Source organism: Megasphaera sp., from assembly GCF_047831605.1.
Taxonomy (GTDB): domain Bacteria; phylum Bacillota; class Negativicutes; order Veillonellales; family Megasphaeraceae; genus Megasphaera; species Megasphaera intestinihominis.
Genome location: NZ_CP181255.1, coordinates 2245494 through 2303164 on the forward strand (window position 1 = coordinate 2245494; position 57671 = coordinate 2303164).

A 57671-nucleotide genomic window follows, 5' to 3' on the forward strand; every position below is an offset into this window, starting at 1 on the left:
TTAGCTGAGCAGGCGAGCCGAAAAAAAGACAAACGGGAATATTTGGCTAAAGCAGCCGAACTGGAGCCGGATAATGTGGAAGTCAAACTGGCCCAAGCTGAATTGGATTCAAAAGGCCCCCTGGATATGCTTGAAATCCTTCCGGGCATGATTGCAGCCGAAGAAAAACGGTTAAAAGATCAGGAAATTTACCAGCGTAGCAAAGGTGATTTTTGGCTGGACTTTGAAACACGGCCTTATATGATGCTGCTTCAAGAATACTTGTCGAACTTGATTGAATGTGGTATCCACAACAAAGCCATCCAGATAGGGGAAGAAATGCTTCGCCTCAATCAAAACGACAACTTGGGAATCCGTTTTCTGCTGATGCCGCTGTATGCTAAAATGTGCAATGAAATGAAGGCTTTGAAACTGTATAAACGGGGAAAATACGAACAAAAGAGTTCCTTTTATCTCTTGGCCTTAGCCTTGTTGTACTTCAAACTCGGCGATTGGCCCGAGGCGAAATCATACTTGGAAACCTTGAAGCAGGAATACCCTATTACGAAAAAGCTCATCCGTTCCATTAAAAAGGGTGACCAGAGCATCTTCCAGCCCTACCTTGACAACCCGCCATACGCCCCATTTTCCGATGAAGAACTCATCACTGCCTATCTGACGAACTATGCCATTTACGCAACCGAACCGTACTTCTTCGGCTGGGCCGACGAAGCCCTCATCGTCCATCGTAAAAAGAAGAAATAAGCAGTTCCTGATAGGAAAGGTAGTCCAACGGCTGGAGAGGCTGCTTGTAGTTTTGCAGACTGCAGGTCGCAGGCCACCGCGGATTCAGATGCCGCTGCGCGGCAACAGACTCAAACTGACAACGACGCTTCGGGAAACCCTCAGCTCGTAAAAGATGTTCCCGGCTGGGGCGTAGGGGTCGCCACGTGGGCGACCCGCTACAGAACGAGTAGATGGATCCGTTTCAGCTTTCTCTTTTCCTGTTTTGCGGCCGTCGCCGGGACCGGTTCAAGGCCCTGCTCTGGCAGGGTGATGGTTTCCTGCTCCTCTACAAACGCTTGGAAAAAGGAAGGCTGCAGTGGCCAAGGACACCTGATGAAGTCCGGGAACTCACACCACAGCAGTACCGCTGGCTCATGGAGGGGCTGTCTGTTGAACAGCCTCGGGCCGTGCAAAAGATTACGCCGAAAACGGTTTTGTAAAATAGCCGAAACACTGCATAAACGCTAGGGTTTTCGGCTGTTTTATGGTATAATAGATTTATCACAAATCCGTAAGATTGAGGTGCCGTATGACAGATATCCGTGAACAGGAAATGCAGGGGAAAATCGATGAACTGACCGCGCAGAAAGCGTCTCTGGAAGCAGAGAACAAACAGCTGCGCAAGCAGGTCGAATGGCTGCGCAAGGCTCAGTTTGGCCGCAAGTCGGAAACCAAGAAAGTCGTGTACCCGGAAGAACAGATGAGCCTGTTCAATGAAGCAGAAACAGAAGCGAAACCCAGCGCTCCGGAACCGGAAATTTCGGTCAAGCCGCACAAACGCAAGAAAAAGGTCGGCCATCGTGAAGAATTACTGGCCAAACTGCCTCATCGGAAAATTGTCGTCGAACCGGAAACGACGGTCTGCCCGGAATGTGGCAGCACACTTTCGCCGGTAGGCGAAGAATTCATTCGTTCGGAAGTCGTCTACATCGCAGCCCGCGTGGAAGTGAAGGATTTCTATCGTAAAAGTTATGAATGCCGTACCTGCCGCAAGCAGGGACAGCCTGCCATCCTGAAAGCAGCCATGCCTCAGCCGGTCATCCCCCATTCTATCGCCTCACCATCGGTGGTCGCCCATGTCATGATGCAGAAATATGGCTATGCCCTGCCACTGTACCGCCAGGAAAGCGAATGGAAACGCATCGGCCTGGCCTTTTCCCGGGCCAATCTGGCTAACTGGATCATCATCGCTTCCAAAGAATGGTTGGCCCCGGTCTATGGACGGATGCATGAGATGCTCCTGGAAGAGCGCTGTCTCCATGCTGATGAAACACCTATCCAGGTGCATAACGAAAAAGGCCGTAAAAATACGAGCAAGTCATATATGTGGGTCTATGCCAGCACGGCTTTGAATCCCACGCGGAAAATCCGTTTGTTTGAATATGCGCCGACACGCAGTGCCCATTGTGCAGAAACTTTCCTGGAAGGTTTCTCTGGCTACCTGCTGACGGACGACTATGTCGGCTACCGTTCCATCAAGACAGCGGGGCATTGCCTATGCTGGGCCCATGCCCGACGGAAGTTCGTCGATGCCGCTCCGGCTTATGCTAAAGAAACGGATGGACTCGAAAACACCTTAGTCAAAGCGGGTATCGACCAGATCAGCCAGTTATTCGACAAAGAAAAAGAATATAAATCGCTCTCACCGGAAGAACGGTATGAACGACGCCTCGGGGAAGAAAAGCCTATCCTGAAGGCGCTCTTCGCGTGGGCAGAAAACAATGTCGACAAACTGCTGCCCAAATCGCCGCTGACAACGGCCATGAATTATCTCCTGTCGAACCGTAACGGGCTGACCTGTTACCTCAAAGACGGACACTGTGACATTTCCAACAACACCGCGGAAAACAGCATCCGACCTTTCACCGTTGGGCGGAAAAACTGGCTTTTCAGTAACAGCCCCAAAGGAGCCAAAGCCAGTGCCATCGTCTACAGCCTGATTGAAACAGCCAAAGCCAACGGCTTGGACCCCGAACGGTATCTGAAATACCTTTTTGAAAAGCTGCCGAATACAGCAAACTTCAAAGATACCGAAACCTTGGATCAATACCTGCCTTGGGCAACAAAGCCCCAGGAAAAGTGCAAAGAATAAATAGAATCAAAGCCCTAGACTTATGAAAAAAGGATAGCATAAGTCTGGGGCTTTTTCTATACACTGATTTATTTTCCGCTTACCAAGAATCTGCTTCGTAACCTCAATATCCGTCAAAGTATGGACGGCAGGAGCCGCTGGGCAGACAACATCATGATTGAACGTTGGTTCCGTAGCCTCAAAACGGAGCAGCTCTATCCGAACGAATATCGCACCCCAAGAGAGCTTCGACGTCTGATTAACCAATACGTAGATGATTACAACAACATACGGCCCCACGAGGCATTAGGCTACAAGGTTCCCAACGAGTTTTACTTTGCTTGCTTCGCTGCTTAGAATAATTCTGCTTACTGCCACTCTTAAAATTTTAGAACGTGGTCTTGACAAGGGGCCCATTATATAGTTTAGAATTACTTTCTGACTATTATGATAAAGGCGAACTTTTTCCGCAGGAAGTCAATGCTATTATTCACGAAATACATGCGAAAAAGGGAAAATAGCAGTGAATGTAATTGAAGCAGTATATATGATGCGATAAAAGCCATGAACTTTCTAGGTTCGTGGCTTTTTCAAGTTTCTGGGCATTACGAGAGACCAATGGATATCTTGCTAATTTGCCCTAGATATGATATATTGAACTTAGAATGTTTGTTCGTTTACTGCGTGGCGAAGCAGGTGAATAAAAATTCGTGATTTGGAGCGTGAATTATATGGATAATTTTGTGCATATACAAGGGTTGCATATTAAAAACTTTAACCTGATTCTGCAAGAAGTCTCCCGCCTCTTTAGGCGGTGAGATGAATTGCAGGTTTTTCTGAGGGTTCGATGCCCTCAGAAAGACAATTTCTTCATAATTTGTTTTGCAGTATAATCAGTAGTAAGAGAGAAAGGACTGATTATACTATGGAATTAGACAGTAACAACCATTCAGTGTTCTTACTCTATTACCATCTTGTTTTAGTGGTGAAGTACCGACGCAAAGTATTTTCTGACCCAATGAGCCAATATGCAAAAGATATATTCGTCCGCATAGGTTCATCATATGATATCACTTTGGAAGAATGGAACCACGACCAGGACCATGTACATATTATGTTTCGTGCCCATCCTAATACAGAGATATCGAAATTTGTCAACGCTTATAAAAGTGCCAGCTCAAGGCTCATAAAGAGATACTTCCCCGAGGTTAGGTGTAAGCTATGGAAGGACATGTTCTGGTCAAGAAGCTATTGTCTGCTGACAACCGGCGGGGCTCCTATAGCGACAATTCGCAAGTATATAGAAAGTCAAGGCAGGTGATGATAGTGAATAAGGCATACCGTTACAGGCTCTACCCGACAAGGGAACAGAAAATGATGTTTGCCAAGACCTTCGGCTGTGTCCGATTCATCTACAACAAGATGCTGAGTGACCGCATTGACTATTATAAGGAAACCGGCCAAAAGCTGAATAACACGCCTGCGCAGTACAAAGAAGAATTCCCTTGGCTAAAGGAAGTAGATAGTTTAGCCCTTGCCAATGCCCAAATGAACCTGAATAAGGCCTATAATAACTTTTGGAATGATAGCCAGCATTTCGGCAAGCCGCGCTTCAAGTCCAAGAAGAATCGTCGTGCTTCGTATTCCACGAACAACCAGAAAGGCTCTGTCCGAATCGAGGGCCATAAGGTGAAACTGCCGAAAGTCGGTTGGGTGAAATTATGCCAACATCGTCCCTTGCCGGAGAACAGTATCATAAAGACCGTGACCATCAGCAAGACGCCATCAGGAAAGTACTATATCAGTATGCTGGTGGAGTATGAAAACCAAATACTCCCTGTCATACCGAAGACCTTCCTGGGCCTGGATTTTGCGATGCACGGCTTGTATGTGGCTTCCGATGAGGATGAGGCTAAGTATCCCGATTTCCTGCGAAAGGCAGAGAAGAGATTGGCTAAGGCACAGCGAAAGCTATCCAAAAAGCTGAAAGGAAGTCACAACAGAGAAAAACAAAGGCTGCGCGTAGCTATTCTCCATGAGAAAGTGGCCAATCAACGGCGGGATTTCCTGCACAAAAAGTCCCGCTACCTTGCAGACCGCTATGATGCCATTGGCATTGAGGATATCAGCGTCAAAGCGATGGCCAAGCGGAAAAAGGGTGGCAAGTTCAGTTTTGGCAAATCCGTAACTGACAATGGCTGGAATATGTTCACGAACATGCTGGAGTATAAACTGGCTTGGCAAGGCAAAAAGCTTATCAAGATAGACAAGTGGTATCCCAGCAGCCAGCTGTGCCATGTTTGCGGATATCAGAACCACGAAACCAAGGACTTGTCTGTAAGGGAATGGGATTGCCCTAAATGTGGCAGTCATCATAACCGAGATAAAAACGCAGCCATAAATATTCGAGAAGAAGCCAGGCGGATATCAGCCTGACGTAATCCATAAAATACCGTGGGTCGCACGGGAATCTACGCCTGTGGAGAGAGTGTAAGCCGCCGCAACTCTTTGGAGTCCGTGGCGCTGTTCTCGTTGAAGCAGGAAGCTCCCGCTTCTATAGGCGGGAGTACGTTCACCTGGGGCGGTTTCCTCGCCGGTACGCTGATTGGCTCGTCGACGCATTCCGTCTATTACGATGACGAAGTGATACCTTTGACCTATGACGGCGTACAGTTCCTGGGGGCACAGCGCCTTTTGCTGACGAAAGGCGATAAAAATATGCTCATCAATCAGGAAACAGGGGCCTTTGTTGCGGAATTCCCGGCCAGTGTGAAATGGATGGCTTTCCTCCTCGACGATTATACCTGGTGCTGGAACGACAAGAAAGAGTATGCCATTGTCGACAGGAACGGTCAGGTCCAGTACCGTGCTGCCGCCGGCCAGATCCAGGACGTCAAAGGCTTCCGCAACGGCCTGACTCCGGTCAAGACAAAGACTGGCTGGGGCATCATGGATCATCAGGGCCAGTGGATCGTGGAGCCGCAGTATAAAGATATTACCATGGTGTAGGGATGGTTCTAAAGTAAGAAAAATGAGCCTGTCATATAAAGTTATTCATGACTTTGTATGTCAGGTTCTTTTTTGGTATAATTAGGTGTTGAATTTTACTGTGAGGAGTGATTTTTTTGAAAGGGATTGTATTAGCTGGGGGCAGCGGGACGCGGTTGTATCCGCTGACGATGGTGACGTCTAAGCAGTTGTTACCGGTATATGATAAGCCGATGATTTATTATCCTTTGTCGACGTTGATGTTGGCTGGGATTCGGGATATTTTGATTATTTCGACGCCGACGGATTTGCCGAATTTTGAACGGCTTCTGGGGGATGGGTCGCGCTATGGTATCCATCTGAGTTATAAGGTGCAGCCATCACCGGATGGATTGGCTCAGGCTTTTATTTTAGGGGAAGAATTTATCGATGGGGAACCGTGCGCCATGGTTTTGGGCGATAATATTTTCTACGGCGCAGGTCTGACCCGCCATTTGCAGCAAGCTGCGGCCAACACGGAAGGGGCCACGGTATTCGGTTATTACGTCGATGATCCGGAACGGTTCGGCGTCATTGAGTTCGATGAGCATGGCAAGGCGATTTCTATTGAAGAAAAACCGGCACAGCCTAAGACGAATTATGCCGTTACGGGGCTGTATTTTTATGATAAGCATGTTTGTGAATATGCCAAACAAGTCAAGCCGTCGGCGCGGGGCGAACTGGAAATAACGGATTTGAATCAGATGTACTTAGAACAAGGAAATCTCAACGTCGTCACCCTCGGACGGGGCTATGCCTGGCTCGATACGGGAACAGTCAATAGCCTGAGTGAAGCCTCGAATTTCGTCAAAGCCGTAGAAACCAGGGCTGGCATCCAGATTGCCGCCTTAGAAGATATCGCCTACGGCCACGGCTGGATCGACAAAGCCACCCTCATGGAAAGCGCCATCAAATATGGCAAGAGCCCGTACGGACAGTATCTGAAGAAAGTCGCAGAAGGACGATTTTTGAAGGATGCTTTTTAAAGGATTAAAAAGCAGCAGTTAGGGATTAGCTATTAGGGGTTAGTGTCTGATGGGTGTGTATTGGCAAGTCATTTTTTCTTTTTTCGTAAATGGAAGGGAGTAATGTACTATGCCAGTGAAATGTTATCAAGATTTGGTCGTTTGGCAAAAAGCGATGCGTTTGGCCCGGGAGGCATATCTTATTGCAAAAAAATTGCCGTATGAGGAGAAATTTGCGTTATCTGACCAGCTGCGGCGCTCAGCAGTTTCGATTCCCTCGAATACACGATATCTCCGACTAATCCCTAGCCCCTAACGGCTAACTGCTATAAATGAAAAAATGCGTAGTGTATGATAAGGAGGAACCCTAGAATGACTATAATAATAACCGGCGGTGCCGGGTTTATTGGTTCGAATTTTGTGTTTCATATGTTGAAGGAGCATCCGCAGGACCGGGTGATTTGTTTGGATAAGTTGACGTATGCTGGGAATTTGTCTACGTTGGCACCGGTTATGGATCAGGATAATTTCCGTTTTGTCAAGGCCGATATTTGTGACCGCAACGCGGTTTATCAGTTGTTTGAAGAGGAGCATCCTGATGTAATCGTCAATTTTGCGGCGGAATCGCATGTCGACCGGTCTATTGAGAATCCGGCGATTTTCTTGGAAACGAATATCATGGGGACGGCTGTCCTCATGGATGCCTGCCGCAAGTACGGTATTCAGCGGTATCATCAGGTATCGACGGATGAAGTTTATGGCGATTTGCCCTTGGACCGGCCGGATTTGTTCTTTACGGAAACGACGCCGATCCACACGTCCAGTCCGTATAGTTCCTCCAAGGCTTCGGCTGACCTCCTGGTTCTGGCTTATCATCGGACTTATGGCCTGCCGGTGACCATCAGCCGCTGCTCTAATAACTATGGTCCTTATCATTTTCCGGAAAAGCTGATTCCCCTCATGATCATCAATGCCCTGCATGACAAGCCGCTGCCTGTCTATGGGGACGGCCTCAATGTCCGCGACTGGCTCTATGTCGAAGACCATTGCCGGGCCATCGACCTCATCCTCCAGAAGGGCCATGTCGGCGAAGTCTATAATATCGGCGGCCATAATGAAATGAGAAATATCGACATCGTCAAATTGATTTGCAAAGAACTGGGCAAACCGGAAAGCCTCATCCACCATGTCACGGACCGTAAAGGCCATGACCGCCGCTATGCCATCGACCCGACGAAAATCCATAAAGAATTAGGCTGGCTGCCGGAAACGAAATTTGCCGACGGCATCAAGAAAACCATCCAGTGGTACTTGGACCATGAAGATTGGTGGCAGCCCATCATTTCCGGGGAATACCAGCAGTATTATCAGAAGATGTATGGGAGTCGAGGCTAGGAGACTCGACGCAGGCCGCAGTTCGCCGGCCGCAGGCTGTCTCGGACTCAGATGCCGCTACGCGGCGACAGACTCAAAGTGACAACGACGCTTCGGGATACCTTCAGCGCGTAGCGGGCCGCCTTATTAGGACGGCCCCTACGAAATCGCATTCAGGCGATGAAAAAATTATGCGGCTACACCGCATCTGTAGGGGCCGTCCCAAAGGGCGGCCCGCTGTGAACAGTTGGGAATATTTCCAAACTGTTCATATGGCATGCAGTACGTTATGCATCGCTATTCCGGACGGGCGCCCCGCGTGGCGCCCCTACAAAATCGTATAGAGGCGATGGGAAAAGAACCTCTCAGTCAGCTGTGCTGACAGCTCCCCTTCGCAGGGGCGCCTTTCATCGCAGGTCGCCGCAATCTTGCAGACCATAAGAAATACAAGGCCCCCAATCAGGGCATTTTTACGAGCCGAGGGTTACTCGAGGCGATGGTGTTACTTTGAATTTATTGCCGCGAAGCGGCATCTGAATCCGACGCGGCCTGCGAATGGCGAACTGCGGCCTGCAAATTGAATATGCTATGATAAAAAGGAACATGCATGAAGGGAGAGAACACATCCTATGAAAATATTTGTAACAGGTGTGAATGGCCAGTTGGGTCATGATGTGATGAATGAGCTGGCTTTGCGGGGGCATGTCGGTATCGGCAGTGATTTGGCTCCGGCTTACAGCGGTATGGCTGATGGGACGGCGGTGACGACGGCACCGTATGTGTCTTTGGATATTACCGACGCAGATGCGGTACGGCGTGTCATTTTGGACGTCCAGCCCGATGCGGTCATTCATTGTGCGGCTTGGACGGCTGTCGATATGGCCGAAGATGACGACAAAGTGGCTCAGGTCCGGGCGGTCAATGCCGGTGGGACGCAGCATATTGCCGATGTCTGCAAGGAATTGGACTGTAAGATGCTCTATCTCAGTACGGATTATGTGTTCAACGGGCAGGGGACGGAGCCGTGGCAGCCGGACTGCAAGGATTACCAGCCCCTCAACGTTTATGGCCAGACCAAGCTTGAAGGGGAATTGGCCGTTTCGCAGACGCTGGAAAAATATTTTATCGTCCGCATTGCCTGGGTATTCGGTCAGAACGGCAAGAATTTCGTCAAGACTATGCTCAATGTCGGTAAGACCCACGATACGGTCCGCGTCGTCAATGACCAGATCGGGACACCGACGTATACTTTTGATTTGGCTCGTCTGTTAGTCGATATGATTGAAAGCGATAAATACGGCTATTACCATGCGACTAACGAAGGCGGCTATATTTCCTGGTATGATTTTACCTGTGAAATCTACCGCCAGGCCGGCTATACGGCGAAAGTCATCCCCGTCACGACGGAAGAATACGGCCTGTCGAAAGCCAAACGACCCTTTAATTCCCGCTTGGACAAGAGCAAACTCGTCGCCAACGGATTTCGGCCGCTGCCTGACTGGAAAGATGCCTTGAAGCGGTATTTGGGGAATTTAGTGGCTCGTGGCTAGTGGTTCGTGGCTCGTTGACGAACGACCTACGATGAACGATAAGGGCGGCCTGCGAACGGCGACCTGCGGCCTGCGTTTACTTAAATTATGTTATAATAAAGGAAACATGCATGAAGGGAGATAAATATTAATGGGTCAGATAAAGGTTGAAAAGAATGTGGGCGGTATTGACGGGCTTTGTGTCATTACGCCAACGGTGCATGGCGATGCACGGGGTTATTTTATGGAGACGTATAATCAGAAGGATATGGAGGAAGCGGGGTTCCATATTAATTTTGTTCAGGATAATCAGTCCATGTCGACGAAAGGGGTCTTGCGGGGGCTTCATTTCCAGAAACATTTTCCACAGTGCAAGCTCGTCCGTGCTGTCCGCGGCAGTGTTTTCGATGTGGCTGTCGATTTGCGCCGTGATTCCAAGACGTATGGCAAATGGTACGGTGTCGAATTGACGGAAGAAAATAAGAAGCAGTTCCTCATTCCCGAAGGCTTTGCCCATGGGTTCCTGGTCCTCAGCGACGTGGCGGAATTCTGCTATAAGGTCAATGATTTCTGGCATCCCAATGATGAAGGCGGCATGGCCTGGAACGACCCGGAAATCGGCATCCAGTGGCCCCAACTCGTCGGCGAATATCAGGGTTCGCCCAGCGCCGCCGGCTATCACCTCGAAGACGGGACGCCGCTGAATCTGAGCGATAAAGACCAGCAGTGGCTGGGGTTGAAAGATACCTTTTCCTTCTGACTGCCTGAAAGCGGGGTGAGCTTCATGCAGAACATCATTGCTGTGATTTGGGATTTCGACAAGACTTTGATTGACGGGAACATGCAGGACCCGATTTTTGAGGAATATCATATTGATAAGGCGAAATTCTGGCAGCATGTCAATGCCTTGCCGGCGCATTATGCCAAGGAAGGCGTCAAGGTCAATGCCGACACGATTTATCTGAATCAGTTCATCAAGGACGCACAGAATGGGATTTTCAAGGGCCTTAATAATGAAAAGCTGAAGACCTTTGGCCAGAAGCAGAAGTATTATCACGGCGTCCCGGAAATCTTCAAGAATCTTCAGCGCGTCGTCGAAGAGAACCCCAAGTACCGCGAGTACAACATCAAGGTGGAGCATTACATCGTCAGTACGGGCATGTCGGCTATCATCAAAGGGTCGGCCGTCATGCCCTATGTTGAAGACATCTGGGGCTGCGACCTCATTGAAGGGCTCGATGCAGAAAAGCATAAAATCATCAGTGAAGTGGGCTATACTATCGATAATACGACCAAGACGCGGGCCTTGTTTGAAATCAATAAGGGCGTGCCGCAGCATCCGGAAATCGACGTCAATGCCAAGATGTCCGATGCCCTGCGCCGCGTCGCTTTCCCCAATATGATTTATATTGCCGACGGGCCCAGCGATGTGCCGGCCTTTTCGGTAGTCAAAAAATTCGGCGGATCGACCTTTGCCATTTATCCCAAAGGAAACAGCAAGGCCTTCCGCCAGGTCGAACAACTGCGGGAAGATGGCCGCATCGATATGTATGCCGAAGCCGATTACCGTGAGGGTACGACGGCCTACATGTGGCTGACCCACAAAGTCGACGAAATCGCCGAACGCATCTACAAAACAGAAAAAGAAAGCCTGGAAGGCGCCGTCTCGGCTGCTCCCAGACATTTGGTGTGAGGTGTTTGAGGCTTGATGAAAGGCTCTCCTAATAGGAGAGCTGGCCGCCAAAGGCGGTCTGAGAGGTTTCTCTTTAAAGTTAGGGATTTGGATGATTCTTCTAGCAAACAGGTCGGGAAATCGTACATATTCCGGTGCGGGCGCCCCGCGTGGCGCCCATACAGAAGAAGGGGCTGTTGCACGAAGGTTTCTGCCATCATGCGAGGCCCTGTTCGCTTTGTAGTTTGTAGAAGCTGGTTTCAAATTTTTAACCATCCACTAACCACTAGCCACTAGCTGCTAACCACTTAAAAGGGGCTGTCGCATTAAGCCATTTCGGCTTTGTGCGACAGCTCTCTTTTTTTATTCTATTTCATCGTTCTATTCTCTTTTTTTAGCTAAACGTAAAAAAGGTACACGAAACAGACCGGCCATCCAGTCGGCAAAAAACGTGTGCCTTTGCTATGTATATGGTTATTCAAGCACTCTTTTTCACTTTTTTTAAGGAATAAAGGTATGTCCCGAAATTGCCGGATTGCAGCTTGTGATGTAAGGTCAAGACATTGTGGGCCATTGCCAGTATGATGCTGGTTGCCAGGGCGTTCTCCGTTCCATGGCTCAAAAAACGCCGGAACGACAGATTCGCCTTGATGTCGGAAAAAGCGCCTTCAGACTGGATGGAACGGTTCATTCGAAGCATCTTCCCTGTAGGAGAACTGATGTGAGCTTCCATTTCGGCCCGTTGGGCTTGGAACCTTTTAGAAAGTTCTAATTGCTTCGTCCTTTTTTCCAACGGCTTCTTGCTGCGATTGCCATGAATGCATCCTTTCTTATAGGGACAGTCCGAACAATCCTCACAGACATAATGGCTTTTGCGTATTTTAAATCCCGTGCTGGTTGTTTCGGTCTTTTTCCCAACACAGGTCAGCTTACGGTGATTGTGGCAATAAAAGACATCATTTTTCGCATCATAGTCCATATTCTGGAATTTGCCAATATCTTTTTTGAAACGGCGTTTTTTCCGCTGCTCATGGTCGGACGGTTTGATGTAAGCATCATACCCCTGTTCGGCGAGCTTCGTGTAATTTTCTTCGCTTTCATAGCCGGAATCTGCAATGATACGGGTATACTGGAAAGGGAAATGCTTGCGAAAATCTTCGAGGAAAGGCAGCAGGGTGGTACAATCTGAAGTCTGCGGTCCGACAGTGACCCAGGTAACGAATCCAGCGTCCACGCTATATTGTACATTATATGCAGGCTTGACCTGGCCGTTTTTCATGGCGTCTTCTTTCAGATGCATGAAGGTGGCATCGATATCGGTCTTGGCATAGCTGTTCCGGTCCCCGCAGTAATGAAGCTGGACGGCGTACTCTTTTGTCTTATGCAGGAAATCCTTGGCTTTTTCAATGGCCTTTTGCAATGGCGTCTTACGATGGCCTTTGCCATGGACGAAAACGATGTGTCCTTCTCGTTGAAGCCGTTTTAATTTCCCCAACAGCCGCCGTAAATGGTACCGATGGACAGCGTGTGTATGGAGCACTTGGATGCCAAAGAGTTCCTGGGTCTTAAGAATAAAGCCCGGAATTTTTGCTAATACTTTGGCCTGCCGTTTCGTGACACTCTTCTTCCAGACAAAAGTGTATTTATTGGCAACAGATTCGATTTTTGTCCCATCGATGAACAAATTCTTCAGCGATAAGGCCCCGGCCTGAGCCAAGACGGCATCCATGTCGGCAAACAAGGTCCGGCTGCATGCCGCCATATGATGAGAACGGAAACGGGCGATAGTCGCATGATCGGGAACGGGTTTCCCTTCCAGCAGATATTGAAAATTCAAATCTCTCCGGCAAGCCGATTCAATACGACGGGAACTGAAAATCTGGTTCATGCTGGCATAAATAACGATGGCCAGTAACTGGCGTGGTGAAGCCTGATTTTTCTCGATACGAGAATACGTCTGGTACAGCGGTGATAAATCCATCCTTTCTATGAGCAGCTTCACTAACCGCACGGGATCGTCATCCGGAATCTGAAATGAAATATTCAAGGGAAGTGATAGTTGATAAGGCGCTTCCCATATTGTATAATTGACATGCGTATTTAGTGTCGTCATAACTCTATTTTACGCGCAATCCCGGGCTTTTTACAGTCCGGGATTTGTTTTTTTCAGATTTTTTTGTTCAGCCCTAATGGATACGGCTGCCTGGCCCCTGGCGGGTGACATTGCGGGAACGACCTCGGTCCGGCGCGGTCCGGGTAGGCCGTGCCGGATGCCGTGCGTGCTATTTGCGTCCGGCGTGCTGCTTTGTTTGAGCGCAGCGAGTTTCAGCACGCCAGCAAATGGCACTCTCGGCAAGAGGAGTGGAGCACGCGAACCAGCTAGGGGCCAGGTGGCCGATGCCAACCTCTTCAGAAGAATCCCTCAGACCGCCGTTGGCGGCCAGCTCCCCTTCACAGGGGAGCCTTTTGGCGCTCCTGCGCCTGATTTCCAGAGTCTATTGCGGCAAAGCCGCTTCTGAGTCCGAGCAAACCGTCCACGAAGAACGACCATAAAGCTATGATGTTTTTGCATACATAAAAAGAGCCTGTGCACGATTACGTGCGACAGCTCCTTTTCTATCTCCGCGGTGGCGGCCGATGGCCGTGGCGTGGCGGTGGTGGCGGGCGATGCCAGCCCCAGTCATTATAAAAAGGGCTGCCCCAACCCCAATTCCAATAGGTATCCATATAAAGCTGGGTCATGTAGGCGTTGTAGGCCATGCGCTGCAGGTCGGCCTGGGTGACGACGGAGATGCGGCGCGATGCCGTTTCTTTGACGTCGCCGACGGTCACGTCTGCCAGGATGTCTACTTGGCCCGTCTTGACGGGGATGATGGTATTGTCTTCTCCGATTTTGGCGACGGACTCATTCAGGCTCTTGGCCGTCAGGCCATTGCCCGGCGTCTGCAGGGCGACGATGCCTTTGCTGCCCAGGGCCAGGTAGCGCGGGTAGATGATGATGCGGCTCTTTTTCATCATTTTTTTAGCGCTGCCATAAATCAAGCCTTCGTGGGGCGTATCCATGCGCCAGACGGCACTCTTGTCTTTGGCGACTAAGTATTCGCCAATCTGTTCCGTCGTTTTGTCGTCATAGGCCCGGACACGGCGGAAGTACTTGTCCGTCAGGTCTTTGTCGACGCGGAAATAATAAGGCCTGGTTGTTGTGTCCAGCCCGGTCCGCTGGGAATCGATGGTCTGGAGCAGCGTCGTCACGTCTTTATAGGTCGAGCCTTTGGTCAGGTAATATTTGTCGATGATTTTACCTGTATGGCCGGCTAACGGATCCGTAGGCACACTGGCTTTTTCTGCTGTTTTTTCAGATCCTGTTTCGGTGGCCTGGGTCTGAACGGCCGCTTCGGCAGGTGCCGTTTTGGCCGTGTCTGCAGCCAGTCCTGTCAACGTCGTACACGTGCAGAACAAGGCGGCCAGGATAGCCTGTTTCCATTTTTTTCACGATACCACCTCCTCATGCCTTTACTATAGCGCGCCGCTGCGGCGAGCGTCAATATGCCGTAAAGAATCTTATGGGAAATGCAATTATTTGTTCAATTTTACAAAAATGTTGCAAAATAAAAGTCAGTGGCTCTTAGGCTTACTCGCCCAAGGCGTAGAGGATGTCGGCTGCGGCAGCGTTCAGGTTGTAGCGGCTGGTGTAGCAGACGAGGGTGCCCTGGGAAGCGGCCTGCTGGCAGGCTTTGCGGACCAGGGCGTGGCCTGTATGGTTGGTGTTGATGATGAGTACGTCGGCACCCTGGAGTTTTTGGACGTCGAAGTGCTTGTTTTCCAGGATCATCCAGTGCGGGAAGCGCGTGCGGACTTTGTCATGCCACAGGGCGCTGCCGCCGGCCAGACAGACGCGGAAGCCTTCCAGGACCTTTTCCAGGCGCGACGTGTAGTCGTCGGGCATGGGAAAGGCCCTTTTTTCGACGTCTTCCTGGGGACAGCGCGTTTCCCATTCGCGCAGGGACTGTTCCAGCGTCTGGACGTAGCCGTCGTAATTTTCCTGCAAGGTCTGGTAATAGGCCTGGGTCTGGGCCAGTTCATCGCGGAGCCGGGCGGCATCGTCGTCGGCGACGGGCAGTGTGTCGTCGTAGACCAGGCGGATGACACCGAAGGCCAGGGCGATTTGGCCGGCCGTATCCAGGACGCCTGCCAAGGTCAACGCTTCTGCCGTATTCGACGGCATATGGGGCTGAGTCACTGCCATGAGGCCCCGGACTTTGTGGCCTTCGATGGCCGTCGGCCGCGGGAACTGTTCTACCGTAATCGTAGCGGCCTTCACCGTGCCTGATGAATCGGTCCGGCTCAGGTCGTAAACGGATTTGCGCGGCGTGAAGGATTGCTGCGTCAGGCGGCACGTGCCATCCATGCAGCCCGTCTTGTCCGGAAATTCGATGTACCCGTCTTTTTGCAGTTTGTCCCATAATCGCGCTGTCGGAACGGGCCGCCCTGCCAGGCAGAGCATTTCGCCATATGGCAAGAAACATTCATTGCCGCGGCACGACAGTCCTGTTATTTCATTGATATACATAAGCTGTGTGATTTTCATAATATGATTTCTCCTCGCGTCCATAGAATATGTTTCTATTATAAGGCAGGCCTTGGGGCTTGAATAGGGGCGGAAACATCTTGTTATGAAGGGAAATTCACTCCATTTATAGTTCTATGAAGAAAAAGTACAGAATTTTTTGTGTCAAGGAGAAAAAATTATGATAGAATAAGGGGGTACATATGCAGAGTATACTAATAGAGGAGGTGCGCCGATAATGATGAAGCGGAATATCGTTCTCGTCGGCATGATGGGGAGCGGCAAAAGTCATATTGGCCGCAAGCTGGCCCAGCGCCTCGGCTGGCAATTTGTCGATACGGACCGGCGTATTGAACGGGCTGTGGGCATGACCATTGCCGAGTTCTATGCCAGTGCCGGAGAAAAAGTTTTTCGCGAACGGGAAATCAATGTCCTGCAGCAAGTCAGCCGCTATCATGAAGCTGTCATTTCCTTTGGCGGCAACTTTCCCATGAATGTCGGTACTTATCGAATCCTGCATCGTCATGGATTTATCGTCGCTTTATTGTCCGAACCGTTCCGCGTGGAAGAACGGGTCAGCCGTCATATAGGCAAGCGGCCGACTGTCGATTATGAGAATCTTCATGATTTCGTCCACACGATGATGAAACAGTGGGAAGAGGTCTATCCGTACTGCGACTGCGTCATTGATACGACGCGCGGGGGAGCGTCACAGATCGTCGAATCCATTGTCCATAAAATCAACGAAAGGCATGTGCAATTCATTGCCCGGGAAAAGAAGGAGAAGGATGTAAAATGATCAACAAAATCGGAGTATTGACCAGCGGCGGCGACGCTCCTGGTATGAATGCGGCTATTCGCGGCGTCACGCGGTATGCCATCCAGAAAGGTCTTACTGTCGAAGGCATCATTCGCGGCTATGAAGGGCTGTTGAGTCATGAAACGCGCCCCTTAGGTCGTCGTGATGTCGGCGCTATCATCCATCGCGGCGGCACCATGCTGCGGACAGCTCGCTGCTTGGAATTCAAAGAAAAAGAAACGCAGAAAAAAGCAGCTGCCTACCTGCGTGAACTGGAAATAGATGCCCTCGTCGTCATCGGCGGCGACGGCTCCATGCGCGGTGCCCAGGCTCTGAGCCGCTGGGGCATCCCGACGATTACCATTCCCGGCACCATCGACAACGATATGATGGGGACGCAGTATACCCTGGGGTTCGATACAGCTGTCAATACGGTCCTGGAATCGGTCAATAAGATCCGCGACACGGCGTTCTCCCATGACCGCGTCGCCGTCATCGAAGTCATGGGCCGCGAAGCCGGTTTCATCGCCCTCAATGCCGGCATGGCTTCCGGTGCCGAAGCGGTCCTGGTCCCGGAACATCCCGTCGATCTGGCTGCGCTTTGCCGTCACCTGGAAGAATCGCACCGCATGAAGAAATTGAGTAGCATCGTCATCGTCGCCGAAGGTGCTGCCAAAGGGGCTGATGTCGTCGACTACATCAAAGAACACACCTACCTTTCGCCGAACTTGACCGTCCTCGGCTATGTCCAGCGCGGCGGCGCTCCGTCGGCTTATGACGCCATCATGGCCGGCCGTTTTGCCCAGAAAGCCGTCGACAGCCTGCTGGCTGGCACGTATAACTGTGTCGTCGGCCTCATCGATAACCGCGTCGTAGCGACGCCATATTCGGAAGCCGAAGCCCTGCGCTATCCCATCGACGAAAATCTGTTGAGACTGGTCCATCTCTTAGGGAGATAAGGCGCCTGCGGCGCCGTTTGGCGTGCAACGTGATTCGTTTGCCGTGGCTGTGCATAAAGGAAATGCTCCTTGTGCACAGCCTCTTTTTTTGCGAAAGCTCTTACAAATACAGGTTTGGGACACCCACAGGATTCGCGCGGGCCTCCGCTTATGGAGGCCCCTACACCGCGGCCTGCGGCCAGCCGACTGCGTTTGTTTATTACGGCAAACGAACCACGACCCACGGTAAACGACGTGAAAAAGGGGTTATGCATGACGACGGCAGCCTTCGTGCGATAATCCCCTTCAATGCGTTGACATCTTATAAATATGCACGTATAATAGAGTAGCGTATATATTATCATATGTTACAGAGTGTCATTTAGAGGAGTGTTATCATGTCGTTTGATTTTAGTCTGATCTGGAACTCATTGCCCCTGCTGTTAGCCGGTGCCGGTGTTACCATTGAAATCACGGCGATTGCTGTCGGCCTGGGTTTCATTTTCGGCCTGATTACCAGTGTGTGCCGCTTGTCGGGCGTCAAGATTTTACAGGTCATTGCCGTCTGCTACGTCAATATTATCCGTGGTACGCCTATGCTGGTCCAGATTTTCCTGATTTATTTTGCCCTGCCGATGGTCATTGGCGAACGCATCAACCCCTTCGTCGCTGCCGTCGCTGCCTGCTCGATCAACAGTGGTGCTTACGTTTCGGAAATCTTCCGCGCCGGGATCCAGTCCGTTGATAAAGGCCAGATGGAAGCCGGCCGTTCCCTGGGCTTGTCGTGGATGCAGACCATGCGCTATGTCATCATGCCCCAGGCTTTTAAACACGTCATCCCGCCGCTGGGCAACGAATTTATTTCCATGACCAAGGAAACGTCCCTGGTTTCGGTCATCGGCTTTGAAGAATTGACCCGCCGCGGCCAGCTCATCATAGCCAAGACCTATGGTTCTTTTGAAATCTGGCTGACTGTCGCTGCTATTTACCTGGTCATGACTTTGACCATTGCCCGTCTCGTAAGCTATTTGGAACGGAGGTTCGCAACGGATGATAGAAATTAAAGGTTTGAAAAAAAGTTTTGGCAAGCACGAAGTCCTGAAGGGCATCGACTTGACCATTCAAGATAAAGAAGTCGTCGTCATCATCGGCCCGTCCGGTTCCGGCAAGAGTACGATCCTGCGCTGCATCAACTATCTGGAACAGCCGACGGCTGGGGAAATCATCGTCGACGGCATCAGCATGAGCGATGCCAAGAGCATCAACAATATCCGCAAGGAAGTCGGCATGGTTTTCCAGCGCTTCAATCTCTTCCCGCACATGACGGTCTTGCAGAACATCATCTTGTCGCCCATGAAGACCCGCGGTGAAAGCAAGGATGAAGCGACGAAGACGGCTATCCAGCTCTTGGAAAAAGTCGGTCTGGCCGATAAGAAAGACGCCTATCCCGAAACCTTGTCCGGCGGTCAGCAGCAGCGTGTGGCCATTGCCCGCGCCCTGGCCATGAAACCGAAGTTCATGCTCTTCGATGAACCGACATCGGCATTGGACCCGGAAATGGTCCGCGAAGTATTGGACGTCATCAAGAATTTGGCCAAAGACGGCATGTCCATGGCCATCGTCACCCACGAAATGGGCTTTGCCCGGGAAGTCGCCGACCGCGTCCTGTTCATCGACGAAGGGAAAATCCTGGAACAAGGGAAGCCGGATGACATCTTCTTCCATCCGAAAGAAGAACGGACGAAACTCTTCCTGTCGAAAATCCTGTAAAAAGCGTAAAAAAAAGCTGTCGCATAAGCGGCAGCTTTTTTTGTGGTTCGTTTGGCGTGATTCGTTTGCCGAAAATTCGTAGAAATGCAGGCTGAGGCTGTGCACAGGATTCGCTCGGGCGCCCCTACACCGAAAGGGTGTCTGCACAATCTCCAGCAATCCACGGTCTACGACTCACGAACCACGAACCACGGCCCACGGCCCGCAGGGCCTTATCCCCGGGCCGCCCGGAATGCTGTTTCCGCGGCTTTGACGGTGCGTGCGATATCCTCATCGCTGTGGGCGCCGGAGACGAAGTTGGTTTCAAATTGGGACGGTGCCAGGTAGATGCCTTGTTCCAGCATGGACAGGAAGTAGCGGCGGAAGGCGTCCTGGTCGCTGGCTTCGGACGTGGCGTAGTTGGTGACCGGGACGGCGCTGAAGAAGACGCTGAACATGGTGCCGGCCCGATGGACCTGGACGGCAGCACCGGCCTGGGCAGCGGCGTCTTTGAGGCCGTCTGTCAGGATTTTCGTTTTGGCACAGGCTTTTTCGATGTAATCCGGGTCTTCTGTGATGAGGCGCAGCGTTTCCAGTCCGGCTGCCATGGCCAGGGGGTTGCCGCTGAGGGTACCGGCCTGGTAGACCGGGCCGGCCGGCGAGACGCAGTCCATGATGTCTTTACGGCCGCCATAGGCTGCGACGGGCAGGCCGCCGCCGATGATCTTGCCCAGGGTCGTCATGTCCGGGACGATGTGATAGATGCTCTGGGCGCCGTGCAGGGCCGTGCGGAAGCCGCACATGACTTCGTCGAAGATGAGGACCGTGCCATGCTTCTGTGTTTCGTCACGCAAGAGCTGCAGATAGCCTTCTTCCGGCAGGACCAGGCCCATGTTGCCGGCAATGGGTTCGACGATGACGGCGGCAATGTCGTCGCCGCAGCGGTCCATGAGTTCCCGGAAGGCGTCGGAATCGTTATAGGCGACGGTCAGTGTATCCTTGGCCGTGCCGGCTGTGACGCCTGGGCTGTCGGGCTGGCCGAAGGTGGCGGCACCGGAACCGGCTTTGACCAGCAGGCTGTCGCCGTGGCCGTGATAGCAGCCGATGAATTTCACGATTTTATCGCGTCCCGTATAGCCGCGGGCGGCGCGGATGGCGCTCATCGTCGCTTCCGTGCCGGAATTGACCATGCGCAGTTTTTCGATGGACGGGTAGATTTCTTTGACCAGTTTGGCCAGCTGCGATTCAATCAGCGTCGGGGCGCCATAGCTCGTGCCGCGCGTGGCCGCTTCCTGCAGGGCCTTGACGACGCGGGGGTGGGCATGGCCGACGATCATGGGACCCCAGGAACCGACGTAGTCGATGTACTGATTGCCGTCGATGTCACAGATGGTACTGCCTTTGGCCCAGGCGATGAACGGCGGCGGACAGCCGATACGGTTATATGAGCGGACCGGGCTGTTGACGCCGCCCGGCATGAGGGTCTGCGCTTCTTCAAAAGCGGCAGCTGATTTTTCTAAGTGAAGCATGGAAAGGCCTCCTTATTCTTTGATGTCTAAATTGAAGACGTTCCGCAGTTCGCGGACGACCCGGTCTTCGTCAGGCGTGTTGGCTGCTTCGACCGTGCGGCGCAGGGGAGCACGCAGGATTTTGCGGACCAGGATATGGGATAAGTTCTCGACGACGCGGAACTGGTCATCGGTCAGTTCGGGCAGTTTGTTGCGGGCTCGTTTGACGAAATGGCGCCGTGTCCGTTCAGCCTGCTGGGACAGGCTGAGGACGACGGGACGGACCGACAGGTATTGATAGCGTTCAATCATGGTGTTCACGGCTTCGTCGACGATATAGCTGGCAGCTACGGCTTCGCGCTGGCGCGTAGCTTCGTTGTCGTGGACGACTTCCTGAAGGTCGTCGATGTTGTATAAGGTGACGCCGGGCAGACGGGTCACGGCCGGGTCGACGTCGCGCGGTACGGCGATGTCGATGAGCAGCAGGGGCCGGCCCTGGCGTAGTTCCTGGAAGCGCTGCAGCCGGGGGACGGTGATGACGTAGTGCGGTGCCCCCGTCGAGGCGATGATGATGTCGACGTCGGAGACGACGGACTGGACTTCTTTATAGTGGACGGCCTGGCCGCCGACGTCAGCGGCCAGTTCCTGGGCCCGTTCCAGATGGCGGTTGACGATGTACAGTTTCCCGGCGCCTTTGCCTAAGAAATTCTGCGCCGTCAGGCGGGCCATCTGGCCGGCGCCGTAGAGCAGGAGATTCCGGCCAGACAGGGAGCCGAGCTGTTTTTCGGCCATCTGGACGGCTGTATAGCTGACGGATACGGCGTTGTAGGCAATGTGCGTTTCCGTCCGGACCCGCTTGCCCGTGGCGATGGCCTGCTGGAAGAGCATGTTCAGGATGGCACTGGTCGCGCCGTTTTCGTGGGCCATGACGTAGGCCTGTTTGACCTGGCTGAGGATCTGACCTTCGCCGAGGACCAGCGAGTCCAGGCTGGCAGCGACGTTGAACAAGTGGTGGATGCAGGCTTTTCCCGTATAGCTGTAGAAATAGGACGGTTCATAAGCCGGACGGCCGGCTGCGTCGAGGAAGAAGTCGCGCAGGGCCTGTTCATTATCGCGCACGTCGTCGACGACGGCATAGACTTCGGCGCGGTTGCACGTCGACAGGATGACGGCTTCGCGCAGGCCGCCGTAATCGTCGAGATGCTGCAGGGCGTCGTGGATGGCGTCGGGTGTCATAGTGAAGTGTTCCCGGATGGCGACGGGGACGGTCTTATGATTGAGGCCGAGGATGACGAGGTCCATTTTATGCCTCGACTTCGCCGTTTTTCAGCCACTTGGCGACGTCGACGGCGTGGTAGGTGATGATGATATCGGCGCCGGCGCGTTTCATGCTGGTCAGTTCTTCCATGACGATGCGTTTTTCGTCGATCCAGCCGTTGCGGGCTGCGGCTTTGACCATGGCGTATTCGCCGCTGACGTTATAGGTCGCAATGGGGCGCTGGCAGCGCTGGCGGGCCTGATAGACGATATCCAGGTAGGAAAGGGCCGGTTTGACCATGATGATGTCGGCGCCTTCTTCCAGGTCGAGGTCGATTTCCTTCATGGCTTCGCGGCCATTGGCCGGGTCCATCTGGTACTGGCGGCGGTCGCCGAAGTGCGGTGCCGAATCGGCGGCGTCGCGGAAGGGGCCGTAGAAGCCGGATGCGTATTTGGCGGCATAGGACATAATAATCGTATTGATGAAGCCTTCTTCGTCCAAGGCCTGACGGATGGATGCGATGCGGCCGTCCATCATATCCGACGGGGCGACGATATCGGCACCGGCTTCGGCCTGGCTGACGGCGACTTTGTTGAGCAGCTTCAGCGTCGCGTCGTTATCGACGTAGTGGTCTTTGACCTGACCGCAGTGGCCGTGGTCCGTGTACTGGCAGAGGCAGACGTCGCCGACGATGACCATGTCCGGCAGGGCTTTCTTGATGGCGCGGATGGCACATTGGACCGGGCTCTGCGGGTCCCAGGCGCTGGAGCCGATTTCGTCTTTATAAGCCGGCAGGCCAAAGACTTCGATAGCCCGCAATCCCAAGGCATAGATGTCTTCGGCCAGGCGTACGGCGTTGTCTACGGACAGGTGATAACAGCCGGGCATGCTGGGGATTTCTTCTTTGACATTCGTGCCGGGGACGACGAAGATAGGATAAATCAAATCGTTGAGACATACATGGTTTTCCCGGACCATAACGCGCAGGGGAGCAGAAAGGCGCAGGCGGCGGGGGCGTAAGGTATTCAATTTCATGACTTTTGGATTCTCCAATCTGTAATACATTCAGCCAGACCGGCTGTGGTGTAGGTCTGGGCTGTGATTATTTTTTTCAGGCCTGCTTCCTGGCAGGTGCGGGCCGTGATGGGACCGATGCAGGCAATGGTGATGTCGTCGAGGACGTCGGTCGGGGCCTGGTTCAGGGCCAGGAAGTTCTGGACGGCCGACGAACTGGTGAAGGTCACAACGTCGACGGCCCGGCGCGTCAAGAGATCCGTCAGGGTCTCGCTGTTTTCGCTGGCTGCGACGGTACAGTAGGCCTGGCAGATGTCGACGACGGCACCCCAGCGGCGCAGGGTGTCAGGCAGGACAGACCGGGCTTCTTTGGCCCGCGGGATGAGGATGCGTTCTTTTCCCGACAAATGAGCCTCCAGAGCGGCGGCCAGGTCTTCGGCACAGTAGGCGTCGGGGACGACGTCGGCGCGAAGGCCGTACCGGTTCAGGGCCTCGGCCGTAGCGCTGCCGATGGCGGCCAGTTTGGCCCGGCCCAGGGCCCGGCTGTCGCGGCCGTGGTGCTGGAGGCGGTGGAAAAAGGCATCGACGCCGTTGGTGCTGGTGAAGATGACCCAGTCATAGCTGGCTAATCGGCCGATGGCTTCGTCCAGGGCCTGATAATCGTCAGTCGGCGGCGTGATGCGGATGGTCGGGACTTCCAGGCAGCGGGCGCCCAGTTCTTCCAGGCGGTGTGTCAAGGCCGGTGCCTGGGCATGGGTCCGGGTGACGGCGATGGTCAGGCCGAAGAGGGGCTTGGTATCGAACCATTGCATGGACGGACGCAGGGCGACGACGTCGCCGACGATGAAGACAGCTGGTGCCTGGAAGTGGCAGGCTGCCGCTTTTTCAGCGATGTCGCCAACCGTGGCTACCAGCGTTTCCTGGTCGGCCTTGGTGCCCCAGCGGACTAGGGCGGCCGGCGTGGAAGCCGGGCGGCCGTAGGTGATGAGCTGTTTGGTAATGGACGGCAGGTTGTGGACGCCCATGAGGAAAATCAGGGTATCTACGGCCGTCGCCAGTTTGTCCCAGTGAATCGATGAATGGCCCTTGGTCGGGTCTTCGTGGCCTGTGACGACGGCAAAGGAAGAGGCCGCCGTCCTATCGGTCACAGGGATGCCGGCATAAGCCGGTGCGCCGATGGCCGATGTGACGCCTGGGATGATTTCAAAGGGCAGGCCGGCGTCGTGAAGGGCCCGGCTTTCTTCACCGCCGCGGCCGAAGACGAAGGGGTCGCCGCCTTTGAGGCGGACGACGGTCTTGCCTTCTTTGGCTTTGGCAATGAGCAGGTCGATGATTTTGTCCTGCGATAACGTATGGTCAGCGGCTTTTTTGCCGACGTAGATTTTTTCAGCACCTGGCGGGGCGAATTCTAAAAGGCGCGGATCGGCCAAGTAGTCGTAGATGACGACGTCGGCCCGGCCCAGGACTTCCTGGCCCCGCAGGGTGAGCAGGCGGTAGTCGCCGGGACCGGCGCCGGTGAGATAAACGATACCGTTCATGGAAAACCTCCTTAGTAAGTCGGCGTAATGCCTAAATCGGTGAGGATGCGGCGGCCGCCGTCATCGAGGAGCGTACAGGCCGCTTCTTTGCCGATGGCAGCGCTGTCGGCGACGGGACCTTGCGTCGTCGTGCGGCAGACCTGGCTGCCGTCTGGGGCGGCGATGATGCTCTGTAAGGTCAGCGTCCCGTTCCGGACCGTGCCGTAGACGCCGACCGGAACCTGGCAGCTGCCGTTGATGGCGGCCAGGAAGGCCCGTTCTGCTGTCGCAGCGGCGGCCGTGTCCTGGTCGTTGAGGAAAGCCAGTGCCTGCCTCAGTGACATATCGTCGGCGCGGGTTTCGATGGCCAGGGCTCCCTGGCCGACGGCAGGAATCATGGTCGTGACCGGCAGGAGCTGGCAGATGCGGTCGGCCCGGCCCAGGCGCTGCAGGCCGGCTTCGGCCAGGATGATGGCGTCGTATTGACCGTCATCGAGCTTTTTCAGGCGCGTATCGACGTTACCCCGAAGGTCGCTGACGACCAGGTCCGGCCGGGTGTGGAGCAGCTGGGCTCTGCGGCGCAGGCTCGATGTGCCGATGCAGGCGCCGGCCGGCAGGGATTCCAGGGTGGCATACGTATTGGAAACGAAGGCGTCGTGGACGTGGTGGCGGGCCGTGATGGCTGCCAGGCAGAGGCCGTCCGGGACGTCGGCTGGCAGGTCTTTCAGGCTGTGGACGGCCAGGTCGATGGTGCCGTCCAGGAGGCGCCGTTCCAATTCCGTCGTAAACAGCCCCTTGCCGCCGATGCGGGCTAAGGGGACGTCTAGGATTTTATCGCCTTGCGTGACGATATGCTGGAGCTGGACGGACAGCTCCGGGTCGTGGCGGCGCAGGGCGTCGGCGACGTAGTTGGCCTGCCACAGGGCCAGCTGGCTGCGCCGCGTACCGATGGTCAGATTACGTTTCATGGTTTTTCCTTTCCCAGGCGGCCAGCCGATCCCGGAGCAGGGCGCTGGCTGCGTCGATTTCGTTATTGTCTACCAGGGCCATGACGTCGTCCGTCAGGGCCTGGCGCCAGAAGGCCTGGCGGTCCCGGCTGGTCGGAAGGACGGACTGCCCTTGGCGGCGGATAGCTGCTAATTCAGCGAGCCAGCGGCCATAGCGTTCGTCGAAGTGCTGTTCCAGTTGCTTCCGGAGCCAGCGCGACAGCGCCGGTGCCTTGCCGTTGGTGGAAATGGTGAGCTGCAGGTCGCCCTGGCGGACGATGGACGGCAGGGTGAAGTTGCACAAATCCGGGACGTCACAGACGTTGAGCAGTTTCCCCTGGGCTTTGGCAGCAGCTGCGACGGCGTGGCTGACGGCTTCGTTGTCAGTGGCACAGATGATGAGGAAGAAGGTTGACTCATCACCGGCCTGGTATGTCCGCGGCTGCCAGGTCAGGTGGTGGCTTTCGGCCAGTTCCTGCAGCGGCCGGGTCAGGGACGGGGCAATGACCGTCACGGCAGCCCCTTCGGCCAGCAGGCGGCAGACCTTGCGTTCGGCGACGGCGCCGCCGCCGAGGACCAGACAGGACTGGCCGTTGAGATCGAGGTTGATTGGATACATAAGAGGAACTCCCTTTCAAAGTTGTACGCTTCTTATTATACCATTATAACGGAAAAAAGCTGTAGTAAATACAATATTTTATGAATGAAAAAGGAGCTGTCGCATCGCGACAGCTCCTTTTTAGAAGTCAGCGGCTAGCTGTTAGCCGTTAGCAGATGGCTTTAAATTTAAAGCCGTTGTCTATAAACTGCAAATTCCAAATGGTGACCCCTACACTCAAAAACTGCTTTGCGTGCAATAAAAAGAGCAACCTCTCAGTCAGCTTCGCTGACAGTTCTCCTATGAAGAGAGCCAGTGGGGCACGAGAGCGGGCCGCCCTTTGGGACGGCCCCTACGATTTCTTATCCCTACGAGCCCTTAGCGGATGAAGTTGGTCATGATTTTGGCTTCTGTTGCCGGGGCTTCGATGCCTGCTTTTTTGCCGGCTTCGATGCATTTCAGGATCCAAGCCATGTTGCGGCCGAGGGTACGCATGATCTGCAAGCCTTCTTCGTCTTTCTTGACTTCTTCCGGCGTGTTGCCGTGGACCATGGGCCAGTAGTTGGATGCGACGCTGACCATCTGGTGATAAGCCAGGTATTTATTGAGGACGTCCAGCGTTGCCGTCGTGCCGGCACGGCGGGCCGAAGCGACGGTGGCGCCGACTTTATGGGTCAGGGCAGCGCCGGCTTTGCCAGCCAGTTTATCCATGAAGGAGATGATTTCACCAGACGGCGAAGCCCAGTAGACCGGCGAGCCGATGACCAGGCCGTCAGCAGCCTTCATTTTTTCAGCGACAGCGTCGACGGTAGCATCGTCGGGAACGGCGTGGACGATTTCAGCATCGATACCGTTTTCTTTGAGCGTGTCGGCGACGACGGATAAAGCCGTATACGTGCAGCCCTTTTCACGGCGGCTGCCATTTAATAAGATAACTTTCATGGGAATCCCTCCTGTAAATATCATGATTACATATAGAGATGATAGAAAACTACCATTCTTGCAAAGATACTATAGCACAGAAAGGGCAAAAAAGCAAATATGCAGGCCTCCGTTCGCCGTTCGCCGTTCGCAAAACCAGCGGCTAGCCGCTAACTGCTAACGGCTGGTTTTTCCCCAGACGCATAGGGTACCCTGCTTCTATGATATAAAAATATCAAAATATAAAATTTAAAATGATATTTTTATTGCATTTAGTCAACGGGAATGGTATCATAAAGTCATCGAAAAGATTCCTTACCAAGCTACGTGAAAGGGAGTATGACTCATGAATATTATTACGCCTATGGATTCGGCGAACCAGGAAGTGTGGATCGGCGTCGACGTCGGTACGACCGGGGTCCGGGCCATTGCTTATACGGAAGACGGGACCAACGTCTGCTCGTCGGAAGCCTTTTATCCGCTGTTGACACCTCATCCGGACTGGGCTGAAGAAAGCCCGCTCCAGATCCTCGAAGCCGTCCAGGAAGTCATCAGTAAGACGGCGGCTCAGCTGCGTTATAAGAACAAAGAACTGGCAGGCATCGCCTTGAGTACGGTCATGCACAGTTTTGCCGGCCTCGATGAAGGCAGAGAGCCCCTCATGGACATGCAGACCTGGGCAGACAGCCGCAGTGCGGCCATCGTCCGGGAGATGAAGAAAGACGAAGCCTTGTGCCGCTCCTTCTATGGACGGACGGGCTGCCCCATCCACGCCTGCTATCCCCTGGCCAAGATCATCTGGCTGCGCCAGAATCAGCCGGAACTCTTCCGCCAGATGCGCTATGTAGGCTCGCTGAAGGATTATTTATTCTATCATTTGACTGGCCAATGGGTCATCGATAAGTCTGCTGCCAGCACGAGCGGCATGTACAACGAACAGACTCTGGATTGGGACGATGAAATCCTGGCCTATGCCGGTATCACCAAGGACCAGCTGCCGCCTGTCGTATCGACGACGTACAGCCAGGGGCTCTGTGAAGAAGCGGCCAAAGCCCTGCGCCTGCCTGTTGGCCTTCCCGTCGTCATCGGCGCTACTGACGGCGTCCTGGTCAATGTCGGCATCGGAGCCGTCGAACCGGGCCAGCTCAGCGGGACCATCGGGACCAGCGGCGCCCTGCGCATGCTGACCCGCCAGCCTAAGACAGACCCGCAGATGCGCACGTGGTGCTATAACCTGACCGACGACATGTGGGTCGCCGGCGGGGCCATCAACAACGGCGGCATGATTCTGCGCTGGGTCCGCGACAAGATCTGCCATTACGGCGGCAGTGCCCTGGAAACGCTGGACATCGACCCTTATGACCTGATGACCATGAAGGCAGAACACGTCGATGCCGGCGCCGACGGCCTCATCTGCCTGCCGTATTTCACGGGTGAACGGGCGCCGTACTGGAATTCGGAACTGCGGGGCATGTTCTTCGGCTTTTCTCTAAATCACAGCCGGTCCCACATGATCCGCGCCGTCATGGAAGGCATCTGTTACAGCCTGAACAGCGTCATGGCAGCCCTCAAGGAATTCGGCGACGTCAAGGACATCCGCGTCAGCGGCAGTTTCACCAAGTCGAAACTGTGGCTCCAGATTTTATCAGACGTCCTCAACCAGCCCATTACCCTGCCGGACAACAGCGAAGGCGCTGCCTTCGGGGCGGCTGTGCTGGGCTTCATTTCCAGCGGCAGGTTGAAGAGCATCGCCGATACGGCCGACCTGGTCCACGCCAAGAAGGTGTATACGCCTATGGAAGAAAACGTTGCCGTCTATCAGCAGCTCTATGACATCTTCGTCCGGCTCTATCATAACTTGCAGCGCGAATTTGCCGACATCACGGCATATCAGCAGAAATTATAATTTCCAGTGAAAAGGAGCGATTGCTATGGCACTTCACGATATTGGCGTCGTCGGCATGGCCGTCATGGGCAGTAACCTGGCCCTGAATATGGCCGACCACGGCTATGACGTTTCGGTTTACAACTATACGCCGGACTTGACGGAACAGTTCCTCCAAGAACGGCCTCATGAAAAGATTACGGGCTACTTCGAGCTGAAAGATTTCCTGGCTTCCCTGAAGCGGCCGCGCAAGATTATGCTCATGATCATGGCCGGCGCTCCCGTGGACAGCATGCTCGACCAGCTGCTGCCTCTCCTCGATACGGGGGACATCATCATCGACGGCGGCAATTCCTATTTCGGCGATACGCGCCGCCGCTACGACCGTTGCAGGGAAGACGGCATCCACTTCTACGGCATGGGGATTTCCGGTGGGGAAACGGGGGCCCGCCGCGGCCCGGCCATCATGCCTGGCGGCAATAAGGAAACGTACCCGGAAATCCAGCCCATTTACGAAGCCATTGCCGCTAAAGCCGCTGACGGCAAGCCGTGCTGCACGTATATCGGCGAAGACGGTGCCGGCCACTATGTCAAGATGGTCCACAACGGCATCGAATACGCCGACATGCAGCTCATTGCCGAAGCCTATTTGCTGCTCAAATACGTCGGCGGTTACGACAACGCCGCTATTTCCAAGATTTTCCATGAATGGAACCAGGGCGAGTTGAAAAGCTTCCTCATCGGCATCGCTGCAGACATCTTCGCTGAAGACGACGAAGCCGGCGGACAGGTCCTGGATAAGATCGTCGACGCTGCCGGTCAGAAGGGGACAGGCCGCTGGACGAGTATCGAGTCAATGAAACAAGGCGTCGATATTTCCATGATCACCGCAGCCTGCAATGCCCGCGTCATGTCCAATGCACTGGGCCGTGCGAAAGCCCAGGCCTGCATCGAAATGCCTGCCTTGTCCCATCAGCACGGTGACGACTTCGTCGAAGCCGTCCGCCAGAGCCTCTATGCGGCGAAAATCGTCGCTTATGCCCAGGGCTTTTCCCTCTACAAGAGCGCGTCGGAAACGTATGACTGGCACCTCGATTACGGCGCTATCGCTTCTATTTTCCGGGCTGGCTGCATCATCCAGGCCGAATTCCTGACCAAGATTACCGAAGCCTATGACAAGAATCCGGACCTGGACAATCTCTTGTTCGATGACTTCTTCCTGGCAAAGATTAACGCCAATCAGGGCGCCCTGCAGCAGATCATCGGCCTGGCCATCGCCAACGGCCTGCCTATCCCGGCTTTTTCGGCAGCCCTGCAATACCTCGATGCCTACAGCAGTCCCCAGGTCGGGGCCAACCTCATCCAGGCCCTGCGCGACTACTTCGGCGCCCATACGTTCCAGCGCGTCGATAAAGAAGGCACTTTCCATCATCATTGGCACGAGCACTATACCAAATAAAGGAGGCTTCTCATTATGCCACTCGTCATCCTAGCCATTGGCATTCTTGTCTTATTTTTCCTCATCGTCAAAGTAAAACTCAATAGTTTCCTGGCTTTGCTCCTCGTCGCCGGCGCCGTCGGCCTGGCTGAAGGCATGCCTATCGACAAGCTCATCCCGACCATTGAAAAGGGGCTGGGCGGTACCCTAGGCGGCCTGGCCATCGTCGTTTCTTTCGGCGCCATGCTGGGCAAGCTCATGGCTGAAAGCGGCGGCGCTCAGCGCATCGCCACGACGCTGATCAACGTCTTCGGCCGGGAAAACGTCAAATGGGCCGTCTGCCTGACGGGCTTCATCGTCGGTATCGCCTTGTTCTATGAAATCGGCTTTGTCCTGCTCATTCCTTTAGTCTTCACCATTGCCGCAGAAGCCAAGATTCCTCTGCTGGAAGTCGGTATCCCTATGGCTGCGGCCTTGTCGGTCACCCACGGCTTCCTGCCGCCTCATCCGGGCCCGACAGCGATTTCCATCATTTATAATGCCGATATCGGCACGACCCTGGTCTATGGTGCCATCATCGCCATCCCGACGGCCATCGTCGCCGGCCCGCTGTACTGCACGCTGACGCGCGACATCAATCCGGAAATCCCCAAGGGCATGTACAACCCGAAAATCTTTAAGGACGATGAAATGCCTGGCTTTGGTATTTCCGTCTTCACGGCGCTGGTCCCGGTCATCCTCATGGCTGCTTCGGCTATTGCCAAATTGACTATGGGTGCCGATGTCCCGGCCCGCCATATCCTGACCTTCTTCGGTCAGCCGGACATTGCCCTGACCATTTCCGTCGCCATCGCTATCTATACCTTCGGCCTGGGCCGGGGCAAATCCATGGAAGATGTCATGAAGACCGTCCAGGATGCCGTCCTGACCATTGCCATGATCTTGCTCATCGTCGGCGGTGGCGGTGCCTTGAAACAGGTCCTCATCGACAGCGGTGTCGGCACGTACATCGGCAACCTCGTCGCCGGTTCGGATTTGTCGCCGCTGCTCCTGGCCTGGCTGGTCGCTGCCGTCATCCGCACGGCCTGCGGTTCGGCTACGGTAGCAGCCCTGACGGCTGGCGGTATTGCCGCCCCTATCTGCGCCGTCACCGGTGCCAATCCGGAACTGATGGTCCTGGCTACGGGCGCCGGTTCGCTCATCTTCAGCCCGCCGAATGACCCTGGTTTCTGGCTGTTCAAGGAATTTTTCGGCCTGACGGTCAAACAGACCGTCCGCACGTGGTGCGCCCTGGAAACAATCATTGCCGTCATGGGTTTAGCTGGTGTACTTGTTTTGAATCTCTTTGTAGGCTAAAATAAAAGTGAATATGAAAGTAGGAGGGAAGACGATGGAAGAAATGAAGCTCCAGGTATTTCCTGTCCTGCGCAGTGCATACGGCGGTCTGACCAAGTCAGAGCGCCGTATTGCCGATTATATTGTCGATCATCCCGGCGAGGTCATGGAACAGACCGTAGCGGACCTGGCCGTTCATGCGCAGAGTTCGGAAATCACCATTTCCCGGTTTTGCAAGAAATTGGGCTGCAGCGGGTTGAAGGAATTGAAGCTCATGCTGGCCGCCGATTTGTCGGCAGCGCCGCAGAAGGACTTCCACGATATCCAGGCCGGCGATACGGGCCGCCAGGTGGCGTCCAAGGTTTTTGCCAATATCGCCGAAGGTTTGCAGGATACGCTGAGCCTCCTCGATTATGATGCTGTCGATGAAGCGGCCCGGCTCATCTTGAAGGCCCGGCGGATTTATGTCTTTGGCTTCGGCAATTCGGCGACGGTCTGCATGGATATGGCCACGCGGTTCCTGCGCCTGGGACTGGCTATCCGGGAGTATGCCGACTCCCATATGCAGGTCACGGCGGCGGCCCTGATGACGGCCGACGATGTGGTCATCGCCGTATCCCATAGCGGGGCGTCGAAGGAACTATTGCAATCGGTCCAGGCCGCCAGGGAGAACGGGGCCAAAGTCATCGTCATCACCAGCCATGGCCAGTCGCCTTTGGCTGCGTTAGCCGATATCTGCCTGTGCGGCATGGGGCGCGAAGTCCAGTACACGTCAGAAGCCGGGGCGTCGCGCCTGATCCACATGGCCATCGGCGATGTCCTCTATACGCGCGTGGCCATGCAGGAAAAGGCGGTCTTTCAGGACAATATGGAAAAGATGCGCCGCGAAATCGTCAAAAAGCGGCAGCACTGATTTTGGCTACGAAAATCGGCCGTTCTGTGGTACAATAAAACTGTTCTTATTGCAAACAGAGGAAGGATGATTAGCAGGTGAAGAAATTCTTGGAAATGGCGACTATCGTCGAGAATGAAGCCATTATTCCTGAAGTATGGAAAATGGTATTCCATGCACCGCAGATTGCCCGGGAAGCGCAGCCCGGCCAGTTTGTCAATGTCCATCACGATGGGGGACAGACCTTTTTGCGCCGGCCTTTTGGCATCGTCGATGCCGATGCCGAAACGGGTCATGTCACCATCATTTACCGCCTGGTCGGCAAGGGCACAGAAGAAATGAAGGGCCTGCGCAGCGGTGACGCATTGAGCGTCGAAGGGCCCCTGGGCGAAGGCGTCTTTACGACAACGCCGGGCCAGGTCCTGCTGGCCGGCGGCGGTGTCGGCCTGGCTCCGCTCATCTTTTTGGCCAAGCGCCTGGACCATCCCATCGTGCTCGTTGCCGGCAAGACGGCGGCTGAAACGTTCTGGACCAAGTTCTTTGAACCCTATGCCGGCCAGATTTACGTGACCACTGACGACGGCTCCCTGGGTATCAAGGGCTTTGCCGTCGATGCCCTGCCGCAGATCTTTGCAGAACACGCCATCGACCGCGTATCGGTCTGCGGGCCGACGGTCATGATGAAGACCATCGCCCAGGCGTCGGCCAAAGCCGGCGTCGCCTGTGAAGTGTCCATGGAAAAGCGGATGGCCTGCGGTATCGGCGTCTGCCTGGGCTGCACCTTTGAAAGCCAGCTCGACGGCAAACGCTATAAAGTCTGTGCCGACGGCCCCGTATTTGACGCGAAGGAGGTCTTTGCATGATCAGCGAACGCATTGCCGTCCAGTTTGCCGGTATTTCCATGAAGACACCGGTCATGGGAGCATCGGGGACCTTTGGATTTGGCGTAGAATACAGTGATTTTCTCGACCTCGATCACGTCGGGGCCATTATTTCCAAGGGCATCACGCCGCTGCCGCGGCCGGGCAATCCCGGCGTCCGCGTGGCCGAAACGCCGGCAGGGATGCTCAACTGCATCGGCCTGGAAAATCCCGGCGTCGAAGTCTTCAAGCGGGATATCCTGCCCAAGGTCCAGCAGGCCTGCCAGACGCCGCTCATCGTCAATATATCGGCCGGGACTGCCGAAGAATACGGCGAATTGGCAGCTCAGCTCGACGTCGACGGCGTGGCTGCCCTGGAAGTCAATATTTCCTGTCCTAACGTTAAAGAAGGGGGCATCGTCTTCGGGACCCAGCCGGAAGCGGCTGCGGCTGTGACGCGCAGTGTCAAGGACCATACCTGGAAACCGGTCATCGTCAAACTGTCGCCAAACGTCACGGACATTACGGTCATGGCTAAAGCTGTCGAAGCGGCCGGTGCCGATGCCGTATCGCTCATCAATACCCTGACGGGCATGGCCATCGACATCAAGACCCGCCGCCCCTTGCTGGGCAATATCACCGGCGGCCTGTCCGGCCCGGCTGTCAAGCCCATTGCCCTGCGCATGGTATGGCAGACGGCTCAGGCCGTATCCATCCCCATCCTCGGCCTGGGCGGCATATCGACCTGGCAGGATGCCGTCGAATTCATGCTGGCCGGTGCCAGTGCCGTCGCCGTCGGCGCCCATAACTTCGTCGACCCCAGAGCCGTCGAAACCATCGCCGAAGGCCTGGACCAGTATTGCCGAGAAGAAGGCATCGAACATATACAGGATATTGTAGGGGCATTGGAGATTCGTGGCTAGTGGCTAGGGATTAGCAGTCAGCGGTCAGCCGTCAGCAGTTAGCCGCGGTCCCATGGACCGCTTTGTAGGGGCCGTCCCAAAGAGCGGCCCGTTGTGGGAATCCCATTCACGAGCTGCCCTGGATATACGCCAAGACATTTATATACCCATTTGCGTGGACGGGCGCCCCACGGGGCGCCCCTACAGAAAAAAGGAGCTGTCGCATGTGCAACAGCTCCTTTTTTCTATTATTTATTTCTTATTCTTTTTTCGTGATGCGAAGTCGCCGCCGGCCTGGATGACGTTGACGACGACGATGAGGATGATGATCGTCGCCAGCATGACGTCGGGACGGAATCGCTGGTAGCCATAGCGGATGGCGATGTCCCCGAGGCCGCCGCCGCCGATGGCGCCGGCCATGGCCGATGCTCCGATGAGGTTGACGATGAGGACGGTGATGTTATTGATGATCGTCGGCAAGGCTTCGGGAATGAGGACCTTGCGGATGATCTGGAACGGCGTAGCCCCCATGGATTCGGCCGCTTCGACGAGGCCGAAGTCGACGTCGCGTATGGACGTTTCGACGAGACGGCTCAGGAAGGGGATGGCGACGATGGTCAAGGGGACGCAGGCTGCCGTCGTACCGATGGACGTGCCGGCAATGAGACGCGTCAGCGGGATGATGGCGACCATGAGGATGATGAACGGGATGGAACGGATGATGTTGACGATCGTGCCAAGGATTTGATTGATGAAGCGGTTTTCCAGGATATGGCCCTTGCTGGTCGTGACCAGGGTGATACCCAGGGGAATGCCGATGATACCGCCAATGACCGTGGCGACGGCGACCATGTAGAACGTTTCTTCAATGCCTTGGAGCATTAACTTAATGATTTCTTGGGACATAACCTAAAACCTCACTTCCAATCGGTAATGTTTTGATGTACGAGAATGCCTTGGCCTGTGTTTCCATATCGCCCATGATGACGACGATGAGGTAGCCGAACGGTTCATCCTGGATGTAGTCGATGTTGCCGTAGAGGACGCTGACTTCGACGTTGAATTTGCGGACGATGTCGGCGACGACGGGGTCGCTGGTCGCAGCGCCTTTGAAGCGCAGGCGGACGAGCATGTAGCGGTCCGGCGACGGCTGGTCGGTGACACCCAGGTTCTTGATGCCTGCCGGCAGTTCCATATTGATGATGGACGTGACGAAATCTTTCATGGTCTGGGACTGAGGATTGGTGAAGATGTCGACGACGCGGCCCATTTCCTTGATGACACCGCTTTCGATGACGGCGACGCGATGGCAGATTTCCTTGACGACGGCCATTTCATGGGTGATGACGACGATAGTGATGCCCAGGCGTTTATTGATGTCCTGGAGCAGTTCCAGGATGGATTTCGTCGTCTGCGGGTCCAGGGCCGACGTGGCTTCGTCGCAGAGCAGGATTTTCGGATCGCTGGCCAGGGCACGGGCAATGCCGACGCGCTGTTTCTGGCCGCCTGAGAGCTGGGACGGATAGTTGCCGGCCCGGTCGCTGAGGCCGACCAGGTCGAGGAGGGAAGCGACTTTCTTTTCGATGACGTCTTTGGAAGCGCCGACGAGTTCCAGCGGGAAGGCAATGTTTTCGGCAACCGTACGGGATGATAAGAGATTGAAGTGCTGGAAAATCATGCCGATGTTCTTGCGTTCTGCCCGCAGCTGGGATTCATTCATCTTGGTCAAATCCTTGTCGTCGATGATGACCTGGCCGCTCGTCGGTTTTTCTAACATATTGATGCAGCGGACCAGCGTCGATTTGCCGGCACCGCTCTTGCCGATGATACCGAAGATCTCGCCGTCGTCGATGGTCAGGTTGATGCCTTTCAGGGCCTGGACCTGTGCGGCGCCGCCGTAGGTCTTGGTAATATTTTTCAGTGTAATCACAGTATCAACTCCTCAAAATAGGCGTAACTAGAGAAAGCAACCACAAAAAAAGGCCGTCATGCAGATGACGGCCGTATATACGGTTTCATTTCATCTGTCGGAATGTTCCGTTGGAATTGGCACCTTCCCGATAGGGGGTTGCCGCAGCGTCATCGGGCCAGTCCCTCAGCTGCTCTGGATGAAGGGTATATGGTTGTTGCGTCTTATAATAGCACGGATGGCCGGGATTGTCAATGGAAAATCGTTATTGCGCCCAGTCGCCATCGGTAAAGACCGGCACCGTCGTGCCGTCGGCCCTGGTCCCGGTGATGGTCAGGTCCGGCGAGCCGACCATGAAGTCGACGTGGATCATGGAGTCGTTGAGGCCGGCTGCGGCGACAGCATCTTTGTCCATATCAGCACCGCCAGCCAGGCAGGTCGGGTACGATGCGCCCAGGGCCAGGTGGCACGAGGCGTTTTCGTCGAAGAGTGTTTCATAGAAGAGGATACCCGACAGGGAAATGGGCGAATGATAGGGGATGAGGGCTACTTCGCCGAGGCGGCAGGCGCCGTCGTCGATGGCGATGAGTTTCTTCAGGACGTCTTCGCCCGTTTCGGCGGCAGCGTCGATGACTTTGCCGTCTTTGAAGGTCAGGTGGAATTTGTCGATGAGGTTGCCGTTATAGACCAGGGGCTTGGTGCTGTAGACCGTGCCGTTGACCGCATCTGCCTTGGGGGCCGAATAGATTTCTTCCGTCGGGATGTTGGCATTGAACAGCAGGTGGTCCGCCGTTTCTTCCATGCCGCCCTGCCAGATATGACCGGCCGGCAGGCCGATAGTCAGGTCCGTTCCCAGGCCGTTCGTATAGTGCAGGCTGGTGAAATGCTGGTCCGTCATCCAGGTCCGGCGCTTCTTCAATTCGGCCAGATGGGCGTCCCAATCGGCCAGGGCATCGGCACCGTCGGCACGGGACGACTGGAGGATTTGCTTCCACAAGGCTTCGTAAGCGGCGGCTTCGTCGAGGTCCGGATAGAGCAGTTTGGCCCAGACGGCACTGGGGACGGCGGCGACGAGCCACGTCGTCTTCGAGGCCATCATGCCGTCGATGTATTCCTTCAAGGCTTCATTCTGGGCTTTCTGCTGGGCAAAGATTTTATGGGTGTCGATGCCGTCCATGAGGTACGGATTCGCCGAGATGAGGCTGAGGAAGGCCGCTTTCTTATGGTAATAGTAGAGGCTGAAATCGCGGCGCCAGTCCGGCAGGGACTCGAAATACTGCAAATCTTCGTGTTCGTAGCGCAGGCGGGCCAGGTCGTCAGACCGCCAGTTGCAGACGACCTGGGCGGCGCCGGCCGTATAGGCCTCTTTCGTCAGGAGGGCGACGAAGTCGTGCGATTCGACAGGGGCATTGATGACCAGGGTCTGACCTTTCTGGAGATTCAGGCCCTTCTGCAAGAGGACGCGGGCATAAGCCGTTAATTGTTTGGTAGTTGGCATAAAATCACTCCTTAGTAGATGAGGATAGGACAGGGACTTTCCAGGCCGTATGCTTCCACAAGCGCCAGTTCAGGGCGCTGGCATTGATGGCCAGGCTGATGATGAGGCTGATCCAATAGCCATAGGGCCCGTAGGACGTGACGTGGGCCATGGCATAGCCCATAGGGATGCTGATGAGCCAGTAGGTCACGAAAGCGACGTAAGTGATGATCTTGACATCCTTATAGCCGCGCAGGATGCCCTGGACCGGCGTGCCGGCGGCGTCGAAGAAGGAAAAGGCGACGGCGTAGAAGATGAACATGCGGATGGCCCAGAACGTTTCGGCATCGCTCGTGAAGATGGCGGCGATATGATCGACAAAGTGGTAAGTCACGACGATGAGGGCGATGGCGATGGTCAAGGCCGTCATCTGGCAGAGCACGGCATACTGCCGGGCAGCGGCGTAGTTGCGGGCGCCGACTTCGTAGCCGATGACGATAGTCGCCGTCAGGCTGATGCTCCAGGGCAGGGTATAGGTCAGGGTCGAGAAACTGATGGCTGCCTGGTTGGCCGCCAGGTATAAGGTGCCGAATTCGGCCATGAGCAGGCCGACGATGGAGAACAGGCTCGTTTCGCAGAAGACGGCGATGAAGATGGGAATGCCCAACTCCAGCTGATGATGGCCATGATACCAGCTGAAAGGCCGCAGGCGGCTCCAGAGATGGTAAGAGCGGAAAGGCTCCATCCACTGCAGGACGCCCACGAAGAGCAGGAAGGACAGCCACGACGCGATGGTGATGGCATAGCCCGTACCGATACCGCCCATAGCTGGAATGGGGCCGGCGCCGAAGATGAGCAGGCGGAAGAGGATGATCGTCAGGACCAGGTTGGTCACTAAGATGGCCATGGAAACGTGGGTCTTGCCGTGGGCGTCGACGATGTAGCGCATCGTCGCCTGCAGGCAGATGGGGACCAGTCCCAGGGCCAGAGCCTTGAGGTATTCCCAGGCGATGTAGCGGACCGGTGCGTCGAGGCCCATAAAGTCGAGAAAGGGCGGCAGCAGAAAGGCGCCGGCCAGGAAAATGACGGCCGTAAAGCCCAGGCTCAAGTAGAGGCTCTGCATAATGTACGTCGGGATTTCCTCGGTCTTCTGAGCGCCCCGGAGCTGGGCGATGATCGGCGAGATGCCGAAGAAGATGCCGCACAGGCCGGCAAAGACGGGATACCAGATATTGACGGCTACGGCGACCCCGGCCAGGTCAATCGTCCCGGCCTGACCGCTGAAGATAGAACTGAAGACGGATGTCCCGACCTGGGCCATCTGGGTCAGGAGCAGGGGAAAGAACAGGGCCAGGAAATGGCGTAATTGGAACCAATGGGGGAACATGATATCCTCCTTGTATGAAAAAGGGCTTGTCGCACAACGACAAGCCCTTTAAAGTTGGTAGTGGCTAGCAGTTAGTTGTTAGCGGATGGCTTTAAATTTAAAGGTCTTCTTCAAACATCAAACCTTAAACTGTACAGAAAAAGGGACCGTGCATGATGGCCGAAACCTTCATGCGCCAGTCCCCCTTTTCAGTCGAACTTATTTACCCATAGCATTGACTTTGGAAGCCAAACGGGATTTTTTACGAGCTGCAGTGTTTTTATGGAGAACGCCTTTCTGTGCGGCGCTGTCGATTACGCTGCTAGCTTTATCGAATGCTTTTTTAACAGCTTCAGCGTCACCAGCGGCGATAGCTTCGGTCGTACGGCGGATAGCGGTATGAACAGAAGATTTAACCTGAGAGTTAGCTGCGTGGCGAGCTGCGTCTTTTTCCATCGTTTTGATATTGGATTTAATCTGCGGCAATGGATTCACCTCCCTAATTTACAAGAACACTAGAAGAAATTTTACCATATGGCGCAGAAAAAAGCAATACCTTTTTTACAAGACATGCGATTAAGCTTTGCCTTCCGAGCCGAGGACGCATTTGATCTTGTGAGCGACGATGTCATGGACGAACTGACGGCCGTCGGCGAGGTACTGGCGCGGGTCGAAATGTTCCGGATGCTGTGCCATGTGCTGACGGATGCCGGCAGTCAGGCCGAGACGGAGGTCGGAGTCGATGTTGATCTTGCAGACAGCCATGGAAGCTGCTTTGCGGAGCTGGTCTTCCGGGATACCGATAGCGTCAGCCAGGTTGCCGCCGTTTTCGTTGATGATCTTGACGTATTCCGGTACGACCGAAGATGCGCCGTGGAGGACGATCGGGAAGCCCGGCAGGCGTTTGGAGACTTCTTCGAGGATGTCGAAGCGGAGTGTCGGCGGTACGAGGACGCCGTCAGCGTTGCGCGTGCACTGTTCCGGAGTGAATTTGAAAGCGCCGTGGCTGGTGCCGATAGCGATGGCCAGGGAGTCGACGCCCGTGCGGGATACGAATTCTTCGACTTCTTCCGGACGCGTGTAGTGAGCTTCGTGGGCAGCGACTTTGACATCGTCTTCGATGCCGGCCAGCTGGCCGAGTTCGCCTTCGACGACGACGCCGTGAGCGTGTGCGTATTCAACGACTTTTTTCGTGAGGGCGATATTGTCTTCGAAAGAATGTTTCGAGCCGTCAATCATGACGGAAGTGAAACCGCCGTCGATGCAGTCTTTGCAGGTTTCAAAGTCAGCGCCGTGGTCGAGGTGAAGGGCGATGGGGAGATCATGATCTTCCAAAGCTGCTTCTACGAGATGTTTCAAATACGGCGGTTTAGCGTATTTGCGGGCACCGGCCGAAGCCTGAAGGATGATCGGCGAGTTCAATTCAGCAGCGGCCTGGGTAACGCCCTGGACGATTTCCATGTTGTTGATGTTGAATGCACCGATAGCATAGTGGCCTTCATAGGCTTTTTTAAACATTTCTGTAGTTCCGATTAATGGCATGTTTACATTCCTCCTACATAATACGTAAAAATGGTTAATATATATAATTCCAGCCGGCCCGTCGGACGAGGGCGTCCATATCTTCAGGCAGCCGGGAATTAACGGTGATGAAGCGGTGGCTCATGGGATGAGTGAACTGGAGACAGTAGGCGTGCAGGGCCTGGCGGCCGATGAAGCGGCGCGAACCGCCGTAGAGGTCGTCGCCGGCCAGGGGATAGCCCAGGTAACTGCTGTGGACCCGTATCTGATGGGTCCGGCCCGTGTGCAGGACGACTTGGAGCAGGCTGTAGTCCTTGCCGGCTGCGAGGCAGGTGAAATCGGACCAGGCCGGCTTGCCGTCGAGGCGGACACAGCGGGTGATGATGCTATCGGGACATCTTCCGATGGGGGCGTGTACAGTTGTGACCCGCGACGGGTATCGTCCCTCACAGATAGCTAAGTACAAGCGCTTATAGCCCAAGTCCTGCTTATCGAAAGCGTATTGGATCTGCGGTTCCTTGGCGACCATACAGAGACCGGACGTATTCTTGTCCAGGCGGTGCATGGGGTGGTAGGAACAGTGCTGCCCCGTCTGTTCGTAATGATAGGCGACGGCGTTGGCCAGTGTCCCGTCCCGTACGGCTGATGTGGGATGCATCAGGAGACCTGCAGGCTTGTCGATGACCATGAGGTAGTCGTCTTCATAGACGATGCCAATGGGTATGTCCTGTGGCGGGAAGGGGTTCTTTTCCGGAAGGGTGACGCAGATCTCGTCGCCTTCATGGACGAAGTCCCGCGTCGAGGCGGCCTGGCCGTTGATGGTACAGATGCCGTTGTGCTTGATACGGCGCCGCAATGTCGACGAAACGCCGAAATGTTTCAAAGCGCCGCCTAACGATGTAGGCCGTATGATCGTCCCTACTGTAAAATGAATCATTTGCATTTCCCCTATATTGGCTTTGTCTACATCTATTATACAAAATGAAAATAAATAAATCCATACATTTCGTGAAAACATGTGGGCTATATTTTAGCCCGCAAGGGCCTGGGAGTGCGGCTGGCCAGAAAAAATCATCTCCTGGAAAAGGAAACTTGACGCTCCGCGTCGAAATAGTATATCATAGGAATGTTATGTATCCATTTTTTAGATTTACCTTAAAAGAGTGTTCCCTAAAGAAGGAATTTCACAGGTGGATAGAGAATAATATATACGTCAGCGTTATTGAAATGAAACAGGTGATATGAGTGAAACGGTTTTCCAGCGAATTTATCGAACAGGTCCGGCAGGCCAATGACATCGTCAGCGTCATCTCCGATTATGTGACGCTGAAACGGCGGGGCCGCAACTTCTGGGCCTGCTGCCCTTTCCATAATGAAAAGACCGCCTCCTTCAGCGTCGCTGCCGACAAAGGATTCTTTTATTGCTTTGGCTGCCATGCTCACGGCGATGTCTTCCAATTCATTATGAAGAAAGAAAACCTTTCCTTTTCGGATGCCGTCGAACGCCTGGCTGAACGGGCCCATATCGCCCTGCCCGTCGTCGAACGGTCGGCCGAAGAAATCGCCCGCGATAAACAGCGGGACCGCTTGTATCAGATCAACGAAATGGCGGGCAATTTTTTCCATAACTGCCTGACCCAGACTCATTACGGCCAGCCCGGACTGGCCTATTTCCACAAGCGCCACGTATCGGATGATACCATCGAGGCCTTTAAGCTGGGCTTTGCTCCGGAAAGCTGGGATAAACTGACGACGGCTTTCATGAAAAAAGGTGTCACTGGCAGGGAATTAGTCCTCCTGGGACTGGCTAAAGAAAAGAACGGCCACTTTTACGATGCCTTCCGCGGACGGGTCATGTTCCCCATCCGCGACGGCCGCAGCCGCATCGTCGGTTTCGGTGGCCGCGTCCTCGACGACAGCAAGCCGAAGTATCTCAATTCGCCGGAAACGCCGATTTTCAATAAACGGCGGCTCCTCTTCGCCATGGACCTGGCCCATAAAGCGATTTATGAGCAGGGGAAAGCCATCCTGGTCGAAGGCTATATGGATGTCGTTTCCGCTCATAACCGGGGCATCCATAATGTCGTCGCGTCCCTGGGGACCTCCTTTACGCCGGAACAGGCGCGGCTCTTGCAGCGCCAGGCCAAGGAACTCGTCCTGGGCTACGACATGGACGGCGCCGGCCGTCAGGCGACGCAGCGGGCTATGGAAATCGTCCGCGGCCTGGGCATGCGCATCCGCGTCTTGTCCTTGCCGCAGGGCAAGGACCCTGATGAATACATCAATGCCGCCGGGCCGGACAAGTTCCGCCAGGCCGTCGACGAAGCGCCGAATGTGCTCGATTACATGCTCATGCGGGCCTTGCAGCGCTTCGACGTGACGACGCTGGAAGGGAAATCATCCATTACGACCATGGTCCTGCCCGTCGTCGCTGCCGTCGACAACCGGGTCCTGCTGGAAGCGTTCCTGAAGAAACTGGCAGGTCAGCTGCAGATAGGGGAAAACGCCGTGCGCAGCGAATTCAACAAGTATGTCGCTGCCCATCCGGAAGCAGGCCAGCAGCCGGTCGTCATCTCTTCGTCCGTATCCCAGGAAAATGCCGCAGCCCGCGGGAGCGGTGCCATGGCTGTAGCCGAAGAGAATATCCTGCGTTTCCTCCTGGAAAAGCCGGCTGCCTGCGGGCGGATCCACGCCAAAGTATCGGCGGACCTCTTTGCCGATGAACGGCGGCGCCACATTTACCAGCTCATTTTGGATACGTATGCACACCAAGGGATGTACACACCACATGACATCCAGCAAAAATTAACTCCTGAGGAGGCCGAAGAAGTAGCACGAATTATGGTTCTACAAGATGTCCCACTGGACGAAAATGTACTGATGGATTATGTCAAGCGCTTTCGCATGGCCGATTTACAAAAGCAGTACCTGGCGCACAGCCGCCTGGCTGCCACTTATAGCCGGACTGGCGATGCAAGGCTGGCCGAAGAGCTTGCAGCATGTAAGAAAATTAACGATGAAATGAAACAATGGTCTTGAGGAGCAGAAAGGAGCCTGTACACCATGGTGAATAAAACGACAGATGATACAAAAGTAACGAAGAAAACGACGAAAAAGACGACGCGCCGCAAGCCGCCCAAGAAGAAGGACGCTGCCGCCAAGAAACCGTTGAGTGAAAAAGAACGCCAGGCCCTGGCCCTGCAGCACATCAAGCAGCTCCTGCAAATGGGGCAGAAGAAGGGCAGCCTGACGTATACGGAAATCATGAACCTCATGGAAGAAGACGAACTGACGCCGGACCAGATCGACAAGATGTATGAAGTCTTTGCCGACAAGGGCATCGACATCATCGGCGAAGACGACTCCATGGCGGAACATGATGATATAGATGATGAAGATACGGAAAAAGTCCCGGACCTTCACAATGTCGACCTCAGCGTGCCGGAAGGCATCAACATCGATGACCCGGTCCGCATGTATTTGAAAGAAATCGGCCGCGTCCCCCTCTTGTCGGCGACGGAAGAAATTACCCTGGCCAAGGCCATCGAAAAGGGCAATGCTCCCGATGCAACAGAAGAAGACATCAAAGCCGGCACGATTGCCAAGAAGAAACTGACCGATGCCAACCTGCGCCTCGTCGTCAGCATCGCCAAGCGCTATGTCGGCCGGGGCATGTTGTTCCTGGACCTCATCCAGGAAGGGAACCTGGGTCTGTTGAAAGCCGTCGATAAATTCGACTACAGCAAAGGCTACAAGTTCAGTACCTATGCGACATGGTGGATCCGCCAGGCCATTACCCGTGCCATTGCCGACCAGGCCCGGACCATCCGCATCCCGGTCCACATGGTCGAAACTATCAACAAGCTGATCCGCATTTCCCGCCAGCTCCTGCAGGACAAAGGCCGCGAACCGCTGCCGGAAGAAATCGCTGAAAAAATGGACATCCCTGTCGAACGCGTCCGGGAAATCATGAAGATCGCCCAGGAACCGGTATCGCTGGAAACACCGATTGGCGAAGAAGAAGACTCGCACCTCGGCGATTTCATCGAAGACTCGGAAGCCGTCGCCCCTGATGACGCCGCCTCCTTCATCTTGCTGAAAGAACAAATCGAAGACGTCTTTTCCTGTCTCACCGACCGGGAACGCAAAGTCCTCTACCTGCGCTTCGGCCTCAAAGATGGCCGTCCGCGCACACTGGAAGAAGTAGGCCAGCACTTCAACGTCACCCGTGAACGTATCCGCCAGATCGAAGGCAAGGCCCTGAGCAAACTGCGCAACTGGGGCAAACGGGAAAAAATCAAGGATTTCCTCTAAGCCGAAATCTCTCCTTGACGCCATATGCTAATTCGCGTATAATAATTTGGTAAGGCCTTGCGCCTTATCTTTTGGGCCTATAGCTCAGTGGTAGAGCCACCGGCTCATAACCGGTTGGTCCTTGGTTCGAACCCAAGTGGGCCCACCATGAATGAAAAGAGCTTGTTGCACGTAATCGTGTCCGGGCTCTTTTTCTGTATACAAAATATTGCCGATAGATGGATGATCCCAGAATAAATTATTTATAGAAATAACCGCTCAAGATTAGGGTCTGAAGCGGTTATTTTTGTATTCTCCAATATGTTATAGATTTACAGTTCGGCTTTTTTGTTCCAGGTGTTTGCAATGTGTGCCTGGCCTTCGGCATTGGCCGAAGCGACAGAGACGATGCCATCGCGTTTGATACAGTCGAAAAAGACGTTGGTTAACATGGGTATTCCTCCTTTAGCAAAAAAAAGACTACGTTCATTATAGCCAAAGGGAAGGGAAATGTATACGGCCGTGAGGTTTCTGTTAAGATTGTGTTGCCACGAGGCGCCTTGAGGTTATATAATTATGTATTATAGATAATATTTTTAGGAGGATAGACATGGCAGATATTCGTATCATCCGGGGGCAGCGGATCGTCCCCGACGTGGAGCAGGCTCTGCGGTTTGCTGGTTATGAATCGAAAGGGGCAGCTTGGGAACGGGCTGAAGGGATGTGCCGGGATATGGCACCGCTCTTGCGGCGGTCTTTGCAGGCCAAGGCGGTCCTGGCCTTTACAGAGAAACGGCTCTATGTCATCCTGACGTTAGGTGCTGCTGTGAGCCGGCAGATCGACCGCTATCAGGATGACGGGGATGAGCTGGCCGCCGTGCTCTTCGCTGCCATGGCTGATACGTGCCTCTTTGCCCTGGAACAGCAGGTTTTGCAGCAGCTGCGCCTTATTTGCCGGCAAAAGGGCTGTGGCATCGTTTGCCGCCACGAACCGGGCAGCGATTTGCCCTTATCGGTCCAGGCCGATGCGGTCTGTGAGACGGCTGCCGGCCGGACGGCTGGCGTGACGGTCAATGCGGCCATGGCTTTGTCGCCGGAGAAATCCATGAGCCTCGTCTTTGACCTTTGCGAAGACCCGGCTGTATTCCAGGTGAAACATGACTGTACGGCCTGCCCTAAGACGGATTGCCCGCAGCGCCAGGCCGAATCGGCCCGGGAAGTACGGCTGACCTGCCCTGGCGGCTGCCGGGTCCATGACTATATCCAGTCTCAGGGAACGGCCCTGGCTATGTCCTGCGGCGGCAAGGGCATGTGCGGCAAATGCCGTGTCCGCGTCGTCCGGGGGCGGCTTCCCGTCACCCCGGAAGACAAGCGCATCTTTTCCGAAGCTCAGCTGGCCCAGGGCTGGCGCCTGGCCTGCAAGGCCGTAACCCGTGAAGCGGTCGAAATTGTCGTTCCCGTGCAGGAACAGCAGGGCTTTTCGGCTCTGGCTGCCGAAGCCGCTGACGAGGGAGCCCTTTCACTGGCAGCGGACCATGACTATGGCCTGGCTGTCGATATCGGGACGACGACGTTGGCCGCAGCTCTGGTAGACTGTACGGATGGAAAAATCCTGGCGACAGCGACGGCAGTCAACAGCCAGCGCTCTTTTGGGGCCGATGTCGTCAGCCGCATCGGTGCCGCCTGCCATGGCAAAGGCAAGGCCTTGCAGAAGGCCGTCCGCCGGGACCTGACGCGGCTGATGAAGCAGCTCCTGAAGGACCATCCCGGCACGGCCGCTCGCTGCCGCCAGATGGCCATTGCCGCCAATACGACCATGCTCCACCTGCTCATGGGCTGGCCCTGCGACGGCCTGGGCGACTGGCCGTTCCATCCCGTATCCCTGGGCGGGAAGACTTATCGCGCTCAGGAGGTCCTGGGACCGCAGTCGCCACTGGCAGACGCTACAGTGACCCTGCTGCCCGGCATGAGCACCTACGTCGGTGCCGACATTACGGCCGGCATCTGGCAGTGCGGCCTGGCCTCGTCAGACGACGTCAGCCTCTTCGTCGATCTCGGGACGAATGGGGAAATGGTCCTGGGCAATAAGGACCAGCGCTTCATTGCATCGGCTCCGGCCGGTCCGGCCCTGGAAGGGGGCAAGCTGACCTGGGGGACGGGCAGTGTTCCCGGGGCCATCTGCGGCGTCCGCATCGAGCGGGGCCGGGCTAAGGTGCGGACTATCGACCACACCGTTCCCGTCGGTATCTGCGGGACGGGCATCCTCGAAGCCATGGCCGGCCTGGTCCGGGAAGGCCTGGTCGACGAAACGGGGAAACTCGTAGAGCCTTATTTCCATAAGGGCTTTCCCCTGGCGTCGACGCTGGATTATCAGCGCATTACCCTGAGCCAGCAGGATATCCGTGAAATCCAGATGGCCAAGAGCGCTATCCGGGCCGGCATCGAATCGCTCATCGAACGCAGCGGAATCAGCCGTCAGCGCGTCCACCAGGTCTTCCTGGCCGGCGGTTTCGGTTATTACCTGGATCCGCAGAAAGCGGCTGTCATCGGCCTGTTGCCAGCGGATCTGGCCGAACGGACGACGGCTGTCGGCAACACGTCCCTGAAAGGGGCCATCGGCCTTTTGACGGGCGCCGTGACTTTGGAAGAGTTACAGGCCATCGCCGCCGGGGTAGAGGAAATCGTCCTCGGCAACGACGAAGCCTTTCAACGCTTATACATTGATTATCTGAATTTTTAGGGGGACTTAGATTGACTAACGAAGCATTTCAACAACTTCTACAGGGCGGTGTTGTCCTGCTCGACGGGGCGACGGGGACGAACCTGCAACAGGCGGGCATGCCTATCGGCGTCTGCCCGGAACAATGGATCTTAGAGAACCGCGACGTCATGATCGATTTGCAGCGCCGTTTCGTCGAAGCGGGCTCGCAGATCCTCTATGCGCCGACCTTTACGGGGAACCGGCTCAAATTGGCCGAATACGGCCTCGATGACCAGCTCGTCGCCATCAATCAGGGCTTGGTTGCTATCTCCAAAGAAGCGGCCCAGGGGAAGGCCCTGGTTGCCGGCGACATGACCATGACGGGCCAGCAGCTCTATCCCATGGGTGAACTGACCTTTGACGGTCTCGTCGACGTCTATCGCGAACAGGCCCAGGCCTTGTACGATGCCGGTGTCGACCTGTTCATCGTCGAAACCATGATGAGCCTCCAGGAAACGCGGGCTTGTGTCCTGGCTATCAAGGAGGTCTGCGACCTGCCCATCATGGCGACGCTGACCTTTGAAAAAGACGGCCGTACCCTCTATGGGACGCCGCCGGAAGCGGCTGTCGTCGTCTTGCAGAACCTCGGTGTCGATGCCGTCGGCCTGAACTGCTCGACAGGACCGGCCGACATGGTGGAAACGGTCCGGAAGATGTATGAATATGCGACGATTCCCCTCATTGCCAAGCCCAATGCCGGTTTGCCGGAATTGGATGGTGACAAGACGGTCTATAAGACGACGCCGGAAGAATTCGCCCAGGACGGCCGGCTGCTCATCGAAGCCGGGGCCCATATCGTCGGCGGCTGCTGCGGCACGACGCCGGACCATATCCGGGCCCTTCACGAGGCTGTCTGCCGGCTGACGCCGAAAGCGCCGCATGCCAGCCATCACCGCGTCCTGGCCTCGGAACGGCAGGTCGTAGAAATCAAGCTCGACGGCTCTTTCCAGGTCATTGGCGAACGCATCAATCCGACGGGCAAGAAGAAGCTCCAGGCTGAACTGCGGGCGGGCAAGCTGGACATGGTCCGCGCCATGGCCCGCGAACAGGAACGCAACGGCGCGTCTATCCTCGACGTCAACATGGGGACCAACGGCATCGATGAAAAAGAAATGATGCTCAAGGCCATTTACGAAGTGACAGGCGTATCGGGCCTGCCCCTCAGCATCGACACGAGCTCACCGGACATCATGGAAGCGGCCCTGCGCATCTATCCCGGCCGGGCCCTGGTCAATTCCATTTCCTGTGAAACGGAAAAGCGAAAGAAACTCCTACCTGTCGTCAAAAAGTACGGCGCCATGTTCATCGCCCTGCCTGTTTCGGATAACGGTATCCCCAAGACCCTCGAAGAAAAACATGCCGTCCTCGACGAGCTCCTGGCCGATGCCTACGACCACGGCTTTTCGCCGGAAGATGTCGTCGTCGACGCCCTGGTAGCGACGGTCGGGGCTGCGCCGACGTCGGCCCTGGACTGCATGGCCACGTTTTCTCACTGCAAGCAGGACCTGGGACTGGCCACGGTCTGCGGCCTGTCCAACATCTCCTTCGGCCTGCCGGACCGGATCTATGTCAACGCCACCTTCTTGGGCATGGCCATTGCCAGCGGCCTGACCATGGCCATTGCCAATCCGTCCCAGAATTTGCTCATGAATACGGCAGCAGCGGCCAATATGCTCATGAATAAAGAGGGCAGCGATTTGGCCTACATCCACCGCATGCAGTATTTCGACAAGAAAGAAGCCGAAAGAAAACGGCAGGAAGAAGCAGAACTCCTGGCCAGCCACGGTACGGCTGGGGCTGTCGAAACGGCGGGGGAGTCCCAAGACGCTGAGCAAGGGCCGGTCAATCCGGTCTACCAGGCTGTCCTGGAAGGGGAAAAGGACGCCGTCGTCGCCTTGGCTCAGGAAGAACTGGCCAAGGGTATGGCACCGGATGCCATCATCAACGACCTGCTCATTCCGGCCATCACTGAGGTCGGCGATTTATACGATAAACAGATTTACTTCCTGCCCCAGCTCATTGCCAGTGCCAATACGATGGAAACGGCCATTGCCTATTTGGAACCGCTCATCAAGAAAGACCCGGGCCAGCAGGACATGGCGACCATCGTCATTGCCACCGTCGAAGGCGACGTCCACGATATCGGTAAGAACCTGGTCGGCCTCATGCTGCGCAACTACGGCTATAAGGTCATCGACCTGGGCAAGGATGTGCCGGCCGGCACCATCATCGAGACGGCGCTGCGCGAAAAGGCATCTGTCGTCGGCTTGTCGGCCTTGATGACGACGACGATGATGCACATGAAAGATGTCATCGCCGAAGCGGCGGATAAACAGTATGGCGGCAAGATCATCATCGGCGGCGCAGCCGTTACGCCGAGTTTCTCCGATGAAATCGGTGCCGATGGCTATTCCAAAGATGCGGCAGACTGTGTCAAGCTCGTCAGCCGCCTGTTAGCGTAAAAGGGGGAATCATTATGCCAGCATATCGTTGGGCGACTTTGGGCTGCGGCGTCATCGGCAATGAACTGGCCCAGGCGATGCAGGCCCTGGGCGGGAATTTGTACAGTGTCGGCAACCGGACCCATGAAAAGGCCTTGTCTTTTGCTGAAAAATACGGCATCGCCAAGGTCTACGACAAGCCAGAGGATATCTTTTCGGATCCCGACGTCGATATCGTCTATATTTTGACGCCTCATAATACGCATATCCGTTATCTGCTGCCGGCGCTGGCAGCGGGCAAACACGTGCTCTGCGAAAAATCCATTACCCTCAACAGCCTGGAACTGGACCAGGCCCGGCGCTGTGCTGATGAACACGGCGTCGTCCTGGCCGAAGCCATGACCTTATATCATATGCCTATTTACAAACAGCTCGCTGAACTCATCCGTTCCGGCGCCCTGGGGCCGCTGCGTTTCATTCAGATGAATTTCGGCAGTTATAAAGAGTACGATATGAACAACCGCTTCTTCAACCGCTCCCTGGCCGGTGGTGCCCTCCTCGATATCGGCGTCTATGCGCTGTCCTTCGTCCGCTATTTCATGAGCTGTCAGCCCGACCAGATCGCGTCCCAGGTCCGCCTGGCGCCGACCGGTGTCGACGAGCAGGCAGGTATCCTCTTGCAGAACCGGGAAGGGGAGATGGCGACGCTTTCCTTATCGCTCCATGCCAAGCAGCCGAAACGGGGCATGGCCGCCTTCGATAAGGGATATATCGAAATCTACGACTATCCCCGGGCCGATACGGCGACCATCACCTATACGGCCGACGGCCATCAGGATGTCCTGCAGGCCGGCAGTCAGTCCAAGGCCTTGCAGTACGAAATCCGGGACATGGAAGACGCCGTGGCCCACGGCGGCCAGGGCATGTGCCAGGCTTATACGAAAGATGTCATGGACCTCATGACGGCCATCCGCCAGCAGTGGGGCCTGACCTATCCCGAAGAAGAGGGGGGAGCGCAATGAGTTATTCATCGGTCGATACCTTGTGGATCCTCATGGCGGCCGTCCTGGTCTTCTTCATGCAGCCCGGTTTCGCCATGCTCGAAGCCGGCCTGACGCGGGGCAAGAATGCCGGCAATATCGTCATGAAGAATTTCATGAACTTTTCCCTCGGGACCCTGGCCTTCTGGATCGTCGGCTTCAGCCTGCTCTTTGGCCGCGACATAGGCGGATTCATCGGCATGCCCGATTTCTTCGCCCAGCATATGGACCTCATGGCTGGGACGCCTTATCCGGATTTGGCCTTTTTGCTCTTCCAGACCGTTCTCTGTGCCGTGACGGCGGCCATCGTGTCCGGCGCTATGGCTGAACGGACGAAGTTTTCGTCGTATTGTCTGGTCACGATTATCATCAGCCTGATCATTTATCCCGTTGCCGGCCACTGGGTCTGGGGCGGCGGCTGGCTGGGCGCCTTGGGTTTCCATGATTTTGCCGGTGCTTCCGTCGTCAGCCTGACTGGCGGCATCTGTGCCCTGACCGGTGCCAAGGCCCTGGGTCCGCGCATCGGCAAGTATAACCAGGATGGGTCGGTCAATGCCATTCCCGGCCACAGCCTGCCCCTGGCCTGTCTGGGCATGTTCATCTTGTGGTTCGGCTGGTTCGGCTTCAATGGCGGCCAGACCCTGTCCTTATCGGGGGAACAGACCCTGCTCAAGGCGGCAGCTATCTTCTTTATCACCAATATCGCAGCCGCTGCCGGGACGACGGCAGCCATGGTGACGACGTGGATCCGCTATGGCAAGCCTGACGTATCCATGACCCTTGATGGCTGTCTGGCTGCGCTGGTCGCCATTACGGCCGGCTGTGATGTCGTCAGTGTGCCTGGGGCCTTTGTCATCGGTGCCCTGGCCGGCATCGTGACGGTCTTCCTCATCGAATTCATCGACCAGAAACTGCGCATCGACGACCCGGTCGGGGCTATTGCCGCTCACGGCGGCTGCGGTGCCTTGGGGACCCTCCTGACGGGCCTGTTCAGCGTCCAAGACGGCCTGTTCTATACGGGAGAAATCCGTCTGTTCCTGGTCCAGCTGGCCGGCGTCGTGGCTATGGCCCTGTTCGTCTTCGTCGCTATGACCCTGGTTTTCCGCATCCTCCAGGCGACCATCGGCCTGCGCGTATCGGCAGCCGAAGAAATCAACGGCCTGGACTTCAAGGAAAACGGGCTGGTACCGGCTTACGGCCTGGACCGCAGCGACAGTCTGGAAGACTTGTCCGAAGCCTTGAAGGCCGGGGAAGCGCCGCAAGGGGCGAAAGAAATCCCCCTGGACCAGGTCATCCCCGATTCGGTCATGGCCAGTCCCCAGCCGGTCGGCGGCCATGCCCTGTATAACGTGACTATCATTACCGATGAAAAACGCTTTGAAACCTTGAAAGACGCTATGGAAGCCATCGGCATCACGGGCATGACCATCACCCGCGCCCTGGGATTCGGCATCGAAAAGGGACGGACTGAATTCTACCGCGGGGCCAAAGTGTCGGCCAAGCTCCTGCCCAAGGTCCGCGTCGAAATGGTCGTTTCCAAAGTGTCGCCGCGGACCATCATCGAAACGGCGAAGAAGGTGCTCTATACGGGCAATTACGGCGACGGCAAGGTCTTCGTGTCGGCCATCGACAACGCCGTCAAGATCCGGACCGGCGAAGAAGGCTACGATGCCCTGCAGGACTATCCCGTCGTCCAGAAGAAATGACCTTTTACAGACATTTTCCTTGATTTTTGCAAAAAACATACAGGCTCTGGCTATACTGAAACTGTACAGCCAGAGCCTGTTTTTTCATGGATGAAGGAGGAAATGCCATGTTTGCGTCGTTATTTGCCAATGCCAAAGCCCCATCTCAGCGGAATTATTCCCGCCTGGTAATCATCAGTGATTTCCATTACCCCTGCAAGAACCTGGTCACGCCGAAAGAACGTCTGCTCCGGATGGCCGCCAAAGAAAGAGTGCTGCAGGAAATGAATGACTGGCGGGATCTGGACTTAGCTGTCGAATTGTCTCATCAGCAGCTGGCCTGGCTGGGCCAGACCCTGGCCGCCCATCGCCAGCAGCCGACGATCATCTTCTGCCACGCGCCGCTGGAACAGACGGCCGTATCGAGCCGGCCCGGCATCAGCCTGCCGTCGCCGCGCAATTCCGTCCAGCCGGCAGGGGATATCCGCACCATCCTGGCCCGCCATCACCAGGCCCGCCTGTGGGTATCGGGCCATACCCATACGATGCCGTCCGATGCGACCTTCATGGACGACGCCAACTATTATGAAGGCCGCGTCCTTAATGTCTACAACAGCGATTGGGATGAAATACGATTTATACCAACTCCCTCTACCTCTATGAAGACCATATCCTCATCCGGACCTATGACCATACCCGCGGCGAGTGGCTCCCGGCCTTCGACCGTACCGTAACCCTGCCGGAATGGTGCTGCCTCACGGCGTGAGGGGCGGTGTGGGAACATCGCCCAAATACCGACGGGTCGCCCACGTGGCGCCCCCTACGATTCCCCGTTGGGAAAATCTTGCTAACCCCTAGCCACTAACCACTAACCACTTAAAAAGGCTTGTCGCACGCGACAAGCCTTTTTTCTACTCTTCTTCTATTTTCAACTGGTCCGGTGTGGTGCAGAATGTGAATTCCGGGTTCCGTTCGACGATCCAGTTGGTCTGCCATTCGTTGGCGATGAGCAGGACGACGCGCTGTTTATGGTCCTTGACGATCATGGCGCTGTCGATGTTCTTCAGTTCTTTGTAGTCGTGGCCGTTGGTCTGGATCCAGCGGGCGACGGTGTAGGGCAGGCGGTTCATTTCCAGGTCGACGCCGTATTCGTGTTTCAGGCGGTATTCCAGGACTTCGAACTGGAGTTGCCCGACGGCACCGACGATGTAGCTTTCCATGGAGCCCAGGTTTTCATAAATCTGGACGGCCCCTTCCTGAGCCAGCTGGGTCATGCCCTTGAGGAACTGTTTGCGCTTCATCGAATCCTTGGCGCGGATGCGGGCGAAGAGTTCCGGCGGGAAGGTCGGGAAGTCCTTGAAGGTGACTTTCTTCTTGCCCGAATAGAGGGTGTCGCCGACGCCCATGGTGCCGTTATCGAAGACGCCGATGATGTCTCCCGGATAGGCGTCTTCGACGATGGTCCGTTCCGTTGCCAGGAACTGCTGAGGCTGCATGAGGCGCAGGGTCTTGCCGGACTGGCGGTGTGTGACGGTCATGCCTTTTTCAAACTTGCCCGAGCAGATGCGCATGAAGACGATGCGGTCGTGATGCTGAGGGTTCATGTTGGCCTGGATCTTGAAGACGAACGACGTGAACTGGTCCGATGTCGGTTCGACGACGCCTTCCAGGCATTTGCGCGGCTGCGGCTTCGGAGCCATGCGCAGGAATTCTTCCAGGAAGGGCTTGACGCCGAAGTTGGTCATAGCCGAGCCGAAGAACATCGGCGTCAGTTCGCCGCGCTTGACTTTTTCCATGTCGAATTCGTCGCCCGCTTCATCGAGGAGCTCGATGTCGTCGATGAGGCCCTGGTGGACGTCTTCGTCGAGGAGTTCTTTGAAAATCGGGTCGTCTGCCGAGCCCTTGGTCGATGCCAGCTTGCGCTGGCCGTGGGTCGTGTCTTTTTCAAAGAGTTCGATAGACGACGAAGCCCGGTCGTAGATGCCCTGGTAGTTGCCATTCAGGCCGATAGGCCAGTTCATGGGGTAGGCGTGGATGCCCAGGATGTCTTCGATTTCATCCATGAGGTCAAAGGGGTTGCGGCCGAAGTGGTCGATCTTGTTGACGAAGGTGAAAATGGGGATGCCCCGTTCTTTACAGACGCGGAAGAGCTTCTTCGTCTGGGCTTCGACGCCTTTGGCGACGTCGATGAGCATGACGGCGCTGTCGGCAGCCATGAGGGTCCGGTACGTATCTTCACTGAAGTCCTGATGGCCCGGCGTGTCGAGGATATTGATATGATGGCCTTCGTAGTCGAACTGGAGGACCGAACTGGTGACGGAGATACCACGCTGTTTTTCAATTTCCATCCAGTCCGAAACGGCATGTTTCGCCGTCTTGCGGGCCTTGACGGAACCGGCCAGGTGGATGGCACCTCCGTAGAGCAGTAATTTTTCAGTCAACGTCGTCTTGCCGGCATCAGGGTGGGAGATGATGGCAAAAGTACGGCGATTATTTACTTCATCGATTAATGACATAGTACACCTCATCTGTAGTTAAAGCTAAAACATGCAAACACTATTTATTATATCGGGTTTTTCTGGTAACCGCAAGGCATTTACGACTGGCATTTCTCGTCATTTCACGTTATAATAGACTTAATCTATACAGAATGAGAAGGAGCGTCTTACATCGTGATTATTACCAGAGAAACAGACTATGCCATCCGCATTTTACGATCCCTGGCTGATTTACAGCTGAAAAATATACGGGAAATCAGCGACGAACAGCTCGTCCCCCGGCAGTTCGCCTACAAGATTTCCAAGAAACTCGAACGGGCCGGGTTCATCGAAATCATCCGCGGCGCCCAGGGCGGATGCCGCCTGACACGGGATTTGCACGGCATTACCCTCATGGACATCATCAACGTCATGGAACGGGAAAACATGATCACCAGCTGCCTGGACGGCGATTTCCAGTGCCCGTACCATCACCGCTATGGTTTCTGTGACGTCCACGAAGCCCTGGCCGGGGTGCAGGGCAAGCTGGCCGATTATCTGTCGACATTGAATCTATATGACATCATGTTTCCCCATGGGGGACCGGCCGTTTTGAAAGGGTCGGATCCGTCGCACAATTTGTTATAAAGGAGCCTATTTATGAAAAAAACGACTTTTATCGCCGTTTGTGTCTTTGCTTTGTGGACGGCCCTGGCCCTGCCGGCTGTCCCGTCTTCCGTACAGGCCGCCAAAGGTGGTGGCGGTGCCCGCGTATCGGCGCCGAAATCGCTGCCGGCCCCGGCGCCTAAGAATGTGACACCGAAAACGGGGACGACGAAAAATGAAGCGCCCAGCCTGGGCAATACGAAACCGAATGGGCAGACGCAGGCCCGCAAGGCTGAAACGGCTCAGGCCAATGCCAGCCGGACGACGTCTTCGTCCCGCCTGGGCAGCGTCATGCGCGGTATCGGCCTCTTTGCTGGCGGCATGTTCCTGGGCAGTATGCTCAGCCATCTCTTCGGCTGGGGTTCCCTGGGCTGGGGTGCCGATATCCTCGGCCTGTTAGTGAATATCTTCATCCTCTACCTGGTCATCAAGGGCGCAGCGGCCCTCTGGCGCTGGCTGCGAGACCGCCGCAGAAGGTGACGTATGGACGAATCGTTTATGAAAGAACGGGCGATTTTGCCGCTCATCGCTTCCATGGCCCTGCCGGCCGTCGTGTCGATGATCGTCAATTCGCTCTATAATATCGTCGACAGCCTGTTCGTCGCCATGATCAGCGAACAGGCCATGACGGCCGTGGCCCTGGTCTTTCCCATGCAGAACTTCGTCAATGCCGTCTGCATCGGCTTTGGCGTCGGCCTCAATGCCATTATTTCCATCTGCCTCGGTGCCGGTCAGAAGGGGACGGCCGATGTGGCTGCGACACACGGTGTCTTCCTGGCTGTCATCCATGGTCTGGTCATGACGGCAGGCTGTATCTGGGCTGTGCCGTCTTTTTTGCGGGCTTTTACGCAGGACGCGGGACTCATCGACCTGGGCCTGCGCTATGCCGTCATCGTCTTTGCCTTTTCTACGATCCTCAGCGTCGACCTGGTCTATGAAAAGATGTTCCAGGCCGTCGGCCGCATGCAGGTCACCATGGCCGGCTTGTCCCTGGGCTGCCTGGTCAATATCATCGGCGACCCGATCCTCATCTTTGGACTGGGACCGATTCCGGCCATGGGGATTGAAGGCGCGGCCTGGGCGACGGGCCTGGGCCAGACGGTGAACCTCCTCTTCTATGCCGTGGTCTGTCATTGGCGGCCGCTGCGGGTCGAAGTTTGCCGCCGCCATCTCCACTGGGACATCGAACTCGATAAACGGCTCTATGGCATCGGCATCCCGGCGGCCCTCAACATGGGCCTGTCGTCGGTCTTCCTCGTCGCCCTGAACCATCTCCTGGCGCCTTTTTCGCCGACGTATATTTTCATCCTCGGCGTCTATTATAAGCTCCAGACCTTTCTTTCTATGCCGACAAATGGTATCATTCAAGGTGTGCGGCCGCTGATCGGCTATAATTACGGAGCTGGGGAACTGGGCCGCGTGCGCCGCATTTATCGGACGACGCTGTTCCTCAACGGCCTGGTCA

The 57671-nt window shown here is 55.3% G+C and carries 52 protein-coding genes, 1 tRNA gene and 1 riboswitch (2 of these 54 cut by a window edge); of the genes, 34 read left to right on the forward strand and 19 right to left on the reverse strand.

Annotation, left to right across the window (positions count from 1 at the left end):
• The 13 genes from ACFWUB_RS10655 to ACFWUB_RS10715 form a co-directional block, all read left to right on the forward strand.
• A protein-coding gene (locus ACFWUB_RS10655; RefSeq protein ID WP_416183947.1) for a tetratricopeptide repeat protein crosses the window boundary here: on the forward strand, positions 1-744 show its 3' portion. The gene continues 186 nt to the left of window position 1, outside the view; 744 of the gene's 930 nt are visible here — the last part of the coding sequence; its start codon lies off the left edge, out of view; the stop codon is at positions 742-744.
• A 212-nt stretch (positions 745-956) separates the two neighbouring features.
• Complete coding sequence (gene tnpB / locus ACFWUB_RS10660) at positions 957-1205, forward strand: IS66 family insertion sequence element accessory protein TnpB (RefSeq protein WP_416183948.1); 249 nt, start codon at positions 957-959, stop codon at positions 1203-1205.
• 113 nt (positions 1206-1318) lie between these two features.
• The gene (tnpC, locus tag ACFWUB_RS10665; RefSeq protein ID WP_416184374.1) at positions 1319-2857 is read left to right on the forward strand and encodes an IS66 family transposase; all 1539 of its coding nucleotides are present in this window, start codon (positions 1319-1321) and stop codon (positions 2855-2857) included.
• A gap of 153 nt (positions 2858-3010) precedes the next feature.
• Entirely contained in the window at positions 3011-3193 is a 183-nt protein-coding gene (locus ACFWUB_RS10670) for an integrase core domain-containing protein (RefSeq protein ID WP_192814517.1), read from the forward strand.
• 568 nt (positions 3194-3761) lie between these two features.
• On the forward strand, positions 3762-4157 hold the full coding sequence (gene tnpA / locus ACFWUB_RS10675) for an IS200/IS605 family transposase (RefSeq protein ID WP_416183949.1): 396 nt from the start codon (positions 3762-3764) through the stop codon (positions 4155-4157).
• Complete coding sequence (locus tag ACFWUB_RS10680; protein WP_416183950.1) at positions 4157-5272, forward strand: RNA-guided endonuclease TnpB family protein; 1116 nt, start codon at positions 4157-4159, stop codon at positions 5270-5272. The genes tnpA and ACFWUB_RS10680 overlap by 1 nt, the downstream gene beginning before the upstream one ends.
• 96 nt (positions 5273-5368) lie before the next feature.
• Complete coding sequence (locus ACFWUB_RS10685) at positions 5369-5845, forward strand: WG repeat-containing protein (protein WP_416183951.1); 477 nt, start codon at positions 5369-5371, stop codon at positions 5843-5845.
• Positions 5846-5961: 116 nt separating this feature from the next.
• Complete coding sequence (gene rfbA, locus ACFWUB_RS10690) at positions 5962-6849, forward strand: glucose-1-phosphate thymidylyltransferase RfbA (RefSeq protein WP_416183952.1); 888 nt, start codon at positions 5962-5964, stop codon at positions 6847-6849.
• A gap of 109 nt (positions 6850-6958) precedes the next feature.
• Positions 6959-7144, forward strand: coding sequence for a four helix bundle protein (locus ACFWUB_RS10695; protein ID WP_071601858.1), 186 nt, complete (start codon positions 6959-6961; stop codon positions 7142-7144).
• A gap of 56 nt (positions 7145-7200) precedes the next feature.
• On the forward strand, positions 7201-8223 hold the full coding sequence (gene rfbB, locus ACFWUB_RS10700; protein WP_416183953.1) for a dTDP-glucose 4,6-dehydratase: 1023 nt from the start codon (positions 7201-7203) through the stop codon (positions 8221-8223).
• A gap of 608 nt (positions 8224-8831) precedes the next feature.
• Positions 8832-9752 carry a dTDP-4-dehydrorhamnose reductase gene (gene rfbD / locus ACFWUB_RS10705; RefSeq protein WP_292106094.1) on the forward strand — a complete coding sequence of 307 codons (921 nt, stop codon included), beginning with the start codon at positions 8832-8834 and terminating at the stop codon, positions 9750-9752.
• Positions 9753-9882: 130 nt separating this feature from the next.
• Entirely contained in the window at positions 9883-10491 is a 609-nt protein-coding gene (gene rfbC, locus ACFWUB_RS10710; protein ID WP_020311701.1) for a dTDP-4-dehydrorhamnose 3,5-epimerase, read from the forward strand.
• A 24-nt stretch (positions 10492-10515) separates the two neighbouring features.
• Positions 10516-11424, forward strand: a complete 909-nt coding sequence (locus ACFWUB_RS10715; RefSeq protein WP_292298782.1) for an HAD family hydrolase — start codon at positions 10516-10518, stop codon at positions 11422-11424.
• A 457-nt stretch (positions 11425-11881) separates the two neighbouring features.
• On the opposite strand, the gene ACFWUB_RS10720 is transcribed toward ACFWUB_RS10715, so the two are convergent.
• From ACFWUB_RS10720 to ACFWUB_RS10730, 3 genes are all read right to left on the reverse strand, one after another.
• Positions 11882-13516, reverse strand: a complete 1635-nt coding sequence (locus ACFWUB_RS10720; protein WP_292282715.1) for an IS1182 family transposase — start codon at positions 13514-13516, stop codon at positions 11882-11884.
• Between the two features lie 503 nt (positions 13517-14019).
• Positions 14020-14862 (reverse strand): hypothetical protein, encoded by an 843-nt coding sequence (locus tag ACFWUB_RS10725; RefSeq protein ID WP_302680850.1) that lies wholly within the window; start codon positions 14860-14862, stop codon positions 14020-14022.
• Positions 14863-15034: 172 nt separating this feature from the next.
• Positions 15035-15991 carry a C-Myc-binding protein gene (locus tag ACFWUB_RS10730; RefSeq protein WP_416183954.1) on the reverse strand — a complete coding sequence of 319 codons (957 nt, stop codon included), beginning with the start codon at positions 15989-15991 and terminating at the stop codon, positions 15035-15037.
• A gap of 217 nt (positions 15992-16208) precedes the next feature.
• On the opposite strand from ACFWUB_RS10730, the gene ACFWUB_RS10735 reads away from it, so the two are divergent.
• From ACFWUB_RS10735 to ACFWUB_RS10750, 4 genes are all read left to right on the forward strand, one after another.
• Positions 16209-16769, forward strand: a complete 561-nt coding sequence (locus tag ACFWUB_RS10735; RefSeq protein WP_014016821.1) for a shikimate kinase — start codon at positions 16209-16211, stop codon at positions 16767-16769.
• A complete protein-coding gene (pfkA, locus tag ACFWUB_RS10740; protein ID WP_416183955.1) occupies positions 16766-17728 on the forward strand; it encodes a 6-phosphofructokinase in 963 nt (320 codons plus the stop codon). The genes ACFWUB_RS10735 and pfkA overlap by 4 nt, the downstream gene beginning before the upstream one ends.
• A gap of 377 nt (positions 17729-18105) precedes the next feature.
• A complete protein-coding gene (locus ACFWUB_RS10745; protein WP_302491241.1) occupies positions 18106-18771 on the forward strand; it encodes an amino acid ABC transporter permease in 666 nt (221 codons plus the stop codon).
• On the forward strand, positions 18758-19477 hold the full coding sequence (locus ACFWUB_RS10750; protein ID WP_020311101.1) for an amino acid ABC transporter ATP-binding protein: 720 nt from the start codon (positions 18758-18760) through the stop codon (positions 19475-19477). Before ACFWUB_RS10745 ends, ACFWUB_RS10750 begins: the two co-directional genes overlap by 14 nt.
• Positions 19478-19689: 212 nt before the next feature.
• Here the strand turns inward: ACFWUB_RS10750 and hemL are convergent, their stop codons facing one another.
• The 7 genes from hemL to ACFWUB_RS10785 all read right to left on the reverse strand — a co-directional run bounded on the left by hemL (position 19690) and on the right by ACFWUB_RS10785 (position 27279).
• Positions 19690-20985 carry a glutamate-1-semialdehyde 2,1-aminomutase gene (gene hemL / locus ACFWUB_RS10755; RefSeq protein WP_416183956.1) on the reverse strand — a complete coding sequence of 432 codons (1296 nt, stop codon included), beginning with the start codon at positions 20983-20985 and terminating at the stop codon, positions 19690-19692.
• Positions 20986-20997: 12 nt separating this feature from the next.
• The gene (hemA, locus tag ACFWUB_RS10760) at positions 20998-22266 is read right to left on the reverse strand and encodes a glutamyl-tRNA reductase (RefSeq protein WP_294026219.1); all 1269 of its coding nucleotides are present in this window, start codon (positions 22264-22266) and stop codon (positions 20998-21000) included.
• Between the two features lies 1 nt (position 22267).
• Positions 22268-23257: a porphobilinogen synthase gene (gene hemB / locus ACFWUB_RS10765; RefSeq protein WP_020311099.1), complete on the reverse strand. Its 990-nt coding sequence runs from the start codon at positions 23255-23257 to the stop codon at positions 22268-22270.
• A complete protein-coding gene (gene cobA, locus ACFWUB_RS10770; RefSeq protein WP_020311098.1) occupies positions 23254-24774 on the reverse strand; it encodes a uroporphyrinogen-III C-methyltransferase in 1521 nt (506 codons plus the stop codon). The genes hemB and cobA overlap by 4 nt, the downstream gene beginning before the upstream one ends.
• Before the next feature lie 11 nt (positions 24775-24785).
• The gene (hemC, locus tag ACFWUB_RS10775) at positions 24786-25721 is read right to left on the reverse strand and encodes a hydroxymethylbilane synthase (protein WP_020311097.1); all 936 of its coding nucleotides are present in this window, start codon (positions 25719-25721) and stop codon (positions 24786-24788) included.
• On the reverse strand, positions 25711-26358 hold the full coding sequence (locus ACFWUB_RS10780; RefSeq protein ID WP_020311096.1) for a precorrin-2 dehydrogenase/sirohydrochlorin ferrochelatase family protein: 648 nt from the start codon (positions 26356-26358) through the stop codon (positions 25711-25713). Before ACFWUB_RS10780 ends, hemC begins: the two co-directional genes overlap by 11 nt.
• Positions 26359-26715: 357 nt before the next feature.
• A complete protein-coding gene (locus ACFWUB_RS10785; protein WP_020311095.1) occupies positions 26716-27279 on the reverse strand; it encodes a flavodoxin family protein in 564 nt (187 codons plus the stop codon).
• A gap of 325 nt (positions 27280-27604) precedes the next feature.
• Between ACFWUB_RS10785 and ACFWUB_RS10790 the strand changes: the two genes are divergently transcribed.
• From ACFWUB_RS10790 to ACFWUB_RS10815, 6 genes are all read left to right on the forward strand, one after another.
• Positions 27605-29164, forward strand: a complete 1560-nt coding sequence (locus tag ACFWUB_RS10790) for a gluconokinase (protein ID WP_292281806.1) — start codon at positions 27605-27607, stop codon at positions 29162-29164.
• Positions 29165-29189: 25 nt separating this feature from the next.
• Complete coding sequence (gene gnd / locus ACFWUB_RS10795) at positions 29190-30602, forward strand: decarboxylating NADP(+)-dependent phosphogluconate dehydrogenase (RefSeq protein ID WP_416183957.1); 1413 nt, start codon at positions 29190-29192, stop codon at positions 30600-30602.
• A gap of 15 nt (positions 30603-30617) precedes the next feature.
• On the forward strand, positions 30618-31937 hold the full coding sequence (locus tag ACFWUB_RS10800; protein WP_416183958.1) for a gluconate:H+ symporter: 1320 nt from the start codon (positions 30618-30620) through the stop codon (positions 31935-31937).
• 34 nt (positions 31938-31971) lie between these two features.
• Positions 31972-32829, forward strand: coding sequence for a MurR/RpiR family transcriptional regulator (locus ACFWUB_RS10805; RefSeq protein ID WP_416183959.1), 858 nt, complete (start codon positions 31972-31974; stop codon positions 32827-32829).
• 77 nt (positions 32830-32906) lie between these two features.
• Entirely contained in the window at positions 32907-33671 is a 765-nt protein-coding gene (locus ACFWUB_RS10810) for a dihydroorotate dehydrogenase electron transfer subunit (protein ID WP_020311091.1), read from the forward strand.
• Complete coding sequence (locus ACFWUB_RS10815) at positions 33668-34591, forward strand: dihydroorotate dehydrogenase (RefSeq protein ID WP_416183960.1); 924 nt, start codon at positions 33668-33670, stop codon at positions 34589-34591. Before ACFWUB_RS10810 ends, ACFWUB_RS10815 begins: the two co-directional genes overlap by 4 nt.
• Positions 34592-34822: 231 nt before the next feature.
• Here the strand turns inward: ACFWUB_RS10815 and ACFWUB_RS10820 are convergent, their stop codons facing one another.
• From ACFWUB_RS10820 to ACFWUB_RS10850, 7 genes are all read right to left on the reverse strand, one after another.
• The gene (locus tag ACFWUB_RS10820; protein ID WP_020311089.1) at positions 34823-35476 is read right to left on the reverse strand and encodes a methionine ABC transporter permease; all 654 of its coding nucleotides are present in this window, start codon (positions 35474-35476) and stop codon (positions 34823-34825) included.
• Positions 35457-36500 (reverse strand): methionine ABC transporter ATP-binding protein, encoded by a 1044-nt coding sequence (locus ACFWUB_RS10825; RefSeq protein WP_020311088.1) that lies wholly within the window; start codon positions 36498-36500, stop codon positions 35457-35459. Before ACFWUB_RS10825 ends, ACFWUB_RS10820 begins: the two co-directional genes overlap by 20 nt.
• 87 nt (positions 36501-36587) lie before the next feature.
• A riboswitch (SAM riboswitch) is annotated at positions 36588-36685 on the reverse strand.
• Between the two features lie 59 nt (positions 36686-36744).
• Positions 36745-37977, reverse strand: coding sequence for an aminopeptidase (locus tag ACFWUB_RS10830; RefSeq protein ID WP_292281812.1), 1233 nt, complete (start codon positions 37975-37977; stop codon positions 36745-36747).
• Positions 37978-37981: 4 nt separating this feature from the next.
• Positions 37982-39343 (reverse strand): MATE family efflux transporter, encoded by a 1362-nt coding sequence (locus tag ACFWUB_RS10835; protein ID WP_416183961.1) that lies wholly within the window; start codon positions 39341-39343, stop codon positions 37982-37984.
• A gap of 198 nt (positions 39344-39541) precedes the next feature.
• Entirely contained in the window at positions 39542-39808 is a 267-nt protein-coding gene (rpsT, locus tag ACFWUB_RS10840; RefSeq protein ID WP_014016800.1) for a 30S ribosomal protein S20, read from the reverse strand.
• Positions 39809-39898: 90 nt separating this feature from the next.
• Positions 39899-40864 carry a class II fructose-1,6-bisphosphate aldolase gene (fba, locus tag ACFWUB_RS10845; protein ID WP_014016799.1) on the reverse strand — a complete coding sequence of 322 codons (966 nt, stop codon included), beginning with the start codon at positions 40862-40864 and terminating at the stop codon, positions 39899-39901.
• A 34-nt stretch (positions 40865-40898) separates the two neighbouring features.
• A complete protein-coding gene (locus ACFWUB_RS10850; RefSeq protein ID WP_292260318.1) occupies positions 40899-41780 on the reverse strand; it encodes an RluA family pseudouridine synthase in 882 nt (293 codons plus the stop codon).
• 308 nt (positions 41781-42088) lie between these two features.
• Here ACFWUB_RS10850 and dnaG point away from each other — a divergent pair, with 308 nt between their 5' ends.
• The 3 genes from dnaG (at position 42089) to ACFWUB_RS10865 (ending at position 45305) form a co-directional block, all read left to right on the forward strand.
• On the forward strand, positions 42089-43882 hold the full coding sequence (gene dnaG / locus ACFWUB_RS10855) for a DNA primase (protein WP_020311083.1): 1794 nt from the start codon (positions 42089-42091) through the stop codon (positions 43880-43882).
• A gap of 24 nt (positions 43883-43906) precedes the next feature.
• Complete coding sequence (gene rpoD / locus ACFWUB_RS10860) at positions 43907-45157, forward strand: RNA polymerase sigma factor RpoD (RefSeq protein ID WP_416183962.1); 1251 nt, start codon at positions 43907-43909, stop codon at positions 45155-45157.
• Between the two features lie 73 nt (positions 45158-45230).
• Positions 45231-45305 (forward strand) — tRNA-Ile (locus tag ACFWUB_RS10865).
• A gap of 163 nt (positions 45306-45468) precedes the next feature.
• Here ACFWUB_RS10865 and ACFWUB_RS10870 read toward each other — a convergent pair.
• On the reverse strand, positions 45469-45588 hold the full coding sequence (locus ACFWUB_RS10870) for a hypothetical protein (RefSeq protein WP_020723799.1): 120 nt from the start codon (positions 45586-45588) through the stop codon (positions 45469-45471).
• Positions 45589-45746: 158 nt separating this feature from the next.
• Here ACFWUB_RS10870 and ACFWUB_RS10875 point away from each other — a divergent pair, with 158 nt between their 5' ends.
• The 5 genes from ACFWUB_RS10875 (at position 45747) to ACFWUB_RS10895 (ending at position 53797) form a co-directional block, all read left to right on the forward strand.
• Entirely contained in the window at positions 45747-47876 is a 2130-nt protein-coding gene (locus ACFWUB_RS10875; protein ID WP_302681066.1) for an ASKHA domain-containing protein, read from the forward strand.
• A gap of 11 nt (positions 47877-47887) precedes the next feature.
• Positions 47888-50359, forward strand: a complete 2472-nt coding sequence (locus tag ACFWUB_RS10880; RefSeq protein ID WP_416183963.1) for a homocysteine S-methyltransferase family protein — start codon at positions 47888-47890, stop codon at positions 50357-50359.
• Between the two features lie 14 nt (positions 50360-50373).
• Positions 50374-51360: a Gfo/Idh/MocA family protein gene (locus ACFWUB_RS10885; RefSeq protein ID WP_020311078.1), complete on the forward strand. Its 987-nt coding sequence runs from the start codon at positions 50374-50376 to the stop codon at positions 51358-51360.
• Positions 51357-53084 (forward strand): ammonium transporter, encoded by a 1728-nt coding sequence (locus tag ACFWUB_RS10890; protein WP_416183964.1) that lies wholly within the window; start codon positions 51357-51359, stop codon positions 53082-53084. Before ACFWUB_RS10885 ends, ACFWUB_RS10890 begins: the two co-directional genes overlap by 4 nt.
• Before the next feature lie 86 nt (positions 53085-53170).
• A complete protein-coding gene (locus ACFWUB_RS10895; RefSeq protein WP_416183965.1) occupies positions 53171-53797 on the forward strand; it encodes a metallophosphoesterase family protein in 627 nt (208 codons plus the stop codon).
• 177 nt (positions 53798-53974) lie between these two features.
• On the opposite strand, the gene ACFWUB_RS10900 is transcribed toward ACFWUB_RS10895, so the two are convergent.
• Positions 53975-55579, reverse strand: coding sequence for a peptide chain release factor 3 (locus tag ACFWUB_RS10900; RefSeq protein ID WP_020311075.1), 1605 nt, complete (start codon positions 55577-55579; stop codon positions 53975-53977).
• 156 nt (positions 55580-55735) lie between these two features.
• Between ACFWUB_RS10900 and ACFWUB_RS10905 the strand changes: the two genes are divergently transcribed.
• The 3 genes in view from ACFWUB_RS10905 to ACFWUB_RS10915 are tightly spaced (at most 12 nt apart) and all read left to right on the forward strand, a layout consistent with a single transcriptional unit that may run on beyond the window.
• Positions 55736-56188, forward strand: coding sequence for an RrF2 family transcriptional regulator (locus ACFWUB_RS10905; RefSeq protein ID WP_292260297.1), 453 nt, complete (start codon positions 55736-55738; stop codon positions 56186-56188).
• 12 nt (positions 56189-56200) lie between these two features.
• Complete coding sequence (locus tag ACFWUB_RS10910) at positions 56201-56686, forward strand: hypothetical protein (protein ID WP_302681060.1); 486 nt, start codon at positions 56201-56203, stop codon at positions 56684-56686.
• A 3-nt stretch (positions 56687-56689) separates the two neighbouring features.
• Positions 56690-57671 carry the 5' portion of an MATE family efflux transporter gene (locus ACFWUB_RS10915; RefSeq protein ID WP_416183966.1) on the forward strand. 371 nt of this gene lie beyond the right edge of the window, so only the first 982 of its 1353 coding nucleotides appear in the window; its start codon is at positions 56690-56692; the stop codon falls past the right edge of the window.

What these genes read in the sequence shown, in the direction of transcription:
- tnpB (WP_416183948.1), top strand. Translation starts at nt 957, where the DNA reads ATGGATCCGTTTCAGCTTTCTCTTTTCCTGTTTTGCGGCCGTCGCCGG.
- tnpC (WP_416184374.1), top strand. Translation starts at nt 1,319, where the DNA reads ATGCAGGGGAAAATCGATGAACTGACCGCGCAGAAAGCGTCTCTGGAA.
- ACFWUB_RS10670 (WP_192814517.1), top strand. Translation starts at nt 3,011, where the DNA reads ATGATTGAACGTTGGTTCCGTAGCCTCAAAACGGAGCAGCTCTATCCG.
- tnpA (WP_416183949.1), top strand. Translation starts at nt 3,762, where the DNA reads ATGGAATTAGACAGTAACAACCATTCAGTGTTCTTACTCTATTACCAT.
- ACFWUB_RS10680 (WP_416183950.1), top strand. Translation starts at nt 4,157, where the DNA reads ATGATAGTGAATAAGGCATACCGTTACAGGCTCTACCCGACAAGGGAA.
- ACFWUB_RS10695 (WP_071601858.1), top strand. Translation starts at nt 6,959, where the DNA reads ATGCCAGTGAAATGTTATCAAGATTTGGTCGTTTGGCAAAAAGCGATG.
- rfbB (WP_416183953.1), top strand. Translation starts at nt 7,201, where the DNA reads ATGACTATAATAATAACCGGCGGTGCCGGGTTTATTGGTTCGAATTTT.
- rfbD (WP_292106094.1), top strand. Translation starts at nt 8,832, where the DNA reads ATGAAAATATTTGTAACAGGTGTGAATGGCCAGTTGGGTCATGATGTG.
- rfbC (WP_020311701.1), top strand. Translation starts at nt 9,883, where the DNA reads ATGGGTCAGATAAAGGTTGAAAAGAATGTGGGCGGTATTGACGGGCTT.
- ACFWUB_RS10715 (WP_292298782.1), top strand. Translation starts at nt 10,516, where the DNA reads ATGCAGAACATCATTGCTGTGATTTGGGATTTCGACAAGACTTTGATT.
- ACFWUB_RS10720 (WP_292282715.1), bottom strand. Translation starts at nt 13,516, where the DNA reads ATGACGACACTAAATACGCATGTCAATTATACAATATGGGAAGCGCCT.
- ACFWUB_RS10730 (WP_416183954.1), bottom strand. Translation starts at nt 15,991, where the DNA reads ATGAAAATCACACAGCTTATGTATATCAATGAAATAACAGGACTGTCG.
- ACFWUB_RS10735 (WP_014016821.1), top strand. Translation starts at nt 16,209, where the DNA reads ATGATGAAGCGGAATATCGTTCTCGTCGGCATGATGGGGAGCGGCAAA.
- pfkA (WP_416183955.1), top strand. Translation starts at nt 16,766, where the DNA reads ATGATCAACAAAATCGGAGTATTGACCAGCGGCGGCGACGCTCCTGGT.
- ACFWUB_RS10745 (WP_302491241.1), top strand. Translation starts at nt 18,106, where the DNA reads ATGTCGTTTGATTTTAGTCTGATCTGGAACTCATTGCCCCTGCTGTTA.
- ACFWUB_RS10750 (WP_020311101.1), top strand. Translation starts at nt 18,758, where the DNA reads ATGATAGAAATTAAAGGTTTGAAAAAAAGTTTTGGCAAGCACGAAGTC.
- hemL (WP_416183956.1), bottom strand. Translation starts at nt 20,985, where the DNA reads ATGCTTCACTTAGAAAAATCAGCTGCCGCTTTTGAAGAAGCGCAGACC.
- hemA (WP_294026219.1), bottom strand. Translation starts at nt 22,266, where the DNA reads ATGGACCTCGTCATCCTCGGCCTCAATCATAAGACCGTCCCCGTCGCC.
- hemB (WP_020311099.1), bottom strand. Translation starts at nt 23,257, where the DNA reads ATGAAATTGAATACCTTACGCCCCCGCCGCCTGCGCCTTTCTGCTCCC.
- cobA (WP_020311098.1), bottom strand. Translation starts at nt 24,774, where the DNA reads ATGAACGGTATCGTTTATCTCACCGGCGCCGGTCCCGGCGACTACCGC.
- hemC (WP_020311097.1), bottom strand. Translation starts at nt 25,721, where the DNA reads ATGAAACGTAATCTGACCATCGGTACGCGGCGCAGCCAGCTGGCCCTG.
- ACFWUB_RS10780 (WP_020311096.1), bottom strand. Translation starts at nt 26,358, where the DNA reads ATGTATCCAATCAACCTCGATCTCAACGGCCAGTCCTGTCTGGTCCTC.
- ACFWUB_RS10785 (WP_020311095.1), bottom strand. Translation starts at nt 27,279, where the DNA reads ATGAAAGTTATCTTATTAAATGGCAGCCGCCGTGAAAAGGGCTGCACG.
- ACFWUB_RS10790 (WP_292281806.1), top strand. Translation starts at nt 27,605, where the DNA reads ATGAATATTATTACGCCTATGGATTCGGCGAACCAGGAAGTGTGGATC.
- gnd (WP_416183957.1), top strand. Translation starts at nt 29,190, where the DNA reads ATGGCACTTCACGATATTGGCGTCGTCGGCATGGCCGTCATGGGCAGT.
- ACFWUB_RS10800 (WP_416183958.1), top strand. Translation starts at nt 30,618, where the DNA reads ATGCCACTCGTCATCCTAGCCATTGGCATTCTTGTCTTATTTTTCCTC.
- ACFWUB_RS10805 (WP_416183959.1), top strand. Translation starts at nt 31,972, where the DNA reads ATGGAAGAAATGAAGCTCCAGGTATTTCCTGTCCTGCGCAGTGCATAC.
- ACFWUB_RS10815 (WP_416183960.1), top strand. Translation starts at nt 33,668, where the DNA reads ATGATCAGCGAACGCATTGCCGTCCAGTTTGCCGGTATTTCCATGAAG.
- ACFWUB_RS10820 (WP_020311089.1), bottom strand. Translation starts at nt 35,476, where the DNA reads ATGTCCCAAGAAATCATTAAGTTAATGCTCCAAGGCATTGAAGAAACG.
- ACFWUB_RS10830 (WP_292281812.1), bottom strand. Translation starts at nt 37,977, where the DNA reads ATGCCAACTACCAAACAATTAACGGCTTATGCCCGCGTCCTCTTGCAG.
- ACFWUB_RS10835 (WP_416183961.1), bottom strand. Translation starts at nt 39,343, where the DNA reads ATGTTCCCCCATTGGTTCCAATTACGCCATTTCCTGGCCCTGTTCTTT.
- fba (WP_014016799.1), bottom strand. Translation starts at nt 40,864, where the DNA reads ATGCCATTAATCGGAACTACAGAAATGTTTAAAAAAGCCTATGAAGGC.
- ACFWUB_RS10850 (WP_292260318.1), bottom strand. Translation starts at nt 41,780, where the DNA reads ATGATTCATTTTACAGTAGGGACGATCATACGGCCTACATCGTTAGGC.
- rpoD (WP_416183962.1), top strand. Translation starts at nt 43,907, where the DNA reads ATGGTGAATAAAACGACAGATGATACAAAAGTAACGAAGAAAACGACG.
- ACFWUB_RS10870 (WP_020723799.1), bottom strand. Translation starts at nt 45,588, where the DNA reads ATGTTAACCAACGTCTTTTTCGACTGTATCAAACGCGATGGCATCGTC.
- ACFWUB_RS10875 (WP_302681066.1), top strand. Translation starts at nt 45,747, where the DNA reads ATGGCAGATATTCGTATCATCCGGGGGCAGCGGATCGTCCCCGACGTG.
- ACFWUB_RS10885 (WP_020311078.1), top strand. Translation starts at nt 50,374, where the DNA reads ATGCCAGCATATCGTTGGGCGACTTTGGGCTGCGGCGTCATCGGCAAT.
- ACFWUB_RS10890 (WP_416183964.1), top strand. Translation starts at nt 51,357, where the DNA reads ATGAGTTATTCATCGGTCGATACCTTGTGGATCCTCATGGCGGCCGTC.
- ACFWUB_RS10895 (WP_416183965.1), top strand. Translation starts at nt 53,171, where the DNA reads ATGGATGAAGGAGGAAATGCCATGTTTGCGTCGTTATTTGCCAATGCC.
- ACFWUB_RS10900 (WP_020311075.1), bottom strand. Translation starts at nt 55,579, where the DNA reads ATGTCATTAATCGATGAAGTAAATAATCGCCGTACTTTTGCCATCATC.
- ACFWUB_RS10910 (WP_302681060.1), top strand. Translation starts at nt 56,201, where the DNA reads ATGAAAAAAACGACTTTTATCGCCGTTTGTGTCTTTGCTTTGTGGACG.